The 56,060-nt window shown below is 71.6% G+C and carries 56 protein-coding genes and 2 pseudogenes (2 of these 58 running past the window's edge); 32 read left to right on the top strand and 26 right to left on the bottom strand.

Annotated elements, in window-relative coordinates:
- Window positions 1-1,579: the 5' portion of an AfsR/SARP family transcriptional regulator gene (locus IEY88_RS05305; protein ID WP_229693091.1), read on the bottom strand. 1,379 nt of this gene lie to the left of the window's left edge; only the first 1,579 of its 2,958 coding nucleotides appear in the window; its start codon is at window positions 1,577-1,579; its stop codon lies off the left edge, out of view.
- A 212-nt stretch (window positions 1,580-1,791) separates the two neighbouring features.
- Here IEY88_RS05305 and IEY88_RS05300 point away from each other — a divergent pair, with 212 nt between their 5' ends.
- The 4 genes from IEY88_RS05300 (at window position 1,792) to IEY88_RS05285 (ending at window position 4,244) form a co-directional block, all read left to right on the top strand.
- A complete protein-coding gene (locus tag IEY88_RS05300; protein ID WP_189153367.1) occupies window positions 1,792-2,172 on the top strand; it encodes a nuclear transport factor 2 family protein in 381 nt (126 codons plus the stop codon).
- Window positions 2,173-2,199: 27 nt separating this feature from the next.
- On the top strand, window positions 2,200-2,694 hold the full coding sequence (locus IEY88_RS05295; RefSeq protein ID WP_189153366.1) for an HAD domain-containing protein: 495 nt from the start codon (window positions 2,200-2,202) through the stop codon (window positions 2,692-2,694).
- 141 nt (window positions 2,695-2,835) lie between these two features.
- Entirely contained in the window at window positions 2,836-3,297 is a 462-nt protein-coding gene (locus IEY88_RS05290; protein WP_189153365.1) for a hypothetical protein, read from the top strand.
- Window positions 3,294-4,244 carry a hypothetical protein gene (locus IEY88_RS05285; RefSeq protein ID WP_189153364.1) on the top strand — a complete coding sequence of 317 codons (951 nt, stop codon included), beginning with the start codon at window positions 3,294-3,296 and terminating at the stop codon, window positions 4,242-4,244. Before IEY88_RS05290 ends, IEY88_RS05285 begins: the two co-directional genes overlap by 4 nt.
- Here IEY88_RS05285 and IEY88_RS05280 read toward each other — a convergent pair.
- A complete protein-coding gene (locus IEY88_RS05280) occupies window positions 4,241-5,380 on the bottom strand; it encodes a GDSL-type esterase/lipase family protein (protein ID WP_189153363.1) in 1,140 nt (379 codons plus the stop codon). The two genes, IEY88_RS05285 and IEY88_RS05280, sit on opposite strands and share 4 nt — an antisense overlap.
- The gene (locus tag IEY88_RS05275; RefSeq protein ID WP_189153362.1) at window positions 5,377-5,694 is read right to left on the bottom strand and encodes a winged helix-turn-helix transcriptional regulator; all 318 of its coding nucleotides are present in this window, start codon (window positions 5,692-5,694) and stop codon (window positions 5,377-5,379) included. The genes IEY88_RS05280 and IEY88_RS05275 overlap by 4 nt, the downstream gene beginning before the upstream one ends.
- Window positions 5,695-5,756: 62 nt before the next feature.
- Here IEY88_RS05275 and IEY88_RS05270 point away from each other — a divergent pair, with 62 nt between their 5' ends.
- The 4 genes from IEY88_RS05270 to IEY88_RS05255 all read left to right on the top strand — a co-directional run bounded on the left by IEY88_RS05270 (window position 5,757) and on the right by IEY88_RS05255 (window position 8,942).
- Window positions 5,757-6,230 carry a group II truncated hemoglobin gene (locus IEY88_RS05270; protein ID WP_229693090.1) on the top strand — a complete coding sequence of 158 codons (474 nt, stop codon included), beginning with the start codon at window positions 5,757-5,759 and terminating at the stop codon, window positions 6,228-6,230.
- 68 nt (window positions 6,231-6,298) lie between these two features.
- The gene (locus tag IEY88_RS05265) at window positions 6,299-6,949 is read left to right on the top strand and encodes a helix-turn-helix transcriptional regulator (protein WP_189153360.1); all 651 of its coding nucleotides are present in this window, start codon (window positions 6,299-6,301) and stop codon (window positions 6,947-6,949) included.
- Entirely contained in the window at window positions 6,946-7,857 is a 912-nt protein-coding gene (locus IEY88_RS05260; RefSeq protein WP_189153359.1) for an ornithine cyclodeaminase family protein, read from the top strand. The genes IEY88_RS05265 and IEY88_RS05260 overlap by 4 nt, the downstream gene beginning before the upstream one ends.
- Entirely contained in the window at window positions 7,854-8,942 is a 1,089-nt protein-coding gene (locus IEY88_RS05255; RefSeq protein WP_189153358.1) for an alanine racemase, read from the top strand. The genes IEY88_RS05260 and IEY88_RS05255 overlap by 4 nt, the downstream gene beginning before the upstream one ends.
- Window positions 8,943-9,236: 294 nt before the next feature.
- On the opposite strand, the gene IEY88_RS05250 is transcribed toward IEY88_RS05255, so the two are convergent.
- The 3 genes from IEY88_RS05250 to IEY88_RS05240 all read right to left on the bottom strand — a co-directional run bounded on the left by IEY88_RS05250 (window position 9,237) and on the right by IEY88_RS05240 (window position 11,916).
- The gene (locus IEY88_RS05250; RefSeq protein ID WP_189153357.1) at window positions 9,237-9,956 is read right to left on the bottom strand and encodes a DUF5640 domain-containing protein; all 720 of its coding nucleotides are present in this window, start codon (window positions 9,954-9,956) and stop codon (window positions 9,237-9,239) included.
- A 111-nt stretch (window positions 9,957-10,067) separates the two neighbouring features.
- Entirely contained in the window at window positions 10,068-11,012 is a 945-nt protein-coding gene (locus tag IEY88_RS05245; protein WP_189153356.1) for an SMP-30/gluconolactonase/LRE family protein, read from the bottom strand.
- Between the two features lie 61 nt (window positions 11,013-11,073).
- Complete coding sequence (locus tag IEY88_RS05240; RefSeq protein WP_189153355.1) at window positions 11,074-11,916, bottom strand: helix-turn-helix domain-containing protein; 843 nt, start codon at window positions 11,914-11,916, stop codon at window positions 11,074-11,076.
- Window positions 11,917-12,044: 128 nt separating this feature from the next.
- Between IEY88_RS05240 and IEY88_RS05235 the strand changes: the two genes are divergently transcribed.
- Window positions 12,045-12,530 (top strand): SRPBCC family protein, encoded by a 486-nt coding sequence (locus tag IEY88_RS05235; RefSeq protein ID WP_189153354.1) that lies wholly within the window; start codon window positions 12,045-12,047, stop codon window positions 12,528-12,530.
- Between the two features lie 9 nt (window positions 12,531-12,539).
- Window positions 12,540-12,722, top strand: a complete 183-nt coding sequence (locus tag IEY88_RS05230; RefSeq protein ID WP_189153353.1) for a hypothetical protein — start codon at window positions 12,540-12,542, stop codon at window positions 12,720-12,722.
- An 18-nt stretch (window positions 12,723-12,740) separates the two neighbouring features.
- On the opposite strand, the gene IEY88_RS05225 is transcribed toward IEY88_RS05230, so the two are convergent.
- Complete coding sequence (locus tag IEY88_RS05225; protein WP_229693089.1) at window positions 12,741-13,472, bottom strand: DUF2306 domain-containing protein; 732 nt, start codon at window positions 13,470-13,472, stop codon at window positions 12,741-12,743.
- Between the two features lie 105 nt (window positions 13,473-13,577).
- On the opposite strand from IEY88_RS05225, the gene IEY88_RS05220 reads away from it, so the two are divergent.
- From IEY88_RS05220 to IEY88_RS05195, 6 genes are all read left to right on the top strand, one after another.
- Entirely contained in the window at window positions 13,578-14,345 is a 768-nt protein-coding gene (locus IEY88_RS05220; protein ID WP_189153352.1) for a TetR/AcrR family transcriptional regulator, read from the top strand.
- A gap of 83 nt (window positions 14,346-14,428) precedes the next feature.
- Window positions 14,429-15,850, top strand: coding sequence for a hypothetical protein (locus IEY88_RS05215; protein ID WP_189153351.1), 1,422 nt, complete (start codon window positions 14,429-14,431; stop codon window positions 15,848-15,850).
- Window positions 15,851-15,905: 55 nt separating this feature from the next.
- Window positions 15,906-17,126, top strand: a complete 1,221-nt coding sequence (locus IEY88_RS05210; protein WP_189153350.1) for an AAA family ATPase — start codon at window positions 15,906-15,908, stop codon at window positions 17,124-17,126.
- Complete coding sequence (locus IEY88_RS05205; protein WP_189153349.1) at window positions 17,126-18,340, top strand: vWA domain-containing protein; 1,215 nt, start codon at window positions 17,126-17,128, stop codon at window positions 18,338-18,340. The genes IEY88_RS05210 and IEY88_RS05205 overlap by 1 nt, the downstream gene beginning before the upstream one ends.
- 408 nt (window positions 18,341-18,748) lie before the next feature.
- Window positions 18,749-18,994, top strand: a complete 246-nt coding sequence (locus tag IEY88_RS05200) for a hypothetical protein (RefSeq protein WP_189153348.1) — start codon at window positions 18,749-18,751, stop codon at window positions 18,992-18,994.
- A complete protein-coding gene (locus tag IEY88_RS05195) occupies window positions 18,991-20,217 on the top strand; it encodes a hypothetical protein (RefSeq protein ID WP_189153347.1) in 1,227 nt (408 codons plus the stop codon). Before IEY88_RS05200 ends, IEY88_RS05195 begins: the two co-directional genes overlap by 4 nt.
- Here the strand turns inward: IEY88_RS05195 and IEY88_RS05190 are convergent.
- From IEY88_RS05190 to IEY88_RS44045, 4 genes and pseudogenes are all read right to left on the bottom strand, one after another.
- A complete protein-coding gene (locus IEY88_RS05190) occupies window positions 20,201-22,036 on the bottom strand; it encodes a RiPP maturation radical SAM C-methyltransferase (RefSeq protein WP_189153346.1) in 1,836 nt (611 codons plus the stop codon). The genes IEY88_RS05195 and IEY88_RS05190 overlap by 17 nt on opposite strands.
- The gene (locus IEY88_RS05185; protein ID WP_189153345.1) at window positions 22,017-22,394 is read right to left on the bottom strand and encodes a hypothetical protein; all 378 of its coding nucleotides are present in this window, start codon (window positions 22,392-22,394) and stop codon (window positions 22,017-22,019) included. Before IEY88_RS05185 ends, IEY88_RS05190 begins: the two co-directional genes overlap by 20 nt.
- Complete coding sequence (locus IEY88_RS44050) at window positions 22,387-24,543, bottom strand: ATP-binding protein (protein WP_268241209.1); 2,157 nt, start codon at window positions 24,541-24,543, stop codon at window positions 22,387-22,389. The genes IEY88_RS05185 and IEY88_RS44050 overlap by 8 nt, the downstream gene beginning before the upstream one ends.
- 106 nt (window positions 24,544-24,649) lie before the next feature.
- A pseudogene (locus tag IEY88_RS44045) lies at window positions 24,650-25,132 on the bottom strand (AfsR/SARP family transcriptional regulator); the annotation flags it as partial.
- A 135-nt stretch (window positions 25,133-25,267) separates the two neighbouring features.
- Between IEY88_RS44045 and IEY88_RS05175 the strand changes: the two are divergent.
- Window positions 25,268-25,825, top strand: coding sequence for an RNA polymerase sigma factor (locus tag IEY88_RS05175; protein WP_189153344.1), 558 nt, complete (start codon window positions 25,268-25,270; stop codon window positions 25,823-25,825).
- Here IEY88_RS05175 and IEY88_RS05170 read toward each other — a convergent pair.
- On the bottom strand, window positions 25,822-26,484 hold the full coding sequence (locus IEY88_RS05170; protein WP_189153343.1) for a hypothetical protein: 663 nt from the start codon (window positions 26,482-26,484) through the stop codon (window positions 25,822-25,824). The genes IEY88_RS05175 and IEY88_RS05170 overlap by 4 nt on opposite strands.
- A 130-nt stretch (window positions 26,485-26,614) precedes the next feature.
- Between IEY88_RS05170 and IEY88_RS05165 the strand changes: the two genes are divergently transcribed.
- The gene (locus IEY88_RS05165; protein ID WP_189153342.1) at window positions 26,615-27,175 is read left to right on the top strand and encodes a hypothetical protein; all 561 of its coding nucleotides are present in this window, start codon (window positions 26,615-26,617) and stop codon (window positions 27,173-27,175) included.
- Window positions 27,176-27,178: 3 nt separating this feature from the next.
- On the opposite strand, the gene IEY88_RS05160 is transcribed toward IEY88_RS05165, so the two are convergent.
- Entirely contained in the window at window positions 27,179-28,054 is an 876-nt protein-coding gene (locus tag IEY88_RS05160) for an NmrA/HSCARG family protein (protein WP_189153341.1), read from the bottom strand.
- A 99-nt stretch (window positions 28,055-28,153) separates the two neighbouring features.
- Here IEY88_RS05160 and IEY88_RS05155 point away from each other — a divergent pair, with 99 nt between their 5' ends.
- Window positions 28,154-28,711, top strand: coding sequence for a TetR/AcrR family transcriptional regulator (locus IEY88_RS05155; RefSeq protein ID WP_189153340.1), 558 nt, complete (start codon window positions 28,154-28,156; stop codon window positions 28,709-28,711).
- Between the two features lie 113 nt (window positions 28,712-28,824).
- The gene (locus IEY88_RS05150) at window positions 28,825-29,208 is read left to right on the top strand and encodes a VOC family protein (protein ID WP_189153339.1); all 384 of its coding nucleotides are present in this window, start codon (window positions 28,825-28,827) and stop codon (window positions 29,206-29,208) included.
- Between the two features lie 94 nt (window positions 29,209-29,302).
- On the opposite strand, the gene IEY88_RS05145 is transcribed toward IEY88_RS05150, so the two are convergent.
- The 6 genes from IEY88_RS05145 to IEY88_RS05120 form a co-directional block, all read right to left on the bottom strand.
- Window positions 29,303-30,478 carry a serine/threonine-protein kinase gene (locus tag IEY88_RS05145; protein WP_189153338.1) on the bottom strand — a complete coding sequence of 392 codons (1,176 nt, stop codon included), beginning with the start codon at window positions 30,476-30,478 and terminating at the stop codon, window positions 29,303-29,305.
- A 230-nt stretch (window positions 30,479-30,708) separates the two neighbouring features.
- On the bottom strand, window positions 30,709-31,203 hold the full coding sequence (locus tag IEY88_RS05140) for a cupin domain-containing protein (protein ID WP_189153337.1): 495 nt from the start codon (window positions 31,201-31,203) through the stop codon (window positions 30,709-30,711).
- A 6-nt stretch (window positions 31,204-31,209) separates the two neighbouring features.
- Complete coding sequence (gene cysK / locus IEY88_RS05135) at window positions 31,210-32,181, bottom strand: cysteine synthase A (protein ID WP_189153336.1); 972 nt, start codon at window positions 32,179-32,181, stop codon at window positions 31,210-31,212.
- Between the two features lie 22 nt (window positions 32,182-32,203).
- Window positions 32,204-32,845: a serine O-acetyltransferase EpsC gene (gene epsC, locus IEY88_RS05130; RefSeq protein WP_229693088.1), complete on the bottom strand. Its 642-nt coding sequence runs from the start codon at window positions 32,843-32,845 to the stop codon at window positions 32,204-32,206.
- Window positions 32,842-33,750: a DMT family transporter gene (locus IEY88_RS05125; protein ID WP_189153335.1), complete on the bottom strand. Its 909-nt coding sequence runs from the start codon at window positions 33,748-33,750 to the stop codon at window positions 32,842-32,844. The genes epsC and IEY88_RS05125 overlap by 4 nt, the downstream gene beginning before the upstream one ends.
- A gap of 124 nt (window positions 33,751-33,874) precedes the next feature.
- Window positions 33,875-34,309 carry a MarR family winged helix-turn-helix transcriptional regulator gene (locus IEY88_RS05120; RefSeq protein WP_189153334.1) on the bottom strand — a complete coding sequence of 145 codons (435 nt, stop codon included), beginning with the start codon at window positions 34,307-34,309 and terminating at the stop codon, window positions 33,875-33,877.
- Window positions 34,310-34,387: 78 nt separating this feature from the next.
- Here IEY88_RS05120 and IEY88_RS05115 point away from each other — a divergent pair, with 78 nt between their 5' ends.
- Genes IEY88_RS05115 through IEY88_RS05105 form a run of 3 tightly spaced genes read left to right on the top strand, consistent with a single transcriptional unit; the run spans window position 34,388 to window position 38,436 of the window.
- A complete protein-coding gene (locus tag IEY88_RS05115; RefSeq protein ID WP_189153333.1) occupies window positions 34,388-34,891 on the top strand; it encodes a hypothetical protein in 504 nt (167 codons plus the stop codon).
- A gap of 11 nt (window positions 34,892-34,902) precedes the next feature.
- Window positions 34,903-37,584, top strand: coding sequence for a helix-turn-helix transcriptional regulator (locus tag IEY88_RS05110; RefSeq protein ID WP_189153332.1), 2,682 nt, complete (start codon window positions 34,903-34,905; stop codon window positions 37,582-37,584).
- 57 nt (window positions 37,585-37,641) lie between these two features.
- Window positions 37,642-38,436: an SDR family NAD(P)-dependent oxidoreductase gene (locus IEY88_RS05105; RefSeq protein ID WP_308425955.1), complete on the top strand. Its 795-nt coding sequence runs from the start codon at window positions 37,642-37,644 to the stop codon at window positions 38,434-38,436.
- Here the strand turns inward: IEY88_RS05105 and IEY88_RS05100 are convergent.
- A complete protein-coding gene (locus IEY88_RS05100) occupies window positions 38,427-39,527 on the bottom strand; it encodes an AraC family transcriptional regulator (protein WP_189153331.1) in 1,101 nt (366 codons plus the stop codon). The genes IEY88_RS05105 and IEY88_RS05100 overlap by 10 nt on opposite strands.
- Window positions 39,528-39,598: 71 nt before the next feature.
- On the opposite strand from IEY88_RS05100, the gene IEY88_RS05095 reads away from it, so the two are divergent.
- The 4 genes from IEY88_RS05095 to IEY88_RS05080 are packed head-to-tail and all read left to right on the top strand — an operon-like array spanning window position 39,599 to window position 44,185.
- On the top strand, window positions 39,599-41,026 hold the full coding sequence (locus IEY88_RS05095; RefSeq protein WP_189153330.1) for a flavin-containing monooxygenase: 1,428 nt from the start codon (window positions 39,599-39,601) through the stop codon (window positions 41,024-41,026).
- 2 nt (window positions 41,027-41,028) lie between these two features.
- Window positions 41,029-42,666 (top strand): GMC oxidoreductase, encoded by a 1,638-nt coding sequence (locus IEY88_RS05090; RefSeq protein ID WP_308425954.1) that lies wholly within the window; start codon window positions 41,029-41,031, stop codon window positions 42,664-42,666.
- A complete protein-coding gene (locus IEY88_RS05085; protein ID WP_189153328.1) occupies window positions 42,656-43,273 on the top strand; it encodes an acetoacetate decarboxylase family protein in 618 nt (205 codons plus the stop codon). Before IEY88_RS05090 ends, IEY88_RS05085 begins: the two co-directional genes overlap by 11 nt.
- 18 nt (window positions 43,274-43,291) lie before the next feature.
- Entirely contained in the window at window positions 43,292-44,185 is an 894-nt protein-coding gene (locus tag IEY88_RS05080; RefSeq protein WP_189153327.1) for an alpha/beta hydrolase family protein, read from the top strand.
- A gap of 6 nt (window positions 44,186-44,191) precedes the next feature.
- On the opposite strand, the pseudogene IEY88_RS05075 reads toward IEY88_RS05080, so the two are convergent.
- From IEY88_RS05075 to IEY88_RS05065, 3 genes and pseudogenes are all read right to left on the bottom strand, one after another.
- A pseudogene (locus IEY88_RS05075) lies at window positions 44,192-44,596 on the bottom strand (YkvA family protein); the annotation flags it as partial.
- Window positions 44,593-45,255 carry a potassium channel family protein gene (locus IEY88_RS05070; protein ID WP_189153326.1) on the bottom strand — a complete coding sequence of 221 codons (663 nt, stop codon included), beginning with the start codon at window positions 45,253-45,255 and terminating at the stop codon, window positions 44,593-44,595. The pseudogene IEY88_RS05075 and the gene IEY88_RS05070, both read right to left, overlap by 4 nt.
- A complete protein-coding gene (locus IEY88_RS05065) occupies window positions 45,245-46,570 on the bottom strand; it encodes a TrkH family potassium uptake protein (protein WP_229693087.1) in 1,326 nt (441 codons plus the stop codon). Before IEY88_RS05065 ends, IEY88_RS05070 begins: the two co-directional genes overlap by 11 nt.
- 142 nt (window positions 46,571-46,712) lie before the next feature.
- Here IEY88_RS05065 and IEY88_RS05060 point away from each other — a divergent pair, with 142 nt between their 5' ends.
- Complete coding sequence (locus tag IEY88_RS05060) at window positions 46,713-47,654, top strand: hypothetical protein (RefSeq protein WP_189153325.1); 942 nt, start codon at window positions 46,713-46,715, stop codon at window positions 47,652-47,654.
- Between the two features lie 61 nt (window positions 47,655-47,715).
- On the top strand, window positions 47,716-48,144 hold the full coding sequence (locus IEY88_RS05055) for a Calx-beta domain-containing protein (protein WP_189153324.1): 429 nt from the start codon (window positions 47,716-47,718) through the stop codon (window positions 48,142-48,144).
- Here IEY88_RS05055 and IEY88_RS05050 read toward each other — a convergent pair.
- The 3 genes from IEY88_RS05050 to IEY88_RS05040 form a co-directional block, all read right to left on the bottom strand.
- Complete coding sequence (locus IEY88_RS05050) at window positions 48,122-50,905, bottom strand: AfsR/SARP family transcriptional regulator (protein WP_189153323.1); 2,784 nt, start codon at window positions 50,903-50,905, stop codon at window positions 48,122-48,124. The two genes, IEY88_RS05055 and IEY88_RS05050, sit on opposite strands and share 23 nt — an antisense overlap.
- A gap of 77 nt (window positions 50,906-50,982) precedes the next feature.
- On the bottom strand, window positions 50,983-51,519 hold the full coding sequence (locus IEY88_RS05045; RefSeq protein ID WP_189153322.1) for a hypothetical protein: 537 nt from the start codon (window positions 51,517-51,519) through the stop codon (window positions 50,983-50,985).
- Window positions 51,509-52,387: a thermonuclease family protein gene (locus IEY88_RS05040; RefSeq protein WP_189153321.1), complete on the bottom strand. Its 879-nt coding sequence runs from the start codon at window positions 52,385-52,387 to the stop codon at window positions 51,509-51,511. The genes IEY88_RS05045 and IEY88_RS05040 overlap by 11 nt, the downstream gene beginning before the upstream one ends.
- 246 nt (window positions 52,388-52,633) lie before the next feature.
- Here IEY88_RS05040 and IEY88_RS05035 point away from each other — a divergent pair, with 246 nt between their 5' ends.
- From IEY88_RS05035 to uppS, 3 genes are all read left to right on the top strand, one after another.
- Window positions 52,634-54,457 carry a sigma-70 family RNA polymerase sigma factor gene (locus IEY88_RS05035; RefSeq protein WP_189153320.1) on the top strand — a complete coding sequence of 608 codons (1,824 nt, stop codon included), beginning with the start codon at window positions 52,634-52,636 and terminating at the stop codon, window positions 54,455-54,457.
- Window positions 54,458-54,481: 24 nt separating this feature from the next.
- Complete coding sequence (locus IEY88_RS05030) at window positions 54,482-55,294, top strand: lipoate--protein ligase family protein (RefSeq protein ID WP_189153319.1); 813 nt, start codon at window positions 54,482-54,484, stop codon at window positions 55,292-55,294.
- A gap of 67 nt (window positions 55,295-55,361) precedes the next feature.
- Window positions 55,362-56,060 carry the 5' portion of a polyprenyl diphosphate synthase gene (gene uppS / locus IEY88_RS05025; RefSeq protein ID WP_189153575.1) on the top strand. The gene runs 48 nt beyond the window's last position, so the window shows 699 of its 747 coding nt (coding positions 1-699); the start codon lies at window positions 55,362-55,364; its stop codon lies beyond the right edge, outside the window.

Raw genomic sequence — 56,060 nt, 5'->3', positions numbered from 1 at the left:
TGTGGGTAAGGGAAAGGCTCGCGCGGATCGTCATCTCGCCGTGCGCCAGCTCGTCGAGCCGGTGCCGTTCGCTCGCCAGCCGGTGCACCATCGACGCGAGCGACCAGTGCGGCCGCGCCGCGAGCCGGGCCGCGATGATCCGCAACGCCAGCGGCAGCCCGCCGACGGTGCGCACGAGTGCGGCGGCGGCCTCGGGTTCGCGGGCCACCCGTTCCGCGCCGATGACCCGGCCCAGCAGGTCCAGCGACTGGGCGGGGTCGAACACCTCGACCTCGACCTGGCGCGCGCCGGGCACGCCGGTCAGCCGCGACCGGCTGGTCACCACCACTGCGCAGGTGTTGCTGCCCGGCAGCAACGGGATCACCTGGCTCTCGGCGGAGGCGTCGTCGAGCACGACGAGCGTCCGCCGTTCGGCCATCAGCGTCCGGTACATCTCGACGCGCTCGTCCAGGCCCATCGGGATCACCGCGCCCGGGATGCCCAGTGCCAGCAGGAACCTGCCCAGCACGTCGGCGGCGGCGGTCGGTTCCTCGCGGGTGCCGCGCAGGTCGCAGTAGAGCTGCCCGTCCGGGAACCGGTCGGCGACGCGGTGGCCGATGTGGGCCGCGACCGTCGTCTTGCCGCTGCCGGGTCTGCCGATGATCACGACCACGCCGACGGCTCTCCGGTCGCCTGCCAGGACGGCCTCGGCGGTGCGGATCAGGGCGTCGTTGCCGATGAAGTCGGCGGTGTCGGCGGGCAGCTGGCGCGGGCGTTCGAAGCTCGGCGCGGGCACGACGACGGCCGGGACGGGCTCGGCCTGGCCGCTGACGACGTCCCCGGAGAGGATCGCCGACTCCAGCAGCCGCAACCGTTCCCCCGGCTCCAGACCCAGTTCCTCTACCAGCAGGTGCCGTCCGGCCCGGTACGCCTCCAGCGCCTCGCCCTGCCTGCCCGCGCGGTGCAGGGCGAGCATCAGCACGGCGCGCAGCCGTTCGCGCATCGGGTGTTCGTGGACGAGCCGGGTGACCTCACCGACGATCTGGTGGTGGCGGCCGAGTTCGAGCTCCAGTTCGAGGTAGTCCTCGGTGGCGGTGAGCAGGTCCTCGTCGAGCCGCGACGCCCGGTTGCGCAGCGCGGGGTTCGGCAGTCCGCTCAGGCACGGACCCCGCCACAGCGCCACGGCCGACCGCAGCAGGTTCGCCGCCTCGGCCGTGCGGCCCTCCTTCACGAGCACCCTGGCCTCGGCCAGCTTGCCGGCGAAGACGTGCATGTCGAGCGTGTTGCCGCCCAGCAGCAACTGGTAGCCGGGCATCCGCGTGACGATCGGCAGGTCGACCCCCGCGTCGGCCAGCTTCTTGCGCAGTCGTGACACGCAGATCTGCACCTGGGTGCGCGCGGTGTCCGGGGGGAGCTGGTTCCACAGCGTGTCGACGATCTGGTCCGTGCTGACGACCTGGTTGGCCTCCATCAGCAGGAGCGCGAGGACGACCTGCTGGCGGCCGGGCGTCACCCACACCGGCCCGGACGGCCCCTCGACCTCGATCGGCCCGAGGATCCGCAACACGGAATCCCCGGACCTGCGCAGCACAGCGCTCACGTCCGCCGCCCCTCCCTCTGCTCCCCCAGCGACCGACTTCCTCAATGTATGCAACACGGGATGTACTTGTATATCCGGCGGATGCTCGATCATCCCGTCATCCGGGAGGGATTGCGCCGTGGACGGTGCCGGGAAAGCGCCGTGATAGGCCTGGGTTATCGGCAACTGAAACTCTGGGCATTGCATTCCGAAGTCGCCCGAAGGAGTTCGCCATGACGGGAGACGGCCACCCGCCCCCCAGCGCGGCGTCGCTGGCCGCGGGTGTGGACCACGTCCGGTTGTCCTACCTGTACCTGGACGAGGGCGACCTGGACGCCTACGCGTCACTGCTGCACGAGGACGTGCAGGTGCGGACACCCGGCGCGCCGGACTGCCACGGCCGCGCGGACGCGGTGCGCCTCACGGTCACCACCGGCGGCACGCACGAACTGTTCAAGGTGATCGGCGAGGGACATTGCGTGGTGGCGGTCGGGCATTACTCCCCGGCCGGTGCGGTATCCCGCGAATTTGATTTCGCCGACTTCTTCACGCTGTCCGACGACTCGCTGCTGCTGAGCCGGCGTCGCTTCTACTACCTGCAACCACCGGACTGACGCGCCGCACGCCGATAACGTGACGCCATGGCACAACGCCCCCTGCTCTTCCTGGACGTCGACGGAACACTCCTGCCCTACGGCGGCACCGACTTGCCGAGCAGCGCCGAACGCTGGGCCGACTGGCAGCAGACGTCCAACCCGCAACTGGCCAAGATCACCCGCGCGCACGGGCCGCGGCTGCTGGCCCTGCCGTGCGACCTGGTCTGGGCCACCGCGTGGATGCACGACGCCAACGACGTGATCTCACCGCTCCTCGGCCTGCCGGAACTGCCGGTGGCCGATCTGCCCGACGCACCGGACGAAGACGACCCGAGCGCGCTGCACTGGAAGACGCGGGCCCTGGTCGGCACCGCGGCCGGCCGCCCGTTCGCGTGGGTGGACGACGAGATCGGTGATCTCGACCGCGACTGGGTGGCCGCGGAGCACGGGGGTGAGGCCCTGCTCCTGCGCGTCGACTCCCAGGTGGGCATCACCGAGGCCGACCTCGGCACGCTCACGGAGTGGCTGCGCGAACTCTGAGTCCTCAATGGACCCGATGTCCACTTCTCCCGGGGGAAGAGGACATCGGCTCCGGCTGTACGGGTGATGTTGCCCGGCAAGCGGCCTATTCCGCGCGGTAGCCCTGGATCGGCACCGTGCCGCGCCCGACCATCTTCTGCCATGGCGGATGATCCCCACTCCCTGCTCACGGTCAGGCAGAACGCGCTGCGAACACAGCTCGACGCCCTCACCGCGTCCGGTCCGGACGACCCGCACTGGCCCGAACTCGCCGACGACCTGCACAAGGGCGTGATCGCCGTGCTCGAAGCGCGCCGCGACGACGAGGCGGCCGCGCTCCGGCTCCTCCACCGCGTCCTCGGCGGGGTCGCCGTGGTGGCGGCGGTGGCCGTGCTCGTCCTGTTCTTCAGCCCGTGGAACGTGTTGCCGGCGGGGCTGGCGCTCGCTGTCGGCGGTGTGCTTGTGGCGAGCCCGGCCGTGCGCGGTGTCTGGGAACCCAGGGCCCGCACGTGGGCAGGTGCCGCCGCCGTGCTGGGCGCGTTGCTCACGCCGCTGGCAGGCGGATGGCCGGCACTGGTCGTTGCCGCCGGAATCGGTTGGTGGGCCTGGAGGTGCGCGCGGTGAAGAACGACCCGATCCACGAACTGACGCAGACGACCCAGCACAACGAGCGGCGCATCGGTTCGCTGGAGAACACGCTGCGGGTCAAGACGGGGAACCTCAGCGACATCCTCAAGCGGCTGGGGAAGCTGGAGACCAAGGTCGGCGAGCACTCGGTCGGCCTGATGCACAAGAAGATCGGGGACATCGACACGAAGCTCGGCAAGACGGAGACGCGGCTCGACAGGGAGTCCGCCCGGATCGTCAAGCTGCGCCGGGACGTCGACACCCTGCACGGCATGGTGCGCCTGAGCAGCGGGCTGCCCCAGGCCGACTACGACACCTGGCCGGAGATCTCCTCCGAGATGATCGAGCTGATCCGCGAGCGGCTCGCGGCGAAACCCGTGTCCGAGGCGGAGATCGAGCGGCTGCGCAGGCAGCAGGAGAAGGCGCGGGACGAACGCCTCCGCTGGGACAGATCGCTGGAGGAGGCGGTCGTGGCCGTCCGCGCACTGACCGGCCTGCCCGCCGGTGCGGAACGGTTGTGGCGCAAGCAAGCACGGACGTGGCTCGCGTTCCGCGGTTCGGGCGAGCGCCCGCTGGCGAAGGAGGAGCACGCACGGCGCGAGCACGACGAGGCGACTCGCGTCCGGCAGGCCGCGACGGCAGCCGAGGCGAACGCCGCGGCGGCGGATGAGGAGGCCTGCGGGGTGATCCGCGAGCGTGTGGTCCACGCTCTCGCCCAGAGCTTCATGCCTCCCCGGTGGTTCGAAAGCGCGCTCGGACTGTTCCCTCCGAAGGAGCCTGGCCACATCAAGCCGTGGCTCGACGTGGCCACCCGGCTCATCCGCTACCGGCTGCTCGCCGGCGTCACCGACGAACTCTTCCCCTACGGCGACCGCCCGCCCGACTCGAAGCTCGCCGGCGAACGAGACGAGGTGGAGCGGCTCTGCGACGGCCAGCGGCGCTAGTGACCGAACGGGCCTTCTGGCGCGAACGCGTACCGGGCGAAGCGCTCGCCGATCAGCTCGTGCGTCGCCGTGACCGGGTGCAGGGCGTCCGGTAGCGGGTGCGTGACGGCGTCCTGCTCGCCGTACAGGCGGGTGCCGTCCAAGTAGTGCAGGTTCGGGTCGTCCGCGCGGCGTTCGGCCAGCGATGCCAGCGCCTCGCGGATGATCCGCAACGTCAGCTGCGGCGCGTTCCCGTGCGGGCCGGTGGCGGTGAAGACGACCTCGCCCGCGGCGAGCGCGTCCAGGTCCATCCCGCCCGGTCCCGGCGTGTCCTCGTGGATGCCGCAGAAGAGCGGTGACAGGAGCACCAGTGGCGTGTCCGGGTGGCCGTCGCGGATCGTGTCCAGGAAGCCGTGCACGGCCGGTACGAACGCCCGCAGCCGCATGACGTCGAAGTTCACCACGTTGATGCCGAACTTGACGCTGATCAGGTCGGCGGGGCGGTCGCGCATCACCCGCGCGACGAACGGGTCGACCAGGGCGCTGCCGCCGAACCCGAGGTTGTGCAGGTCGACCTCGCCGCGGCGGGCGGCGACGGCGGGCCAGGTGCGGGCGGGGGTGTCCGCGTTGGAACCGTTGCTGATGGAACTGCCGTGGTGCAGCCAGATCCGCCGGTTCCGGTCGGCCGGGCGCACCGGTGCGTCCGTGCGCAGGGCGACCAGGTCCACCACCTCGTTGTGGGGCAACCAGATCTCGACGACCTTGTCGCCTGCCGCCAGGGCGAACCGCGCGGTGAACGGCGGACCCTCGTGGAACTCGCGTGCCCCGGTCGTCATGTCGACCTCGGCGTGGTCGCCGCCGTCGAGCCGCTCACTGGCGACCAGTTCGCCGTCGACCACCAGGTCGACGCTGCCGCGCGGCCGGGCGACGCCGCGGTAGGAGAAGGAGCTCGGGTGCAGGACCAGCTCGATCGCGCGGGCCTCGGTCGCCATCACGAGGCGCACCCCGGAGGGCCTGCTCTCCGCCGTCATCAGCTGCGGGTCGGGGAAGCGCTCACGCACCCAGGCGGGCAGGCGATGCGGGCGCACGCCGCGTGCCGTGTCTTCCAGTTCGGCGGCGCCGAGCACGAGTGCTTCGGTCAGAGGTGTCGTGATCATGTGCCCACAATGCTCGCACCGGTGCGGGCGGCGCGCTCGACACCCCAGTCGTAGAGGGCCTGGAGCGCGGGACCGAGGCTGCGACCCTCGTCGGTGAGCGAGTACTGGACGTGCGGTGATATCTCGGTCCGCGACACCAGACCGGCGTCCTGCAGTTCGCGCAGCCGCTGCACGAACATCTTCTCGCTGATGCCCGGCACCTTGCGGCGCAGTTCGCCGTAGTGGTGCGGCCGTTCCTTGAGGTGGGCCAGCATCACCGTGCGCCACTTGCCGCCGATGACGTCGAGGGCCAGCTCGACCGGACAGTGGTACATCGGTGCTCCTCACCAAAAAGTGCGTACTTGCCGGGCTTTTCGCGTGCTGCTGGAGTGGCGTCGTGATCAACGACGACCAGTCAACACCTTCTCTCTACACGTGGGCGGGCGGTGCGGAGGCGCTGCTGCGGCTGACCGAGGCGTTCTACCGCAAGGTCGCGGACGACTCGCTGCTCGCGCCGGTGTTCGCCGGCATGGACCCCGGTCACGCGCGGTACGTGGCGCTGTGGCTCGGTGAGGTGTTCGGCGGGCCGGCCGCGTACACCGGGGAACGTGGCGGCTACGACTTCATGCTCTCCCAGCACGTCGGGCGGACCATCACCGAGCAGCAGCGCCGCCGCTGGCTGGACCTGATCATGGACGCCGCCGACGACGCGGGCCTGCCGGACGACCCGGAGTTCCGCGCCGCGTTCGTGTCCTACCTGGAGTGGGGCACGCGGCTCGCCGTGCGGAACTCCGCCGCGAACGCCACGCCGTTCCACGGCGCGCCGGTGCCGAAGTGGGGCTGGGGCGTGGCGCCTCCCACAGGGCGCTGACAACCGCCCGACCTCCGTGAGACAGTTTGTTCAGAGCGTGACACTTCGTTCAGAACAGGAGGTCGGGCGTGCCGAACAACACTGCGGATGCCGTGTTCGCCGCGCTGACACCCGTGATCGACGGCATCGTGGCGACCTTCGGGCGCAGCTGCGAGGTCGTGCTGCACGACTACCGCGACCCGGAACGGTCCGTCGTCGCGGTCGCCGGGTCCGTCACCGGGCGCGTGCCCGGCGACGCGATGAGCGAGATCGGGTTGCGGGTGCTCGGCGCGGGTGCCGACGCCCGCAACGAGGTCGGGTACCTCACCCGCGCGCAGGACGGACGGTTGCTCAAGTGCACGACGCTGCCGTTGCGCGACATTGACGGGACGTTGATCGGCGCGCTGTGCATCAACATCGACGTGTCCGCCATCAACCGCGCCACCGGCGTGCTGTCGGACCTGCTCGGACTGTCCGCCGTGCAGGACACCGGCGCGACGACGAACTTCTCCGGCGACCTGGACCAGGTGGTCGAGTCGCTGATCGAACGGGCCGAACGCGCGCACGCCGTGCCCGTCGCCGCGCTCGGTCGTGACGAACGGCTGGTGCTCGTGCGGTCGTTGAACGAGGCCGGGGTGTTCAGCCTGCGCGGCGCGCCCGCACGCATCGCGAAGCGGCTGGGCATCTCCCGCACCGGCCTGTACAACGACCTCGCCGAACTCAAGAAGGACAAGCCGTGACGACGTTCATCAGTGAGGCCCAGTCGGCGGCGCTCGTCGACGACGAACTGGCGCTGGAGGCGGCGAGGGAGGCGTTCCTCGCGACCGGCACGACATTCCCGGTCGTGATCGGGCATTCCTCGTCTCCGCACAACAGGTTCACCCTCAAGTCCGGCTCCGCGGGCGACCTCGCCGGCGTGAAGATCGGCAGTTTCTGGCCGGACAACACGGATCTGCCCCGCCACAGCTCCACGATCGTGCTGCTCGACCCGGCCACCGGACGGCTCAGCGCCGTCGTCGAGGCGGCCGCCGCCAACGCCTACCGCACGGCCGCCGCCGACGCGCTGGCCGTCAGCACGCTGGCCCGCGCCGATTCCCGCACGCTGACCGTGATCGGCACCGGGCACCAGGCGCTGCACGAGGTACGTGCGGTCAGCCGGGTGCGACCGATCGACCGCGTGCTCGTCGTCGGCCGTCGTGCCGACGCGGCACGGGAGTTCGCCGTCGCTGTGACGGCGCGGACAGGGCTGCCCGCCGAACCTTCCGACGTCCAGGCCGCAGTCGCCGCGGCGGACGTGCTGGTCACCGCCACCACCTCCCGGCAGCCCCTGTTCGACGCGAGCTGGATCGCACCGGGCACGCACGTCTCCGCCATGGGCGCCGACGGTCCAGGCAAGCAGGAACTGCCCGTCGCGCTGTACGACCGCGCGTCGCTGTTCTGCGACCTGCCGGAGCAGTCACGCGCGATCGGCGAGTTCCAGCACGCGCCGACCACGCCCGTCGCTCTCGGGGCGGTGCTCACCGGCGACGCCGTCGGCCGGACCTCGCCCGAGGAAATCACCGTCTTCGACAGCTCCGGCTTCGCCCTGCAGGACCTCACCCTCGCCGCCGCTCTGCTGCGCCGCCACTCGTCAGGAGCCTCCGAGTGACCACTGTGGACACGCCGTTCGCCGTGCTCGACACCGACCGGCTCGACCGCAACGCGGCGCGGCTGCGCGACCACCTCGCCACGCTCGGCGTGCCGCTTCGCCTGCACGTCAAGACGTCCAAGTCCGTCGAGGTCGCCCAGCGCGTGCACGGGAACGGGCCGATCACCGTGTCGACGCTCGCCGAGGCCGAGCACTTCGCCGACGCGGGTTACCGGGACGTCCTCTACGCCGTCGGCATCGACCCGCACAAGCTCCCGCGCGTCGCCGCTCTCCTGCGCCGTGGCGTGCACTTGACCGTCCTGCTCGACTCCCTCGCGCAGGCCGAGGCCGTGACTTCTTTCGCGCACAAGGAGAACCTCCGCGTCCCGGCGTTGGTCGAGATCGACTGCGACGGGCACCGCGGCGGTGTCGCGGCCACCGATCCGGCGCTGCCCGAGATCGGCTGGGCGCTGGGCGCCAACCTCGCCGGTGTCCTCACCCATGCGGGAGAGTCCTACTTCGCCTATACACCAGGGGCTCTGCGGGAAGCCGCGCAGAACGAACGCGACGTCGCCGTCGCGGCGGCCACCACGTTGCGTGGCGCCGGGCTCCCGTGCGAGGTCGTGAGCGTCGGCTCCACGCCCACCGCCCACGCCGCGACGGACCTGACCGGCGTCACCGAGGTCCGCGCGGGCAACTACGTGTTCTTCGACCTGGTTATGGCCGGCATCGGCGTCTGCACCACCGACGACCTCGCCCTCACCGTGGCCGTCACGGTGATCGGCCACCAGCCCGGCCGGAACCAGGTGATCACCGACGGCGGCTGGATGGCCACCTCACGCGACCGGGGCACGCAGGCGCAGGCCGTCGACCAGGGGTACGGCCTCGTCGCCGACGCCGACGGCCGGCTGATCCCCGGGCTCGTCATGACGGGCGCGAGCCAGGAACACGGTGTCCTCAGCACGCGCGACGGCGAGCCGGTGCCGGACCTGCCGCTCGGCACCCGCCTGCGGATCCTGCCGAACCACGCCTGCGCCACCGCCGCGCAGCACGACCGCTACCACCTCGTGAGCGGTGAGGTCTGGGCCCGCCACCGGGGCTGGTGACGGTCCGAGAACGTCGAGCCAGGGGTGGGCGGGGTGCACGCGGCTCAGCCATCCGCGGAACACGTCGAAGGCGTGGCCGCGGGTCGCCGGATCCCGTAACCACGTCTGGTCGCCAGCACGCCGGCCTCCGCGTCGAACCAGACGCGACCCGCCGACGGTCGAGCGCCCAGCCCGCCGCGACGTACCAGGGGGTGCTCACCCCGGCGAGCCGCCGGGGGATCTCGCCGGGGTGCCACGCGTGCGCCCAGCGGGCCTCCAGTTCCTCGTCGTCGAGCACCACGCCGTTCGTCATGGTCAGGACGATCGCACGTACTGAACCGTTCCGGCGCTCGTTTTCAGGGTGAGAATCGCGTCGGCGACGGAGAAATCAGCGGTCGTCGGCGCGCCACCGGCCGGTTGCAACGTGAGTTTGTCGCCCTGCACCTTGAACGAGCCAATTGCCGTGGTTCCGCCGTCTCGCTCACGTTTGTAGGTGCCGTTCTCGGAGAACGTCAGCGTCTCGAAGATGTCGTCCATGCCCATCCACGAACCGGCCAGGGCGAGCGCGCCACCCGCACCGGCGTCGGCCTTGAGGTAGGTCAGCCCGGCGAGGGTCAGCGTGCCACCGCTGATCGACCAGTCCTCGGTGCTGGACTTGCCGTCGACGCCCGTGAAGGTGATCCGGGCTCCCTTGACCGTCGCCTTGCCGCGCCAGTCGAAGGTGCCGCTGAGCTGGCGAAAGCCGCCGTCTGCGGTCAGCACCAGCTCCAGCAGGCCGGACTTGCTCGTGCTCGCGCTCCACTCGCCCACCAGTTCGGCGGGGAACGGCGTGGCCGGTGCCGGCGGTACCGACCTGGTGGGTTCGGCCGGGGCGGCCGAACCCGTCGGGTCGGCTGGGGTGGTCGAACTCGCGACGTCGGAAGTGCTGGTGACGGCCGGCTGCGGCGGGGGTGTCGAGCCGCACCCGGCGACGAGCATTCCGGCGATCACGGGAATTACCAAAAATAGGTGATGAATTCGCACCTTGGCGATCATTTCGCCTCCTTCCTGCTTCCCGTCGCGTTCACCACCTCCATTGTTAGCTATTTCTGCGGACTTTCTCGGAACAATTGTCGGACCAGCTCGATTCCACCGCCGGTGGAACACTCACCGCAGGCGGGCGCGCACCAGGTTGGGGTCCTTCGCGGTGAGGTAGGCGGCGCTCGGCACGTAGACGTCGCGGCCGCGCAGCGCGACCGTCGTCGGGCCCTGCAGGCCGTCGGCCTCGGTCAGCACCACGGTGTGGGTGCCGTCGGGCCTGACGAGCGCCACCTGGTTGACGGTGTCCAGCGCGGCGAGGATCTCGGTGCCGCGGCCGGTGAAGGCGAAGTCGTCGATGCCGGCCAGCCCCGTGGCGACCACCCGCGTGTCACCTGCGGTTCCGCCGGCCCGCACCGGGATGCGCACGATCGTCCCGCGGTCGAGGTTGGTCACCCAGACCGCGCCGTCGCGCACGCGGAGGCCGTTCGCGCCGAGGAAGCCGGCGGGAGCGAGCTCCTGGCCGGACGACCAGACCGTGGCGGTGCCGCCGGACGCGGGCACCCGCCAGATCGCGCCGGTGGAGTCCGCGACGTAGAGCGTGCGGTGGTCGAGCGCGATGCCGTTCGGGAGGCTGGTGGCGGGCAACGCCGCGATGCGCCGCGGGGTGCCGCCGGGGCGCAGGCTCCACACGCCGGTCAGGTCCGCGGTGCCGGTGGCGTACGCGAAGTACAGCGTGCCGTCGGGGGCGCGTTCGATGCCGACCGTCAGCGGGAAGCCCAGCGCGGGCGTGCCGGTCCCGCCGTCCGCGGGCGCGGGCAGCGTGGCCAGGATGCGGACGCGGCCGCCGGGCGTGATCTCAGCGATCTGCCGGGCCTTGGCGAACGTGACGTACGCCGTGCCGTTCGGGGCGAACACCATGCTTTCGGGCGTCTGCCCCTTGGCCAGGTCGAAGTGCTGGACGATTTGCGCCGCGCACAACGGGTACGTGGCGGCCGACGCCGGAGCTGGAATGAGGGTGGTCGCGGCCAGAACGGCGGCGACGAGGGTCTTCCGGGCGTGCTTCGCGGACATGTTTCCTCACTGTTTTCGAGCATGCGGCAGCGCCGCATGCCTTGCTGGATGCGTTCGAGGGTCAGGCCGTGGCCTGGGCGAGCAGGGCCAGTGCGGTGTGCGACGACGACCCCGGTCGCGCGGTGGCCACCACGACGCTCGGGCCCGGACCGTTCGTCAGGGTCTGCTGCGTGACGGTCAGCGGGCCGACCAGCGGGTGCCGCATCTCGTACACGGCCGTCGCACAGGCTTTGACGCGGTGGTCAGCCCACATCGAGGCGAACTCCGTGCTCTTCGCGCTCAGCTGCCCGACCAGTTCGTGCAACGTGGCGTCGTCCGGGTGCAGGCCCACGACCAGGCGCAGGTTCCCCACCACCGCCCTGGCCTTGCTCGGCCAGTCCGCGTAGAGCTCGCGGGTGTGCGGGTCGAGGAACACGAGCCGTGCCATGTTGGGCCGGTCCGCCTTCTCCTGCACGGCGTGGAAGTCGAGGTGACCGGCGAACAGCGCGTGCCCGAGTCCGTTCCACGCCAGCACGTCGCTGCGCCGGCCGAGGACGACGGCGGGAACGCCCGCCAGCGCGGTGAGCAACTGGCCGGTGGCCTCGTCGACGCGTTCGGGGGCGGGCCTGCGCACGCGCGCCTGCTTCACCGGCTTGGCCAGCACGTGCAGGTGCTGCCGTTCGGACTCGTCCAGCCGCAACGCGGTGGCGAGCGCGTCCAGCACCTCGGGTGAGGCGCTCGTCGAATGCCCCTGTTCGAGCCGCGTGTAGTAGAAGCTGCTCACCCCGGCCAGCCGGGCGAGCTCGTCGCGGCGCAGGCCGGGCACGCGGCGGCGTTCGTCGTACGTCCGCACGCCCACGTCCTCGGGACGAAGCTGCGAGCGCCGCGTCTTGAGGAAGTCTCCGAGGCGTGCGGTGTCGTTCATGGATTCGAGTATGTGCCCGATCCGGACGCCTTACCTCTCCCTGCCGGGGATACGCAGGACCGGGAGTGGTTCGGGCTCCCGCCGCCCGGTCGGATGGTGCTGTCACCACCGAACCGAGGGACTTCACCATGAACCTGTCCGAGTTGACCTTCACCCGTCACGCGTGGGTCGACGCCGCTCCCGCCGACGTCTACCGGCTCGTCAGCGACGTGTCCGCGATCGGCCGCTGGAGTCCGAACGCGAGCGACGTCGCCTACGACGAGGGCGCCGGCCCCGAGGTCGGCGCGTGGTTCAGCGGCCACAACCGCAAGGGCGACAAGGAGTGGACCAGCCGTTCGCAGGTCGTGAGAGCCGAGCCCGGAGCCGCCTTCGCCTTCGTGGTCGGTGGCGCCGAGAACGGCATCGTCGAGTGGAGCTGGACCCTGCGCGCCCAGGGCCGCGGCACGGTGGCGGAGCAGTCCTGGCGCCTGCTCCGCACGGACCCCGTCCTCGGTACCGACCTGATCGGGTTGCGCGACTACATGGCGGCGAGCGCCGAGTCCACGCTCACCGCGCTCGCCGAATGGGTCGCCGAGCAGGGTTCGCGGCCGATCACGACCGCTGGGCTCGCGTAGGGTCGGTCCATGCGCAAAGCGTTGATCGGGCTCGGTGTCCTGCTGGTCGTCATCGGCGCTGTGTGGACCGCACAGGGTCTCGGCTATCTGCAGGGCAGCTTCATGACCGGCGACAGGACGTGGACCACGATCGGGGTGCTCTGCATCGCCGGTGGGCTGGCGCTCGCGATCCACAGCGCTCGCAGGAAGTGAGGCGCTCCACAAGGTCCTCTAAGGACTGACGGGAAGCGGCTGCCGAGCCGCGACAGGACGGCGGGCACGGGGTTTGCGCCGCTCCAGGAGCCAGTCCGTGAGCAGCAACAGCAGCAACGGGCTGAGCCACACCCCGATGCTCGTCGCCGTGTTCCTCATCAGCTCCTCGCTGCCACCGAACGCGGTGTCGACCTGGGGCGTCAGCACGATCACCGCCGGGATGTTGATGACCCGGCTGAGCGCGATCGACATGGCGAGCGCGAAACTCCGCGACATCCAGCGGCGGTGCTCGTCGTACCGCCGCTGCAAGGCCATCCGCAGCCCGATGAGCGTGACGACCAGCCACAGCGTCGATCCCACGAGGTTCGCCACCAGCACCGACGGGCCCGCTGACGTGTACCAGCCGATGTAGAGGCCGAGCACCCCGGCGGGCAGCGCCCCGGCGTAGACGTAGATCCGCCCGGTGACGCGGTGCCCGGCGCGATGACGTGCGCGGAACGCCGGCCAGACCTGGAAGCAGGCCGTGGCCATGGCGACGGTGCCGAACAGGACGTGCGCGACCAGCAGCGGGTAGTAGAAGTCGTTGCCCTCCGGTGGTTTCAGGCGCGAGTGCGCCGGGTCGAAGGTCAGGTAGGGCGGCACGGAGAACGCCAGGAACGCCGCCACCACCAGCATCAGCGGCACGATCCAGGGGCGGCGCCACCAGACGGTCTGCTGGCGTGGCGGAGCCGGGGCTTGCGTCGAGGTCATCGTGCGTCCGTTCGTGGCGGGGACTCGAAACTACGTACACCATACATAGAAACGTATGATGTACATAGTTTTAGGATGACACCGGGCAACCGGACGGGATGGCGCATGACGACACGTGACAGCAAGGACTCCGACCTGCAACGCAGCCTCACGCTGCTGTGGGCGGGCCGCCGCCGCGGTCAGCGCGGGCCCCGGTCCCGGCTCAGCGTCGAGCTGATCGCGCAGGCCGCGGTGCGGGTCGCGGACGCCGACGGACTGGAGGCGGTGTCGATGCAGCGCGTCGCCGCCGAGCTCGGGTACTCGACGATGTCGCTCTACAACCACGTCCCGAGCAAGGACCTGCTGCTGGAGGTGGCGGCCGACGTCGGCGCGGGCGCTCCCCCCGACCTCGACGAGGCCGCGGACTTCCGGGCGGCGGTGCGGCAGTGGGTGGCCGCGCTGTGGGCCGGTTTCCACCAGCGTCCGTGGATCCTGCGGGTGCCGCTCGATCACGCGCCCGTGGGCCCCCACCAGCTCGCCTGGCTCGACCGCCTGCTGCGACCGCTGCTCGCGGCCGGCCTGCCGGGCGCGGAGGCGAGGGCGGCCGCGCTGCACCTGACCGCGGTCGTCCGCGGCACCGCGCAGATCAGCACGAGCATGAGCGGGGAACACAAGCGCGACAACGGGTTCCCGCGCACTGACACAGACCTCGCGCACGTCGTGACCGAGCTGCTCGACCCCGCCGAGTACCCCGCGCTGACGGCCATCCACGCGGCCGAGCTCGCGGACCCAGGGCAGCCCGACGGTGACGCCCTGCCGTTCGAGCTCGGGTTCGGCGTCGACCGGTTCCTGGACGGCGTCGAGGGCTGGGTGGCCGCGAAGTCACGCCGCTAGTCACTTGCGCCGCCTGCTACGGTTTCCTCGATGATCACCAACTCGAGCAGATCGGGGGTCCAGTTCACCGAAGGTGAGTGCTGATGCACCACTCGACCGTGAACGGACGTTCCCGCCTCACATTCTGGTCGCACGTGCGCGAGTTCGCCGTGCCGGCGTCGATGATCGAATCCGCGGCCGCCCGCCGTCAGGCAGGCGACTGGTCGGCAGCCTGTGCTGCCGCGCGGGTCGACGTCGACCTCCACCTCCGCGGCCTGGCCCGCACGCACGGCAGGCAGTTCGCGGACGTGGTCCGCGCCGACCTGCGTCACCTGGCCCCGGACCTGCTCCGGTGGCACTTCCCGAGGATCAGGCCCGACGGGTTGTTGCGGCCCGGCCTCACCGCGTCCCTCGCCCGGTATCGCCTCGACGGTGACGACGAGGTGCATCTCGTCGCGCGCACTCCGCCGGCCTGGGCTGATGCGGGGCAACGGATCAGCCTCGCGCTGTGGGAGCCTTCCGGGCCCCTGAGCAGGGCGGGCGGACATCCGCACCCGCGCCCGAATCGGCGTTTCCGGCTCGACCTGCACCGGCACCTGTGGGACGTGCGCCGAACCTCGGAGCTGCGCGAACGTGCCGGGGTCGAGCAGTGGGTCACGGCCGACCATCCGGCGGACGGCCGGGCGGCACACCGATGGGCGGCCGAGGCCGCGCTGCTGCTCCGCGCGGAGGGACGTGCGGACGGCGCCGTCGTCGTCAGACTCGGTGCACGGCAACGGATCGTGCTCGGCTCGGACGAGGCCCGGCATCGCAGCACGGGATCGGGTCGCCTCGACGCGTCCTCGCATCGCAGCACGGGGCCGGGCCTTCGCGACGCGTCCTCGCATCGCAGCAACGGGCCGGGCCTTCGCGACGCGTCCGGGCGTCAAGGCACGATCCTGCCGGACGCGGCGACCTGGGTGCTGCCCGACCTGGAGCTGTGGCACGCCGGCGCGATCGACGCCGACCGGCTGCATCCCCTCGTCCGGTCGGCGCTGCTGCCGGACCACCCACCGGCGGACTCGGCGCGAAGTCCTGACGGCGCAGGCATTCCACGGCTCGTCGACTGTCGTGGCAGCACGCACCGGATCGGCGTGGTGAACGGGGTGCTCACCCCGCTCGACCACGACCCCGACGACCTCCGCCGCGAGGCACTGCTGGTCGCGCTCGGCGGGACGGGACTGCCCTGCCTGCAGGCGATCGACGCCGCGCACCGGCATCCGGAGGACCTCGACGACGTCCGCGCCCGCCTCGACCACGGTGACGTGGCCGGGGCCCTGGCGATCGTCGAGGACCTGCTCGGACCGGACGCGCTGCTGCTCAGCGGAGAGCTGCGCGACGAGCTGCAGACAGCGGCCGAGCGCAAGGTGGTGCACGGGCTGTACCGGGCGGAACTCCACGACGTCCGCGCGCTCCCGTCCACCAAGGACACCCTGCTGACGAGCGCCCGCGCCCGACGGCGGCACGCGGCTTTTCGCCGCCCCTGACTCACTGCCCTCCCGGCCGTTGCCCGGCCGACGACTCGACCCAAGGTGACCGAACATGACTGTCCACAAAGGATCCACGAATGCCCGGCAGCTTGACGTGGCCGCTGATCTGCTCGCCCTGCTCGGCGACACCTCCACCGAACCTCGGGCCGATCCCCAGCTCGAAGCCCTGACGCTGGCCGTGTCCGCCGACCTGCCGGTGCTGCTCTGGGGCGAGCCGGGCATCGGCAAGACCGCGGCCCTCACCCAGCTCGCCGACACCCTCGAACTCCCGCTGACCACGGTGATCGCCAGCGTGCACGAGCCCTCCGACTTCTCCGGACTGCCGGTGGTCGGCGACGACCCCGCGACCCAGGGCGTCCCGATGGCGCCTCCCGACTGGGCGGTGCGCCTGGTCGAGGCCGGGCGCGGACTGCTGTTCCTGGACGAGCTGTCCACGGCCCCGCCCGCCGTCCAGGCCGCGTTGCTGCGGGTCGTCCTCGAACGCAGGGTGGGCGCGCTGCGCCTGCCGCCGGGCGTCCGGATCGTCGCCGCCGCCAACCCGCGGTCCTCGGCCGCCGACGGCTGGGAGCTGAGTCCGCCGCTGGCCAACAGGTTCGTCCATCTCAAGTGGACGTTCGAACACGAGGTCGTGGTGCGCGGGCTGGGCGGGACCTGGCCCGTGGCCGCACTTCCCCGGCTGGCACCGCACCTGCTGGCCGACTCGGTGGCGTTCGCGCGCCGGGCGGTGTGCGAACTGCTGGCCGCGCGGCCGAACCTCGTGCACCAGTTGCCCAAGAACGAGACGCTGCGCGGTGGCGCCTGGCCCTCGCCGCGGAGCTGGGAGATGGCGTTGCGCCTGACCGCGTTCGCGACGGCGGCCGGCACCTCCCGTGACGTGCTGTCGATGCTGGTGCGCGGCACGGTGGGAGACGGCCCCGGGCTCGAACTGCTGGCGAGCCTCGACCGGATGGACCTGCCGGACCCGGAGGACCTGCTCGCGGACCCGGCGGCCGCGGTGCTGCCCGAACGCGGCGACCTGCGGCAGGTCGTCCTCGACGGCGTGGTCGCGGCGGTGCGCAACCGGCCGGACGAGGCACGCTGGAACGCGGCGTGGAAGCTGCTGACGCTGGCCCTCGAGACCGGTGCCCCGGACCTCGTGGTCGTCCCGGCGTCGACGCTCGCCTCCCTGCGCCAGGAGGACTGGCAGGTGCCCGAGGCGATCGAGCGGCTGGCCGGTGCGGTGTCGCTGTCACAGCGGGCGGACCGCACCGCGGCGATGGCAGGTGGCCGCTGATGACGGCGGGAACCCTGGACGAGGAGAAGCTGTTCGCCGCCCGGCTGTACGCGGTGCGCTGCCGGCCGTACCTGGCGACGGCGTTGTTCGCGCTGAAAGTGGTGGAGTCACGGCACGTTCCGACGATGGCCGTGGACCGGCACTGGCGTTGTTACGTCTCTCCCGCGTTCGTGGACAGGAGACCGGTGCAGGAGCTTGCCGGGGTCTGGGTGCACGAGGTCTCCCACCTCATCCGCGACCACCACGGCCGTGGCGACCGGCACGCGGCGCGCCACGAGCTGTCCGGGCCGGGCGAGCGGCTGCGGATGAACATCGCGGCGGACTGCGAGATCAACGACGACGTCTTCGGCGACGGCCTGGTGTGCCCGAAGGACGCGGTGCGCCCAGCCGACCTCCGGCTGACGGCGGGTCAGCTGATGGAGGACTACCTGCGGCAGTTCCGGCTCGGGCCGCACACCAACGCGTTCGCCTGGCTCGACTGCGGCAGCGGCGCCGATGGCCTGGAACGGCCGTGGGACCTCGGCGCGGACGGCGCGCAGGTGCTCACCGGGCAGGAGCAGGACGCCGTCCGGTTCCGCGTGGCGCAGGCCATCAAGGGCCACCCCGGTTCCGTGCCGCAGGGCTGGCTGCGCTGGGCGGAGGAGGCGTTCCACCCGCCGCAGCCCTGGCGTGAGCTGCTGGGCGCGGCGGTCCGGTCGGCCGTCTCCGGTCCCGGCGTGGGCGAGGACTACACCTACGGCCGGCCTTCGCGCAGGTCGGCCGGTGTGCCCGAGGTGATCATGCCGAGCCTGCGCCGCCGGCCGCCGAAGGTCGTCGTCATCGTCGACACCTCCGGGTCGGTGAGCGACGCCGAGCTCGGCAGCGCGATCCTGGAGATCACCGCGATCGTCCGCGCCGTGGGCGGACGGCGTGATCTCGTCTCCGTGCTGTCGTGCGACGCCGCCGCCCACATCACCGGCCCGCTGTGCCAGGCGGAGGGGATCCCGTTGGTGGGCGGTGGTGGCACGGACCTGCGCGAGGGCTTCGCCAAGGCGCGGCGCTCGCGTCCCGACGTGATCGTCGTCCTGACCGACGGCCAGACGCCCTGGCCCGAGTCGTCGCCCTGCCGGACGGTCGTGGGCCTGTTCCCGCGACCGTCCCAGATCGACGAAGACGATCCCTACTACGTGCCGGACACACCGCCGTCATGGGCGAGGGTGGTCACCATCGGCTGACCGCTCCCGAGCAGTGAAAGCCGTGCACGACGATTTATTCGTTTCACGATGTATATTCCACGCGAAAACCTCGATGAATTTTATTGATACCTCTTGCGAGGTGTCGAACGTATAGTCGCCGCCATGGCATTGGTGCCGAGGCGTCTCCTCGTCGCATTCATCGCGGTTTTCACGGCGTTTTCCCTGGCGGGGTGCAGCGGATCGTTCGCACCCCCGCCTCCGCCGTCGTCGACCTCCCCCGCACCACCGCCCACCTCTGATCCGGCGTGTGCCGGTCCCCCGCCCGCCGGTGATTCGAGTCCGGATCGGATCGTCGGCGAATGGGTCTGCACGGGTTCGTCCACCGAGATGCGGTACCGCTTCTCAGCGGATGGCCGGTACGCCTCCCGGGAAGCCGCGGAATACACCGTGCCGTCGGGTCGCTTCGTCTTCCACCGCATCCAGCAGGGCACGTACACCGCGGCCGGTGACAAGCTCGAACTGAAGCCGGAGAAGTCCACCCGGATCCGGAAGATGCCAGAGGATCCGGCCGGCGACTACCCCGAGGTCCCCGAACCGCTGGAGACAAGGGCCTTCACCTTCCGCGCCGACCTGGACTCGCTGCACCTGCACGAGTCCGGCCGCTACGCCCTCGTGCTGCTGCGGGCCACGTGAGGGCGCGGAGGGTCGTCCAGGTCGTCGCGGTCCTGGTCGGCGCGGCGTGCACGTTCTTCGCCGGCTGGAACTACAGCGACGCGTCCAGCGCGTGGCAGGAGGCGGTCCGGGTCGAGGTCGAGAAGGCCGGGGTCCACCAGGACGAGGTCCGGCAGGTGTACGCGAACGAGGGGCCGTTCGCCTTCCGGGTGGCGGTGCTCCAGATCCGTGCCGCCGCACTGGCACCGTTGGGCGAGAACGCCCGCACGGAACGGACGATCGCCGAGAACTCCGCTTTCGCGTTGCGGCAGGCGTCCGACCCCACGAGCCTCCTCGGCCAACGGCGCTACGACCTGCCCGGTGGCGGCTCAGACCTCGCCCGTCGCCTCGCCGATCTCGGTGCGAAACGGGAGAAACCCCTGCCGGACCCCGATGTTCCCGACCGGGAGGGCGACGAACTGGCCCTGGCCGCGCTCTGGATCTCCGTGATCACCGTGCTCGTCACCGGTGTGGCCGTTGCCGGGGCGTCGGTGCGCGGCAGGGAGTCCTCGCTCCAGCTCGTTCCCCAACCCGGTGCGGTACCCGAGCAGGAACGGCGGCTCACGTTCCTGCTGCTCGCCGTCTGGGCCGCTGGTGTCCTCCTCCCGTTGACACAGCTGGCTTTCAGTTCGCTGGAGCAGCGGCACCAGGCCGATTCGGCACGGCACGCCGTGCAGGCCCGCAGTGCCGAGAGCATCAGCTCGACGCGCACCGAGTTCCGCGTCACCTCCCTCCAGATCGCCCGGGAGGGCAGCGTCGCCGCGACCGCGAGGGAGATCGACGCGGTCTACGGGGACGCGCGGACCGCGGCCCGTGACCTCGCCCGCGCCGAGGCGGACGCGGCCACCCGGAGTGAGGCGGTGGCCGAGAGGATGGCGCGGACGGACGGGGTCGAATCCGGGCTCGCCACCGCGCTCACCTCCAGACCGCACAACTGGGCCGCGCTGAAGGCGTTGTCGGACCGGGAGGCGGACCTGGCGGACGTGTACGGCATGGTGTCGAACACGATGCTCGGCCTGATCGGTTTCCTGGTGCTGGCCGAGGTGCGGGTGCACCTGGTCGCCGAACGACGCAGGCGCCCCCAGCCCGAGCGACGGTCCCTTGCTCGCCGGGACCGTCGCACGGTCGGCCTGTTCTGTCTCGCAGTGGCCGTCGCGGTCGCGCTGTGGCTCGCCCGGCGACGGCGGACTACCGGCCGGGAGTAGCGGGCAGCGCCAGCGCGAGCGCCAGTTCGCCGTCCAGGAACATCAGTCCGCGCTCCTGGAACTGCGTGAACGCGTCCCGCACCGCCTCGACCGGCAGGGCGAGACCCAGTTCCGCGCGGACGGCCGCCGCGGTGCGCGGACGGTCGGTGCAGGCCAGGTAGATCGCCGCGAGCGTGTCGTGGAAGGTGTACGTGCCGTCGCGTCCCTGGTGCCGTGCGTCGTCGATCCGCAGATAGCCCGCCGCCGACCGGTAGACGAGCGTCGGACGGGTGTCCGACCAGGCTCGCGACCAAGCCGTCACCGACTCCTTCAGCGCCGCGTACGCGCTCGCGGGCAACGCGTCGGCCGGTTCGTACTCGAAGAAGTACGCGATCCGATCGAGGTCGACGGTGTCCGGGTAGACGAACCGGTAGCTCGCCTCCGGTCTGGGCGGCGGCAGGCCGAAGCTGTCCGGCCGGGTGTGCATCGGGCTGAAGCGTTCGAGCCAGAGCCGGTCGGCGCTCGCGGGCGGCTGCAGGTGCACGAGGTGCGGGACGACCTTCGCCTGCTCCGCGTAGTCCTCCGCGGTCTCGCCGGGGAAGCCCCACAGGACGTTCCACGCCACACTGATCCCGTAGTACCCGGCCCAGCGCAACAGGTTGACGTTCTGCGCCGCCCGGACGCCCTTGTTCATCAGCCGCAGCACGGCGGAGCTGAGCGACTCCAGACCGGGTTGCAGCCGCGTCACGCCCCCGAGCGCGAGGACCTTCAGCTGCGCCCTGGTGAGGTTCGCCTTGACCTCGTAGAAGAACTCGTAGTCCTCGCCGCGTCCGGCGATCACCGGGAACAGCTCCCGCAGGTACCTCGGGTCGAGGATGTTGTCGACGGCGTCGAACCGCAGCGTGCGGTACCGCCTCGCCTGAGCCGCCAGCTCGGCGAGCACGCGTTGTGGTGACTTGGCGCGGAACTTCATCGTGGTCCCGTTGAGGCCGCAGAACGTGCAGTGGTGCTTGGCTCCCCACCAGCAGCCTCGCGCGGACTCGAACGGGAGCGAGACGTCGTGGACGGGCAGCCCCAGTGCCGCCGCCCGGTCGAAGTACTCGCCGTACTCCGGGTCGGGCAGGTCGTCGAGCCGGTCGTGCGGCGGTGCGGGCGGTGTTGCCACAACCTCGTCGCCCACCCTCCGGGCGACGCCGGGGACCACGCCCGGATCCGTGCCGGCGGCGAGCGCGTCCAGCAGGCGGGGGAAGGCCGTGTCGCCCTCGCCGATGACGGCGAAGTCGACGCAGGGCAGTGACCGCACCAGTTCCAGGCCCATCTCGCCGTCGAAGTTCGCGCCCCCGAACACCGTGACGATGTCCGGGAAGCGCTTCTTCAAGCGCCGTGCGAGCGCCACCGAGGCGGCGGTCTGCTGGAAGGTCGAGCTGAAGCCGACGACGCGCACCCCGCTCCAGTCCACTTCGGACAGAAGCCCGTCCAGGAACGCCGGCACGTCGTGGTCCCGCGTGCGCAGCAGCTCTCCGCCGAGGTGGGCGAGGTCGTCGGCGAACTCCGGCAGCAGCTTGCCCTCCGGGTCCGGGGCGGCGTCGCCGAAGGCCTGCACGGCGAACAACCACTCGCCGACCAGCCTCCCGCACTGGTCGGCGAGCTGCCGGTAGTGGCGCGTCCCGATCCTGGCCGCGAAGTCGAGGTTCGCGTGCAGCGTGCGCACCGGGAACCCCTCCCGGCGCACGATCGCGGCGAGCAGTCCCAGCTGGATGGACGGGCGGTCGGCGTGCATGAAGGGCATGGACACGACGACCACCGGCCACGCGGCGCGATCAGTCGTTGTCGTCGTCATCGTCCTGCGCGGGCTCGGGCGGGGTGCCGGGGTGGGTGCCCCGCAGGACCATCGGGGGCGCCGGCATCGCCGGCGCGGGCGCGCCGCGCGTGACCATGCCGCGCGAGACCATGTCGAACAGGGGTGGCGCGGGTGGGGGCGGGAAGGTCGCGTACTCCAGCAGGAGCTCGACCGTCTTCGGCGGGAACGGCGTGAACGCCTCGTCGAACTGCGCTCGGAACTCCAGCTCGTCCGGTCTGTCCTGGACCTCGGTGATGTGGCTCGCCACCTTGAGGATCGCGGCCAGCAGCGCCCGCTGGTCGGTGGTCAGGTCCAGCGCCTTCAGCACAGCGAAGAGACCGGTGGGGTCGTCAGTCATCGTCAGCCTTTCGTCGGAGCTTCGCCCGCACCTTGCGGGCGTCGAGATGTCCCAGCTGGTCGAGGATCTCCAGGGCCTGTCCCCAGACGGCGCGAGCCGCGTCCGGGTCGCCGGCGTGGTCGTGCGCGTCACCCAGCGACCTCAGCGCGTACGCCTCGTTGAAGCGGTAACCGGTTTCGCGGAACAGGCCGACGGCCGCCCGGTAGCAGTCGATCGAGCGCGCGTGGTGGCCGAGGTGGTCGTGCGAGTACCCGAGGCTGTGCCACGTCTGGCCCGCGCCGAGCTGGTCGCCCAGCGCGGTCTGCAGCCGCAGCGCCCGTTCGCAGTGGTCGATGGCCGCCTCGTGGTCGCCGGACAGCGCGTGGAACCAGCCGACCGCGTTGAGGCACTTGGCCTGCCCCGCCTCGTGCCCGGCCCTGCCGAACAGGTCGAGCGCCTGCTCGGCCTGCGCGAGCGCCTCCGCGACGCGCTCCTGGCGTTCGAGCATCCAGCAGAGGTAGTACCGCACGTGCGCCTGACCGACCTGGTCGTCGGCGTCGCGGTACAGGTCGAGCGCCACCGCGAACCGGAAGCGGGCGTCCTCGAACCTCTCCAGCCAGACCTCGGTGCACCCGACGTAGCACTGCGCGAAGGCCTGCTTGAGCGGGTCGCCCAACCGGCGCGCGGCGGCGAGCGCCACCGTGAGGGACTCGATCTCGTCGTGCCACTGTCCTTGGTGGGCCAGGAAACGCCTTGTCGTCCACACCAGTTCCCACACCTGGGCGTCGAACTCGACCGGCTGGTGCACCGCGGCGAGCAGCACCCGTCGCTCGGCGTGGAACCAGGCGAGCGCCGAGCCGTGGCCGTCCGCCCGTTCCGGCACGACTCCGGGCGCGAGCGGGGTCAGGGCGGGTGGTTCCTCGCGGCGCGGGTCGAGCAGTCCGTCGGCGTGGTTCGCGCTGTGCACGTAGTGACCGAGCATCCGGCGGACGGCCGCGTGCCGCTCGGGTTCGGGGTCGAGGGTGCGCGCCTGTTCCGACGCGTAGGCGCGCAGCAGGTCGTGGCAGGTGAAACGGCCGGGGCTGTGCTCGGCGACGAGGTGCGCGTCGGCCAGTTCGGCCAGCAGCGGGCGCACGTCCCTGACCGGCACCCCGGCGAGGCTCGCCGCGGCGCGGGTGCCGAGGTCGGGGCCGGGGTGCAGGCCGATCAGCCGGAACAGCCGTGCGGCGGCGGCACCGAGTTGCAGGTAGGACCACGAGAACACGGCCCGCGGGTCCGTCGCCGGGTCGACGTGGGAGAACTCGTCCAGCCCGCCACGCGTCCCGTGCAGTTCGCGGGCGAGTGCGGCGAGGCGGAACCGGGGGTGCATCGCGGCGCGGGCGGCCACCACCGCGAGCGCCAGCGGCAGCCTCGCGCACAGGGCCACGATCTCGTCGACCGCTTCGGGTTCGGCCGCGGTCCGTTGTGCGCCGAGGCGTCCGGCCAGCAGGTCGCGTGCCTCCTGGTCGTCCAGGAGGTCGAGCGGCACCGGGCGGGCGCCCTCGGTGACGAGGCCCGCGAGCTGGCTGCGACTGGTCACCACGGCGAGGCAGCCCGGTGCGCCGGGCAGCAGCGGACGGACCTGCTCGGCGTCGCGCGCGTTGTCCAGCACCACCAGCACCCGGCGGTTCGCGAGGAGGCTGCGGTAGAGCCCGACCTGCGCGTCGAGGCTCGCGGGGAGCTGTCCTGACGGGACCTCGAACGCGTCCAGGAAGCCGCGCACCGCCTCGGACGGGGTGACCGGGGACCCGGTCGGGTCGAACCCCCGGAGGTTCACGTACAGCTGCCCGCCGGGGAACTCGGCACGCGCCCGGTGTGCCCAGTGGACGGTCAGCGTGGTCTTGCCGACGCCCGCCGTCCCGGACACCACGACGATCCCGGCTGCCTCGCCGAGGCTCCGCAGTTCCTCGGCCCGCCCGGCGAAACCGGGGACGTCCGGCGGCAGCTGCGCGGGCGTCGCCACCGCGCGTTCCGAGGCCGGTGCCGGCAGGTCGCCGCGCAGGATCGCGCTGTGCAGCGCCCTCAGCTCGGGTCCCGGGTCGGTGCCGAGCTCCTCGGCGAACCGCCTTCGCACGACGCTGTAGCGCTCGACGGCCTCCGCGTCCCGGCCCGCCGCGTGCAACGCGCGCATGAGCAGGCCTTCGAGAGGTTCGGCGAGCGGGGTACTCCGCGACCAGGTCGGGCAGCGTCGTGATCACCCCGTCGAAGCGGCCGAGCCGGAGTTCCACCTCGCCCCACAGCACGATCGCGTCCAGCCGTCTGCGGTGCCAGCTGTCGCGGACCTGCTCCACCCACTCCCCCGTGACGCCCGCGAGCGGAACCCCGCGCCACAGCCCCAGCGCCTCCGTCAGCACGGCCGCGCGGTCGGCGTCCCGGCCCCGTGCGTCCCGGCCCTGGTCGACCAGCCGGGAGAACCGGTGCAGGTCCACCAGATCGGGATCGACGTCGAGGACGTAGCCGGCATTCCTGCGGTCGACCCGCGCGATTTCACCGGCGGCCCTGAGCAATTGCCGAATTCGACTCAAATGGGAATACAGCACGTTGCGCGCCTGCACGGGTGGATCGTCGTTCCACACCCGGTCGATCAGCAGCTCGACGGCGACCGGCCGGCCCGCGTCCACCGCGAGTGCGGCCAGCACGGCCTGCTGCCGGGGCGTGCCGACGTCGAGCAGCCCGCCCTCCACCCGCAGCTGCACCTCCCCGAACAGCCGGAGTTCCATGCCGCGAACCCCCGATTTTCGACGGGTCACGAAAGACGGACCCGTCGATGCTGACCCCTCCGCAAGGTCGCCGCAAGGTTGCCGAGCAAGGCGTCCCGAAACCGTGAGGACATCACACGATCGGGGAGGGCGAGAATGCGGTACGAATCGGTCGCGGCTCTGCTGGAAAGCGCCGCGCAGGGAGTGGAATCGGCCTGGGCGGAACTGTTCCGGCGCTTTTCGCCGCTGCTGTCCGCAGTGTGCCGGCGGCACGGTGTCATGGGCGCCGACGCCGAGGACGTCAGCGCGAACGTCTGGCTGCAGCTCGTGCTGCACGCCGGCAAGATCCGCAACCCGGAGGCACTGCCGGGCTGGCTGTCGACGACGGCCCGGCACGAATGCGTGTCGGTGCTGCGCGGCAGACACCGGGAGTTCCCGGACGACCGCGAGCCGGCCGTGCCGGGTGCCGACGAGTCGCTGCTCGACGAGGAACGGCGCACCACCGTGCGTTCCGAGGTGGCCAGACTGCCGGTGCGGCAACGGGAACTGGTCTCGTTGCTGCTCGCCGACCCGCCTCCGTCCTACGCGGAGATCAGCGAGCGGCTGGGCATGCCCGTCGGCGCCATCGGCCCGACCAGGCAGCGCTGCCTGGTCAGACTCCGGCGCTCGACGGCCATCGCGGCGCTGCGGGAGGTGCACGACCGGTCCGCCTAGTCGGACGGCACGGCGCGGGCCAGCGCGTCGCACATCCAGGTCGAGGACCCGAACGCCACGACCGCCGTCTTCACGCCTTTGCGTTCCGGCAACGACGGCTGGACGCAGAAGTGGGGTTCGGGGCCCTCCGCCGGCTGGATCGGGGTGAGCGCCGGATCGGAGCGCGCCTGCCCGATCAGGTAGCACAACGCCACGTCCGCGGCGGCGTCCATTTTCAGCGCCACGACGACTCCGACGGACCACGGGTGGTCGCGGTGCCGGTAGATCCCGATGGTCAGCTTGTCCGCCTCGTACAGGCATCGCGCGGTGTCGGCGCCGGCCAGGTACTTGCTCGCCAGCCCCCGCACCCCCGAGGCGAACTCCTTGGCGACGGTGCCCGCCTTCCGCTCTCCCTGCGGGACGAGCATGTCGATCTGGTTCAGCAGCTCGACGAACGGCGGGCACGGGTTCGTCGTGACGGTCCTGATGGTGGCCTCGTTCCTCACCGAACCGCTGAAGGAGGGCAGCCAATGCCCGATCTCGGGGCCGGGCGCACGGCACCCGGCCTCCTTCGTGGTAGCCGGGCCCACCACCCCGCCGACCGGCTTCTCACTCGTGGCGGCGTCCCCGGCCGGTTCGTCGCACCCTGACAGCACCACCGCCAGCAGAGCCGTCAGCACGGCCCACCGCGGTGCTTTCCCCTGACTTCGCATGGCTCTCAGACGGGCCGCGAACCGCCGTTGATACGCGTATCACCGCGGCACCTCGCGCCGTCTGCTCCCCGACACCGACAACCACGAGGAGTACGACATGAGCGTGACCCTGACCGAGTCGGAGCTCATCGCCCTGTACTGGTGGCCGTTCCCGCCGCCGGAGGACGAGCTGGGCTGGATCTACGACTTCGACGCCCTGCGGCACGCGCTGGCCGACACCGCGGCCGTGAAGCGGGAGGTCCCGGCGGACGACCGGTTGCGGTGGGTGGCGCTCGCGACCGGCACGGCGATCACCGAGGCCGCGACCCTGCAGCGGTCCGCGGACCGGCTCGGCAGCGACGCCGTGCTCGCGGTGAACCGCACGGCGCTCGGCCAGTTCGTCGACGGTCTCGTCGCGTCGCCGCCGACCTGCGAGGTCCTGCCCGCTCCGCACGGCGTCACCGTGGTCATCGGCGGCATGGTGGTCGTGATCCCGTCCGTGACGCCGGTGCCGGTGCCGCCGCACTGGGACCACGACGAACGACTGTCCCGGGTGGACCTGATGGGCGTCGGCACCCGGTTCCGGGCGGCGGCGGTGGCGACGACCTCGCCGGCGTTGCGCGACGTGCTGCTGGACGCGGCCGAGCGGTTGTTCGTCACCGCCGGGGAGAGGCTCTGAGCCCTACCGGAGTGCTTCCCGGGCCCACTCCGCGAAGCTCGTGAGCGGCAGCCCCAGTTCCCTGGCGTACTCCGGCCGGCCGGCCATGCCGGTCTCGTTCATCCGGTCGTGCCCCGCCGCCATCTCGGGCATCCCGGCGGCGCGGGCCTCGTCCAGGGTCAGGTCGGGTGCGGCGAGGTCGGCGCCGAGCGCATCGGAGAGCACCTCGGCGATCTCGGCCATCGACAGGCGGTCGCTCGCGAGCTCCAGCTCCACGCGGTCGAACCGTCCGGGGTCCGCGACGGCGGCGGCCACCGCCGTGCCGATGTCCCTGACGGCGACGAGCGACAGGCGGGTCGTGGGCTTCAGGAGGCTGACCAGGCCTCCCTCGACGCCGCGCGGGAACAGGAAGGCGGACGAGGGCAGGAAGTTCTCCATGAAGAAGCCCGGCTTGAGCAGCGTCCACCGCTCGAAGCCGGCCGCGCGGAGGTGGTCCTGGATGGCCGCCTTCGCGTTCATGGACGCCGCCCGCACCGGGTAGAGCTCGTCCTCGGTGTGCTGCCCCGCGCCGTCGACGGTCGTCTGGACGAACTGCGGCACGCCCGACTCCCGTGCGGCGTCGATCAGGTTCCTGGCCTGCGCGACCTCGCCCTCGAAGTCGAAGCCGCCGGCGATGAGCTCGGGCATCTGCACGGAGAACACGGCGCGGGCGCCCTTGGTCGCGGCGAGCAGCGAGGCGCGGTCGTGCAGGTCGCCCACGACGAGTTCCACGCCGAGGGACGTCGCGCGGTCGGGATCGCGGACCAACGCGCGCACGGGAACGCCTGCTGCCTTCAGCGCTCGTACGGCGGCACCTCCCTGCTTGCCGGTGGCTCCGGTGACCAGAACTGGCGCTGACATGGCTCTCCTCGGTGACTCGACACTAAATGGCGGGGCCCGCCACTTAGGTGTTCGCTACGATATGGCGGGCCCCGCCGTTTATCAACCCCGAGGTGTGCCATGACCGATCGCCAGCGCGCCGACGCCCGGCGCAACCACGAGCGGATCCTCGCCGTGGCCGAGCAGGAGGTCGCCGTGCACGGCGCCGGGGCGTCGCTCGAGCAGATCGCACGGGTCGCCGGGGTCGGGTCGGCGACGGTGCGACGGCACTTCCCCACCCGTCAGGCGTTGCTGGAAGCCGTGCTGTGGCACCGGATCGAGGTGCTGTGCGAGCGGGCCCGGGAGCTGGCCGGGGCGGACGACGGCCGGGAGGCGTTGCTCGCGTGGCTCGGCGAAGTGGTCACGTACTGCGTCGCGGCGAAGGGGCTCGCGACCGCGCTGGCGTTCGAAGGTGACCCCGTGCAGGGCAACTCGTGCGCGACGGCGATCGAGGAGGCGGCCGAGCCGTTGCTGCGCCGGGCCGTGGCGGACGGGGCGGTCGCGGCGGACGTCACGGTCGTCGAGCTGGTGACGTTGATCGTCGGCATCGTGACGGTGACGGAGCACCACCGGGACCCGGCGGGGTCGGCCGGGCGGTTGTTCGCGCTGGCCGTGGCCGGGATCAGTCCAGTTCGCTGAGCCGGTGTCGCCCGCGACTTCCCGCACTGCCACAGTCCGAAGTGGACAGACCTGCGGCGTGCCGCTCCCCTCGGCGAACTGCGCGGCACCGCAACCGTTGGCAGAATGCGGTGATGCGGATCAAATTCGACGTCATCGTCTTCGACGCGGCCGACCTGGGCGAGGAAAGCCGGTTCTGGGCGGGAGTGTTCGGCGGCAAGGTGAACGAGGACGACGACTGGCACATGGTGGTCGTCGACGGCACACCGCGGGTCGGCGTGCAGCTCGCGCCCGACCACACACCGCCGCAGTGGCCGGACGGCCCGACGAAGCAGCAGATCCACCTCGACCTGTGGGTCGAGGACTTCGCCGAGGCGCACGAGCAGGTCATGGCTCTCGGCGCCACGGTGCTGAGGCCGGCCCTGGGCAGGACCGAGGGCGACGACTTCCAGGTCTACGCCGACCCCGCCGGGCATCCCTTCTGCCTGTGCTGGATGGTCGCCGAGCAGCGCAAGTGACCTGTCGGCCGCATTCCTCTGCAGCGCAGCTTCACACGCGAGGCATCCCCGGCGCAGGTGGGCCGGGCGGCGACACCGCCGCCCGGCCCGCACGTCAGAAGCCGCAGCCCTCCGGAGACCAGTCGCGGGCCTCGGCGTTGCCGCCGGCCCGCACCACCCGCACCTCGACGCAGAGCGTGCCCGACGCGGGCAGCTCGACCGACGGCTCGGTGACGGTGCCGGTCTTCAGCTCGTCGTTGGTGCGCCAGACGAACGTGTCGCCGGACTGCGGTGACGGGTAGGACCACGCGAAGCGGAGCGTCTGCGGGTTCACGCGGGTCGCGGTGACCACGGCCGTGCCGGTGGCTCCGCTCTCGGCGGCGCTTCCCGGTTGGGCGCCGGCCGGCACCTCCAGAGAACCCTTGTCCTGCATGAGAAGCGCGCTGGTCATACCCACGACGGCGACGGCACCGGCCACTCCGGCGTACACCGGCCACCGGGCCTTCTCGCGCGCGGGCACGTCCGCCGGGACGACGACCGCCGCCAGCGCGGCCGTCGGAGCGGACTCCTCGCGGATCCCCTGCAACCGCTCGGCGAACTCGCCGGCCGACGCCGGTCGCACCGCCGAGTCGGCGGACATCGCCTGGCGCAGCAGGTCTTCCAGCGGTTGCGGTGCCCGGCCCGACGGCCGCGTGGCGCCGAGCAGGATCCGTTGCGTGATCGCCGCACGGGAGTTGTCGCCGCGCGGCACCACGAACGGCGAGTAGCCCGTGAGCAGGTGCCACAACGTCGCGCCGAGCGAGAACACGTCCGCGCGGACCGAGTGGGCGCCGCTGCTGATCACCTCGGGTGCCGACCAGAGCAGGTGGTCACCACCCGTCGTGCCGAAGTCGGTCAGGTACACCTGCCCGCGCTCGCCGCGGAGGACGTTGGCGGGCTTCACATCGCGGTGCACGACACCGGCCTGGTGCGCGGCGTGCAGCGCGTCGGCGAGGTCGATCCCGATCTCCAGCACCCGCGCGAACGGCAACGGCGCCGCCGCGGCCAGGTCACCGTCCGGGAAGTACCTCATCACCAGGTACGGCAAGCCCGCGCGGGTCCGTCCGGCACGGTCGGCGCTCGCGATCCCGGGATGCCCCAGACCGGCCACCGTCCTGATCTCGGCCACCCGCGGGGGGTCGACGAGCAGCTTCACCGCGACCTCGCCGTCCGCGGCGCGGTACAGGTGGACGTTCTTGCCGAGCGGTCGGACGTACCGGAAGCCGGGGATCTCCGGTAACTCCTCTGTCATTCGCCACCTCGTCGCCGGCGGCGCCGGTCGGGAGGCCCCGCCCACCCGACAGCGCCGGACACTCTGCCAGGGGTCGAATATTCCACCCCTGGCCTGACTGTCAACCGTCAAACCACCAGTTGAGACGCGATGGGGCCGCTGACCAGCGCCCGCCCGCGAGTCGAGGATCCGCGGCACCGACAGGAAAGACCCGCGACGGCGTCCGTCGCGGGTCCCGTGGTCGTCGAAGCTCAGTGCCGGCCCCAGTTCGGCACGTCGTAGCCGTTCATCGTGACCTCGAACTGGTCGTACTTCGCCATCAGGGTCAGCAGTTCGTCCTCGCTCGGCTGGTTGCCGTCCGCGTACATCTCGGCGAGGCCCCGGAAGTACTCCTCGCGGTTGAGCGCGGGCGTGAAGATGATGAGCATCGTCGCCTGGTCCTTGTACGGGTTGTGGAACCCGTGCGAGACGCCCATCGGAACGTTGACGTAGGTGCCGGGCGGTGCGGCGAACGACTTGCCGTCGAGGTGGAGCTCCACCATGCCGTGCAGGACGTAGAACGCTTCCAGCTGCTCGTTGTGGACGTGCGGTGAGGCGCCGGGGGCACCGGGGGCCATGCGGTGCTCGTAGAGGCCGAGCCTGCCGTCGGTCTCGCTTCCCCTGGCCTTGAACGTGGTGTGCGTCGTGGTGCCGATCTGCACCGACTCGCCCTCGCCGGGAAGCAGGATGTTGGACACTTGCGTCATCTCTGGTCACTCCTCATTGCTGGCGATGTCGTCCTGGTTGAACCACGAGAGGTAGCGCTCGCCCGTGTCCGGGAACACGGTGATCAAGTTCTTGCCCGCGTGTTCAGGCCGTGCGGCCAGCACGCGGCAGGCGTGGGCGGCCGCGCCGGAGGAGACGCCGACCAGCAGCCCCGCCGTCCTGGCGAGTTCGCGCGCCGTGGCGTAAGCGTCCTCGTTGGACACCGTGAGCACCTCGTCGATGAGGTCGACGTCGGTCGTCGCCGCGACGAAACCGCCGTTGAGGCCGGGGATGCGGTGCAGGCCGCCCCATCCCTGGCTGAGCACCGGTGACCCCTCCGGCTCCACCGCGACCACGCGGATCGCGGGGTTGCGTTCCTTCAGGTACTTCGCGGTGCCGCTGAGCGTGCCGCCGGTGCCCACACCGCAGACGAAGACGTCGATCTCGCCGTCGGTGTCGTTCCAGATCTCCGGACCGGTGGTGGCGTGGTGCGCGGCCACGTTGTCGGAGTTCTCGTGCTGGCAGGCGAACCACGACCCCGGCCGCTCGCGGTAGATCTCCTCGGCTTTGGCGATCGCCGCGACGTAGCCCTCCTGGTACGGCGTCAGCACGATCTCGGCACCGAACGCGCGCAGCAACTGGAGGCGTTCGCTGGTCGCGCTGTCCGGCAGCACGATCACGCACTTGTACCCGCGCGCGGCCGCGATCGCCGCCATGGAGATGCCGGTGTTGCCCGACGTCGCCTCGACGATCGTGCCCGAGCCCCTGGTGAGCTGCCCGCGCTCCTCCGCTCCGTTGATCATGTAGAGCGCGGCGCGGTCCTTCACGCTGGACAGCGGGTTCGCCATCTCCAGCTTGGCGTAGAGGTTCGCCGTGGTGACGCCGAGGTCGAGCTTCACGGTGGGCGTGCCGCCGATCAGGTCGACGAGCGACTCGGCGGGCGGCCGTTTGGTGAGGGGCTGACTGAGTCGGGTGTTCACGAGCACTCCGATCGGTTAGGTGTCACCAGCTGGGAAAGACGGCCGCTCCCTTGTGCTTCTGCCCCGCGACCACGACGGACTGGCGAGGCCTGGCCGCCTTCGCGACGCTGCGGCTCGACCTCAGGTTCGGGATGGAGAACGGCGCCAGCACGCGGGAGTCCGCCGGCACGTCCCGGATGACCAGCGCCTGGGCGCCCACCACCGAGTCGTGGCCGATGGTGACCGGGCCGAGAATCGTCGCGTTGGCCCCGACGACGACCCGGTCGCCGAGCTTCGGGTGCCGCCGCGAGCCCTCCGGCCGCTGGTTGTCGTGCCACCAGCCGACCGCGCCGAGCGTCACCTGGTGGAAGATCGTGACGTCGTCGCCGATGACGACCGTCTCGCCGATCACCACGCCCGCGCCGTGGTCGATGAAGAAGCCACGGCCGATCGTCGCGCCGGGGTGGATCTCGATGCCCCCGGTCAGCAGTCTCGCGACGACCATGACCAGCCGGGCGCCGCGCCGGTTTCCCCGCAGGTGCAGCTTGTGCGACACGCGATGACCCCAGAGCGCGATGACCGTCGGGTGCAGCAACGCCTCGCTGCGCGACAGGATCGACGGGTCGCGGTCCATGACCATGTCGAGGTCGGCGGTGATTACACGGAGCAGCGCCCGCGGGGTCACCGGACCGCTCCCGCGGTGTCCTTCTCCTTGCGCAGCTGCCCCATGCGGTTCTCCGCGTAGGCCACGCCGACGAGCACCACCAGGCCACCGGCCAGGAGGTTCCACGTCACGTGCTCCCCGAGGAACAGCACGCTGACGAGCACCGCGAACACCGGCACCACGTAGTTGACCGCGGAGGCCGTGGTGGCGCCGACGTCACCGATGAGGCGGAAGTAGAGCACGTACGCCAAGCCGGTGCTGAGCAGGCCGAGCAGCACGATGCTGAGCGTCACCGGCCCGGTGAAGTCGGGCGTGCGCCAGGCCAGGAACGGCGTCACGACCGCCTGCAGCACGGCCGCCGACAAGAGCTGCGACGCGGCCAGTGCCAACGGCGCCAACCCCAGTGGTGACAGGTACTTCCGCACGTACACGAAACCGATCGCGTAGCTGACGGCCGCGCCGAAGCAGGCCATCCGCCCGCTGAGCGAGCCGAGCGACTCGTGCCACGGCCCGATCAGCAGCACTACGCCGACGAAGCCGAGCGCCAGGCCGATCGCCTTGCGGGACGTCGCCCGCTCGGTCGGCAACGCGGCCGTGGCGAGCGCCAGCGTCAGCAACGGCGTGGCGCCGATGAGCACGCCCGCGATGCCTGCCCCGGTGGTCTTCTCGCCGTAGGACAGCAGGAGGAACGGGATGACGTTGCCGAACAGGCCGGCGGCCGCGATGTGGCCCCAGACCTGCGCGGAGCGCGGCAGGGTGACCTTGCGGACGGCCGCGATCGAGAGCAGCACCGCCGCGCCGAGGACGAGTCTGCTGAGCACGAGTTGGCCCGGTGTCAGACCTTCGAGGGACACCTTGATGAAGGTGAAGCTGCTTCCCCACAGCAGCGCCAGCAGCAGGAAGCGCGCGACGGATGCCTTGTCCATTGCATCTCGATTCGGGTTATCTGTCAGTAGTCGTTTGGATACTCCAGCAGTGCGCGCTCGGGGCGTACTAGAGCGAGCCGCACGCGGACGACCATCCGCTCGCCGACGACTGGCAGAAGACCGCCTACGGGCGCGATCGGGCGTTGAGGATCCGCGTCTGCTCGCGCAGCACGTCGATCGTGCGCGCCACCCAATCGGCGATCACCGCCTGCTCGGCCGACGAGTAGCGGTCGGTCAGCTGGGCCATCGCCTTGCCCAGTCCGGCGAAGGTGTCGCCGAACGCGCCGGGGGCCGCCGTGATCACCAGCCGGCGGCGGTCCTCCGGGTGCGGTTCGCGGCGGGCGAGCCCTGCTCGCGCGAGGCGGTCGACCACTCCCGTCACCGCGCCGGGCGTCAGGCCGATCTCCCTGGCGAGTTCCCCCGCCGACACCGATCCGGCGCCCATGATCACGGCCAGCGCGCGCTGGTCGACGGCCGTCACCCCGAGGCTCGCGCCCACCGCCTCGTGGAACGCGACCACGGCGGTGCTCAGCTCACGTCCGGCATCTCGACCTTCCACAGCCGCCACTTTACCTCAATCGACATTTCAGTATGCTGAATTAAATTATTCAGTCGACTGAAGTATCGAGGGGGAACCGTGAGCGAGCTGAGGTTGGCACTCGAGGTGCCGAGATGGACGTGGCGCTGCTACCTCCGCCACTTCTGGCTGGTGGCCGGACTGTCGTCGATCGCGTCGGTCCAGCGGCTGGTCACCGTGAACTGGACGGGCGAGATCGACCCCGCTCTCGCCACCGTCTCCGAGGTCGTCGTGCTGGCGGCCCGGATCCTGCTCGTCGTTGTGCTGTGGCGGATCGCGACGGCCGGGCTGCGGTTGAGCTGGGGAGCCGGTCGCGAGTTCGCGCGCCGGCACTGGCCCAGCCTGGTGTGGCAGGTCGTGTTCCTCGGCGTGGCGTTCGCCGTGTTCGAGGTGCTGGCCGAGCACGTGGTCTCGGCGCTGCTGCCCCCGGAGGCCAGGCAGACCTACCTGGCGGTGCTGCTGTTCCTCAAGAACCCCACCGTCATCGCGCTCACGTTCCTGTGGTGGATCGGCGTCGTCCGGCAGGTCTTCCGGGCGAACGAAAGGGTCCGGCCCGGCCACTAGGCTCTCGGGCCATGTTGGTCGGCCGGGATGGCGAACGGACCCACGTCGAGCGGCTGCTGCGGGACGCGTCGTCCGGGAGCAGCGCGGCCCTGGTGGTCCGGGGTGACGCGGGCATCGGCAAGTCCGCGCTGCTCGACCACGCCGTCGCGGGAGCCGGGGACATGCGCGTGCTGCGCGGCGTCGGGATCGAGTCCGAGGCCGAGCTGGCGTTCGGCGCGCTGCACCTGCTGCTCTACCCCCACCTCGACCGGCTCGACGTGCTGCCCGCACCGCAGGCCGCCGCGTTGCGCGGTGCGTTCGGGCTGAGCGACGACACGGCCACGCCGTTCCTGATCGGGGCGGCGACGCTGACGTTGCTCGCCGAGCTCGCGGCCGAGAAGCCGTTGTTGTGCGTGGTGGACGACGCGCAGTGGCTGGATCGTGGCTCCTCGGACGCGCTGCTGTTCGCCGCCAGGCGGTTCCAGGCCGACCCGGTGGTGATGCTGTTCGCCGTCCGTGACACGGCCGTCCCGTTCGCGACGCCGGGCATCGAGGAGCTGCGGCTGACCCGCCTGTCCGCGGACGCGGCGGCCGGGCTGCTCGACGACCGCTCCCCCGGGCTGACGGCGCCGATGCGGGCACGGGTCCTGGAGGAGGCGGACGGCAACCCGCTCGCGGTGCTCGAGCTCGGCGCGGCCCGGCTGGCCGCCCAGCGCGAGGGCAGGGCCGAGCCCGCGCACCAGGTGGGGCCGTTGCCGGTCACCAGGCGGGTGCAGGACGCGTTCCGCGCGCAGATCACCGGGCTTCCCCCGGCGTCCCAGGCGATCCTGCTGGTCGCCGCGGCCGACCGGCTCGCCGGGATGGACACGGTGCTGCGGGTGGCGCGTGCGGTCGGCGCGGACACCGCCGACCTGGAGCCCGCCGAACGCGCCGGGCTGATCAGCGTCACGGACGAGCTGACGTTCCGGCACCCGCTGGTGCGCGCCGCCGCCTACCAGTGCGCCACCCACCACCAGCGGATCGCGGTGCACCGGGCGTTCGCCGAGGCCCTGACGACGCCCGACCGGCGGGCCTGGCACCTCGCGGCCGCCACCACCGAACCGGACGAGGAGGTCGCCGCCGAGCTCGAACGCACCGCGCTGCGGGCCGAACGCCGGGGCGGGGCGATGGCCGTTTCCGCCGCGTACGACCGCGCCGGCCGGTTGAGCGTGGATCCCGAGCGGAAGGCGCGGCGCATCGCCAAGGCCGCGCTCGCCGCCTACGACGCGGGCAAACCCGACCGAGCGGCCCGGCTGGCCGTCGAGGTCACGTCCCTGACGACCGATCCGGCCGTCATCGCGGACATGACGCTGCTGCGCGGCCAGATCGAGTACGAACGCACCTCGCCCGAGGCCGACGCGGCACTCGCGGCGCAGGCCGCGCGGCTGGTCGCGGACAGCGATCCCGAACGCGCCGTCGTGATGCTGACCGAGATGCTCTGCGCCGGCCGGGACGCGGGCGCACTGACGTCGGTCACCGAGGGCGGGCGAATGCTGGCGGGTCTCGACCTGCGGCCAGGCTCCCGGTCGCGGCTCGCGGCCGACGCGCTGAGCAGCTGGGGCGCCCTGCTGAGCGGGCAGCCGGAAGCCGGGCCGTTGCGCGCGGTGCTGGAGATCGGTCACCTGCCCGGTGAGGACGTCATGCACCGGGTCGTCGCCGGGTTCAGCGGGCTGATGCTGGCCGACGACCACGCGACCATCGCGGTGATGGACACGATGGTGGCCGAGACGCGTGCCACCGGGGCCTTGATGTGGATCCCCTACGCGCAGGAGATCCTCGCGTTCGCCCACGCCCTGCGCGGCGACTTCCTGACCGCGCAGACCTGTCTGGCCGAGGCGGTCGCCCTCGGGACCGAGTTCGGCCTCGACATGGAGGTCGCCGTGCTGCGGTCGGTCTCGGTGTGGCTGGCCGCGGTGACCGGCGACCAGACCCGGTGCCGCGCACTGGCCGCCGAGGTGCTGCCGGTGTTGGAGAACCGGCACGCCGTCGGCACCGCGATGACGCACTGGGGCCTCGGCCTGCTCGACCTGGCCGCCGGGAGGTACGCGACGGCTTTCGACGCGCTGCACCTCGTGTGCACCGGTCCTGCCCGGTACGACTTCCTGATCCGCGCCGTCCCGGACCTGGTGGAGGCGGCGGTCCGCGACGGCGACCCCGGCCGCGTCACCGAGCACATCGAGGCGTTCGACCACTGGGCGGCGCACGTGGACAGTCCTGTCGCGACGGCGTTGTCGCACCGCTGCCACGCGATGGTCGAGGACTCGGAAAAGCGGTACCGGGCGGCACTCGACGTGCCTGCCGGACCGTTCGACGAGGCCAGAACCCGGTTGCTGTACGGCGAATGGCTGCGCCGCAGACGCCGTCGCGGCGAGGCACGCACGGAACTGACGGCCGCGCTCGCCGGTTTCGCCCGGCTGGGCGCGACGACCTGGGAAGCACGCGCCGCGAGCGAGCTCGGTGAACGTCCGGTCGAACCGGCCGTCGTCAACGTGCTGAAGGACCTGACACCGCAGGAGGTGCAGGTCGTCCGGCTGGCGGCGGCAGGCCTGAGCAACAAGGAGATCGGCGCGCAGTTGTTCCTGAGCCCGCGCACGATCGGCCACCACCTGTATCGCGCGTACCCGAAGCTGGGCGTCACCAAGCGGATCGAACTGGCGCAGCTCGGCCTCGGATGACTTACCCCGCCGGTCTCCCGGTGAGCGGCACGCCAGTCACGTGACCGATGTGGACCGGTGCCGTCCCGCCCCAGCCTCTTCTCCGACGACAAGGAGAAGAAGATGTTGCTGGAGAACAAGACCGCGGTGATCTACGGGGGCGGCGGCTCAATCGGCGGCGCGATGGCGGACGCCTTCGCGGCCCAGGGAGCGCGGGTCTTCCTGGCGGGCCGGACGCCGGCCACGCTCGAAGCCGTCGCGGACCGGATCCGCGCCGCGGGCGGGCAGGTCGAGACGGCCGTCGTGGACGCGACGGACGCCGCCGCGGTCAACGACCACATCGACGCCGTCGCGGAGAAGACCGGCAGCGTGGACATCTCGGTCAACGTCATCACCAGTGACGGGCTCTTCCAGCCGCTCGCCGACATCTCGACGCCGAACCTCGTCGCGGCCGTCGGCAGGAGCCTGACCACGCACCTGATCACCACGAAGGCCGCGGCCAGGCACATGGTGAAGCAGGAGTCCGGCGTGCTGCTGTTCTTCGGCGGCTCGGACCACGCGAACGTGCTGCCCGGCATGGGCAACGTGCAGATCGGCTTCGACGCCGTCGAGTCGCTGCGCAAGCAGTGGGCCGTCGAACTGGCACCGCACGGCGTCCGCACGGTGACGCTGCTGACCGGCGGCATCGTCGACACCTTCCCGGACATCCCCGAGATGGAGGCTCCCCGGCAGAGCATCATCAACGCCTCACCGCTCAAGCGCGCCGCCACGATGGCCGACGTGGGCAACGTCGCCGCGTTCGTCGCGTCGGAGCACGGCCGCAGCATCACCTCGACGCAGGTCAACATCTCGTTCGGCGCCTGCTACGGCTGATCACCGCCAGGTCGTGTCCCGGAAGTTCGTCCGGTGACAGACGCGGGCGAGAGACCCGGAGACACGACCTCGGCACGGCCGTACCTGCTCGGCGTCACGCCGAACCAGCGGCGGAAGGCGTGGATGAAGCTCGCGGCCTCGGCGAACCCGAGCCGTTCGGCGACGGCCTCGACGGACAGGTCGCCGCGCGACAGCAGCGCGACGGCCCGTTTCGCGCGCACCTCGTCGAGCAGCGCCTGGTAGCTCGTGCCGGACGACGCCAGGCGCCGCCGCAGGGTCCGCGGGCTGGTGCCGAGCGCCCTGGCCACCGCGGGCATGCCGTGCTCGAACCGGTCCGAGGACTCGAGCAGCCGCCGCACCTCCCGCGCCGCCCCCGGGCTCTCCCGGCGGCGTTCTGCGAGAGCGCGGCACTGCTCCTCGCACACGGCCGTCGTCTCGGGGCTGGCCAGTCGCAACGCCTCGGCCAGCACCGCGACGTCCACAACGGACTGATCGGCACCCGCCCCGAACCGCGGACGGACCCCGAACACCTCCTCGTGCTCGCGCACGTCCTCCGGGGGCGAGTGGGCGAAGTCCACGCCCAGCACCGGCACCGCGCCGGTCAGCAGTTCGCCGACGACGGTGTGGATGGCGGCGAGATCCCGTTCGGCGAGGAACGGGACCACGTCGGCCGGCAGCGAGGTGGTGTCGAGCGCGAGCACGAGCCGGTCGCCGTCGATCACGGCGGAGGGCGCGGTGAACGCGAAGCTGAGGTCGAGGTAGCGCAGCGCGGTGGTGATCGCGTCCTGCAGGGTGGCCGCGCTGAGGAACGCGTAGCCCAGCACGCCGAAAGTCGTGGCGTGGTAACGACGTCCGGCGGCGACGCCCGCGTGCGGCAGCCGGTGGGCGAGGTTGCGCACGACCGTGAGCTCCTGGCGGGCGTCGACCTCGGCGACCGGGTCGGCGAGGATCCCGGCGTCGATCTCGCTGCCCGCGAGCAACGCGTCCAGCGGGATCCCGTGCTCGGCGCCGAAGCGCAGCAGGAGCGCGACGCTCGCGATGCCCCGCGGGAAGTCCCAGTGCCGGACGGCAGGCTCGGCCAACGACGTCATGGCCGCGATTGTCAACTGCCCGGCCGGTGTTGTCCTGGTGCGAACGGGTGGTTGTTCCTAGCGTCGATCACGTGGACGCGAACCCCGAAGTGGTCGTCATCGGAGCCGGATTCGGCGGCCTGGGCGTCGCGTTGTCACTGCGCAGAGCGGGTTTCGAGCGGTTCACCGTGCTGGAGCGGGCGAGCGGGCCCGGCGGGGTGTGGCGGGACAACACCTATCCGGGCGCGGCGTGCGACGTGCCGTCGTCGCTCTACTCGTACTCCTTCGCGCCCAGCACCTCGTGGCCACGCCGGTACTCGGCCCAGCCCGACATCCTGCGCTACCTGCGCGCCAAGGCCGAGACCGTGCGCGACCGCATCCGGTTCGGCGCGGAGGTGGTGGCCGCGACGTTCGACGAGTCGCGGAACCGGTGGAGCGTCGCCCTCGCGGACGGGGACGTCGTCGAGGCCGACGTGCTGGTCCGCGCGGTCGGCCAGCTCACCACACCGGCGGTCCCCGCCCTGCCCGGACTCGGCCGGTTCGCCGGGGAGGTCTTCCACAGCGCGGCCTGGCGGCACGACGTGGACCTGCGCGGCAAGCGGGTGGCCGTGGTCGGCACGGGGGCGAGCGCCGCCCAGTTCGTGCCGGAGATCGCGCCCCTCACCGAACACCTGACGGTGTTCCAGCGGTCCGCACCCCACGTGCTGCCGAAACCCGACGCGCCGTTGACCGGCCGGTCCCACCCGGCGAGGTTGCGCGCCGCACGAGGTGGCGTGTGGCTCGCCGGCGAGACGCTGACCAGGCTGCTCCACGGCCGCCTCTCCCCCGCGCTCGTCTCCGCCGTCGCGGCGGCGCACCTGCGGCGGCAGGTCCGCGACCCCGCGCTGAGGGAGGCGTTGAGGCCGACGACGCGGCCGGGGTGCAAGCGGGTGTTGTTCAGCAACGACTGGTACCCGGCTCTCAGCCGGCCGGACGTCGAGGTGGTCACCGGGCCGATCACCGAGGTCACGGCACGCGGCCTGCGCGTCGGCGGCCGCGAGGTCCCGGCGGACGTGCTGATCTGGGGCACCGGGTTCACGGTGTCCGGCTTCGGGTCCGGCCTGCGGGTCACCGGCAGGGACGGCCGGGACCTCACGGAGACGTGGGCTGGTCGCCCGCGTGCCCACCTCGGCCTCACCGTGCCCGGTTTCCCGAACCTCTTCCTGGTCTACGGCCCCAACACCAACCTCGGCGGCAACTCGGTGATCACCATGATCGAGGCGCAGTGCCGGTACGTCGTGGAGGCCGTGCGCCACCTCGCGGGGTCCGGTACGGCGTTGGAGGTGCGGCCCGAGGTCGCCGAGGCCTTCGACGCCGAGATGACCAGCAGGCTGGCGCGGGGCCTGTGGAGCACGTGCTCGTCCTGGTACCGGACCGCCGACGGGTCGATCACGACCAACTGGCCCGGCACCACGTGGGAGTACCTGCGCCGCACACGACTCCGGCCCGCCGACTTCGAACCTGCCCGCGTGGAGGTGTGACCGTGGACTACGACGTGCTGGTGATCGGGTCGGGGTTCGGCGGCGCGGTGACCGCGTTGCGGCTCACGGAGAAGGGCTACCGGGTCGGCGTGCTGGAGGCCGGGCGGCGCTTCGCGGACCACGACCTGCCCGAGACCTCCTGGCAGGTGCGCGACTACCTGTTCGCGCCGGCGTTCGGCTGCACGGGCATCCAGCGGATCACCGCGCTGCGCGACGTCGCCGTGCTCAGCGGGGCGGGGGTCGGCGGCGGTTCCCTCGTGTACGCCAACACCCTGTACCGGCCGCCGCCGTCGTTCTTCCGCGACTCCCGGTGGGGGCACATCACCGACTGGGAGGACGAGCTGGCGCCGCACTACGACCAGGCGTCCCGGATGCTCGGCGTGACCGCCAACCAGTGCCGCACCCCGGCGGACAGGCTGCTGCGGGACGTGGCGGCCGACCTCGGTGTCGCGCCGACGTTCCGCACGTCCCAGGTCGGCGTCCACTTCGGACCCGGTGGCACGGACCCGTTCTTCGGCGGCGCCGGTCCCGTGCGGGACACCTGCGTCGGCTGCGGCTCGTGCATGACCGGGTGCCGGCACAACGCCAAGAACACCCTGCCGAAGAACTACCTGCACCTAGCCGAGAAAGCGGGCACGCAGGTGTGGCCGTTGACCACGGTCGTCGACGTGCAGCCGCATCTGAGCGGCTACAAGGTCACGGCACGACGCACCGGAGGGCGGGCGACGCGCACCTTCACCTGCGGTCAGGTCGTGTTCGCCGCGGCGTCGCTGGGCACGCAACGACTGCTGCACCGCATCCGCGACCGCGGCGGGCTGCCGCGCCTCTCGCCGAGGCTCGGGTTCCTGTGCCGCACCAACTCCGAGGCGATCGTGGCCGTGCGGGTGCCGGGTGGCGGGGTCGACCAGTCCCGCGGTCTCGCCATCACGTCGTCGATCCACCCCGACGCCGACACGCACGTCGAAGTGGTCCGGTACGGCCGGGGCAGCAACCTGATGGGCCTGCTGATGACGACGCTCGTCGACGGCGGCCCGGCGAGGCTGCGGCGTGGCCTGGCCCAGCTCGTGCGCGAACGCGGTTCGCTGCTGCGGACGCACACCCCGCGCGCGTGGTCGGAGGAGACGATCGCCCTGCTGGTCATGCAAAGCCTCGACAACTCGCTCACGACCGTGTTCCGGCGCGGCCGGATGACCACCACTCAGGGCGAGGGCGCCCCGAACCCGTCCTGGATCCCGGCAGGGCACGAGGTGGCGCGGCGGCTCGCGGCCAAGGCGGGCGGCGTGGCGCGGGGATCGTGGCCGGACCTGGTGAACGTTCCGCTGACCGGGCACCTCATCGGCGGCTGCGTGATCGGCGACTCGCCCGCCACTGGCGTCGTCGACCCGTACCAGCGGGTGCACGGCCATCCCGGCCTCCACGTCGTCGACGGGTCCGCGATCCCCGCGAACCTCGGCGTGAACCCGGCGCTCACCATCACCGCGCTGGCCGAGCGAGCGATGTCGTTGTGGCCCAACAAGGGTGAGCCGGACCCACGTCCTGCTCCGGAAGCCCCGTACCGGCGCGTACGTGCGGTGGCACCGGGTAACCCCGCGGTTCCGGGCGCCGCGCCCGGCGCTTTGGAGGTGCGCTATGCCAAGTGAGTGGCCCGCCGAGCCGTGGGACCTGCACGGACGGGGCTGGCTCACCGTGTGGACGGCACCACGTCCGGCAGTGCCCCTGCCACCGCCGGACGTGGTGCCGTTGACGCTCTTCGGCCGGGTGGTCGTGGTGTCGGCGTTCGTCGACTACCAGCCGCCGGGTGTGCTGACCTACCACGAGGTGATGGCCGCGGTCCTGGTCCGCCGCGGGGCCCGCCTCGGTCTGTCCATTCTGGACATCCTGGTGGACGACAGCGCCTCCCAACGCGGTGCGCGGGAACTGTGGGGCATCCCGAAACTGCTGGCCGGCTTCACCTTCTCCAGCGGACCACAGCTCGAAGCCACCGCCCACGACGACGGTGAGGTCATCGCTTCCGCCAGCGAGACCCGCAAGCCGTCGCGAGCGCTCCCGGTCCGGCTGACCACATCGGTCTGGCAGACCCTGCACGGCAAGACGAAACGCACGGAACTACGCACGTCCGCCCGGATCAGCCTCACCCGCCTGCGCTGGCGCATCACGCCGGACGGCGAACTCGGCTGGCTCGAAGCGGCGAGGCCACGCCTGCACGTGGCCGTCTCCACCCTGCACATGCGGTTCGGATCTTCCTGATCACATGAGGAGAAGCTCATGCGCGTTCTCGCGATCACGCTCGCCCTGGTGGCCTCCACGGTCGTCACCCCCGCGTTAGCAGCGCCACCGGACTACGGCCTGCCCGGCACGTACCCGGTGGCGTACAGCGATGTCACGGCCGTCGCGGGCGGCAGGTCCGTCCCCGCGCGGGTGCACTACCCGGCCACGGCGGCCGGGGTGAACCAGCCGGTCGCCACGGGCAGGTTCCCCGCGATCGCCTTCGGCCACGGCTTCTTCCAGGCCACCTCGAAGTACACGAGCACGAGCAACCACCTCGCCTCCTGGGGCTTCGTCGTGGTGGTGCCCACGACCCAGGGCGGCCTGAGCCCCAGCCACAGCGCCTTCGCCGACGACCTCAACACCGGACTGACCTGGCTCGTCGCGCAGGACGGCACCGCGGGTTCCCGTTTCCGCGACCACGTCACCACCACCGCGCTGGGCGCCTCCGGCCATTCGATGGGTGGCGGCGCTGCCGTTCTCGCCGCCGCGCGCAACCCGCAGATCAAGACCATCTCGACCTACGCGGCGGCGGAGACGAACCCGTCCGCGAAGGCAGCGGCCGCGACGCTGCGGGTGCCGGCGCAGTTCCTCGCCGGGTCGCAGGACACGATCACCCCGGTCGGCGAGCACCAGCGGCCGATGTTCACGGCGAAGCAGCCCGCCAAGCAGCTCCGCACGGTCACCGGCGGGTTCCACTGCGGCTTCATGGACTCCTCCGGCATCTTCTGCGACAGCGGGTCCGTCACCAGGGCCGCGCAGCTCGTCGCCTCGAAGAGGGTGCTCACGTCGTGGTTCCGCTTCTACCTCGCGGGCGACGCGGCGGCACGGGACTTCGTGTGGGGCCAGCCCGCGCGCACCGACTCGGCGGTGACCTTCGAAGGGACCGAGTGACCGTAACAGACCGGTGAGGCGGACGACGGCCGCGAAGCCGTCGTCCGTGCCGGGCCAGTGGGCGCGCACCGCGTCGATGCCCGCCCGCCGGACGACGCCGCGCAGCACGGCCGTGACGATGATGGCGTCGTCGGCGTACCCGAGCACGGGGATGAAGTCGGGGATCAGGTCGATCGGCACGGCGAGGTAGACCATCAGCAGCCACAACCGGATCCGGACCCCGCGCGGCAACGACCTGTCGGCGGCGAGCCGGCGCACGAGGCGCAGCACGTCGGGAAGCAGGCGCAGCGCCTCGCGCAGCAGGCCTCCGCGCGGGCGGACGACCACCAGTGCGACCAGCAACACCACCCACGTCAGCAGCAGGGCCGCCGCGACGCCGATCAGCAGGTCCCACCAGGGCGAGCCGGTCACACCTGGTCCGCGAGCCGTTCCACGTCGGCGACCTTCCCCGCGAGGATCAGCACGTCACCGGCCTCGACCACGGTCTCCGCGGTGGCATAGGTGAAGTCGGCCCCGGGACGCTTCACCCCCACCACGGTCACGCCGTACTTGGCCCGCAGCTTGCTCGTGCCGAGCGGCTTGCCGACCGCCTCCTTCGGCGGCCGGGCCTTGATCATCGCGTAGTCGTTCTCGATCTCGATGTAGTCGAGCACGCGGCCGGCCACGACGTGCGCGACGCGTTCGCCCATCTCGTGTTCGGGCAGCACGACGTGGTGGGCACCGATGCGTTCGAGGATGCGGCCGTGTTCCCGGCTGATGGCCTTGGCGAAGATGTCGTCGATGCCGAAGTCGACCAGCACGGCGGTGGTCAGGATGCTGGCTTCGAGGTTGTTGCCGATGCCGACGACCGCGCGCTGGAACTCGTCGACTCCCAGCTGGCGCATGACCTCCGCGTCGGTGGTGTCGGCGACGACGGCGTGGGTGACGTCGTCGGCGTAGCGCTGGACCAGCTTCGGGTCCGAGTCGATCGCCATGACCTCGGTGCCCAGGGCGACCAGTTCGAGCGCGACCGAACGGCCGAAGCGGCCCAGTCCGAGCACGACGACGCGGGACGGGTGCTTATCCGACAATGGGTCGCTCCTCGGGTAGTTCGTAGCGCCGGCGGCGTTCCCGCAGCGCGAGGGCCGAGACCAGGGTGATCGGCCCGACCCTGCCGATGAACATGAGCACGATGATGACCAGCTGCCCGGTGGCGGACAGCTGCGGGGTGATGCCGGCGGACATGCCGACGCCGCCGAACGCGGCCGTCGTCTCGACCAGCACCGCGTCGAGGCGGAACGAGGTGGTGGCGAGCAGGACGAGCGACGCGACCATCACCACGCCCACGCCCAGCAGCGCGACCGTGACCGCCTGGCGCTGCACCTCCGCGCTCAGCCGGCGGCCCATGACGTGCACGCTGGGCTCGGCGCGGACCTCTGCTGCCAGCACGAACGCGAGCAGCGCGAACGTCGTGACCTTGATGCCGCCGGTGGTGCCCGCGCTGCCGCCGCCGACGAACATCAGCACGTCGTACACGAGCAGGGTGGCGGGCTGCAGCTGGGCCACGTCGACGGTGTTGAACCCGGACGAGCCGGGCATGACGCCGTGGAACAGTCCGATCAGGAGCTTGTCGCCGACGCCGTACGGCCCGAGAGTGCCCGCTCGAGCCCATTCCACGACGAGCACGACCAGGGCCCCGAACACCATCAGCCCCAGGTAGACGGGCAAGGTGATCTTGGTGTGCAGCGACCACCGCTTGCGGCGCCGGCGCAGGAGCTCGAACAGCACCGGGAAACCCAGCCCGCCCGTCACCGAGAGCGCCACGATCGGCAGGCACACCCACGGATCGGTCGCGTACCGCATGAGGCTGTCGGGGTAGAGCGCCAGGCCGACGCTGTTGAACGACGAGATCGAGTGGAAGACCCCGGAGTACAGGGCCCGCCCGAACGACTCGCCGTAGCCGAGCCAGAACCTCAGCGCCAGCACGACCGCGCCGATCGCCTCCACGACCAGGCTGATCGTGACCACCCCCGCCACGACCCTGCGGACCTGGCCGAGGTTCAGCGTGTTGGTCTCGGTCTTCACGGTGAGCTGCATCTGCAGGTTCAGCCGGTGCGAGACCAGCAACGCCAGCACCGACGCGAGCGTCATGATGCCGAAGCCGCCGATCTGCCACAGCACCAGCAGCAGGACCTCGCCGAACACCGACCAGTACGAGCCGGTGTCGACCACGGCGAGCCCCGTGCCGGTGATGCCGGAAACCGACGTGAACAGCGCCCGCATGAAGCCGGTGGCCTGCCCGGACTCGGCCGACACAGGCAGCATCAGCAGCACCGTGCCGGCCGCGGTGGCCGCCAGGAAGGCGAGGACGACGAGGCGGGCTGGGTGCCGCCACCCGGTGATCACCGCGACAGCCTAGATCGTCCTCACCGGACGGGCCGGGCAGGAGAGGCCAAAACGGTCAGCACGCCGACAACCGCACGACAACGTCGCCACAACACCGCGCCGGTACTTCTTCCTCGGCAGACCTCAACCGATGGAGGACATGGTGAAAGCCAAACTGGCAACGGTGCTGGCAGGCTTGCTGGCGGTCGCGACGCTGATCGCGCCCACCGTGAGCGCTACCCCGTTCCAACGCGACGTGTTCGTCCGCGACAACGCCGGCGACGTGGGGAACGAGCCGAGCACCGGCAGCATCTACCACAGCCCGGACATCAAGGTGTGCTCGACGCCGGTGCTGTGCGCGGTGTCCCAGAACCCCGTGGTGGGCGTCAACAACTACGTCTTCGTCACCCTGAGACGCAAGGCCGGCGCCATCGGCAACGTCGACGGCAGCCTGCACCTCTACCGCAGCAACCTCGGCGGCGGCACGGCCTGGCCGGGCGGCTGGACCTACATCGGCACCGCCGGCTCGACCGTGCCGGTCGGCGGCACGACGGTGATGATCACCTGGCCCGGCTGGAACGTGCCCGGCCCGGCGCACTTCTGCCTGCTCGCCCGGTGGGTGTCGAACGCCGACCCGATGACGTTCGCCGAGGGCAGCAACACGCAGCAGAACGCGCAGCGGAACAACAACATCGCCTGGCGCAACGTCGACTCCGTGCGGGTGCGGCCGTTCGAGCCCGCCCGCGTGCCGTACACGATCGGCAACCCCGAGCGCGCCGACGCCCGGCAGAACCTGGTCCTCGAGCAGACGCGGCCGTTCGCCGGCGCCGTCACGATCGACCTCGGCCGGGAGCTCACGGCGCGGTGGAAGGCCGCGGGCGGCAGGGCCACCGGGGTGAAGCAGGTGGGCGAGACGCAGTTCCAGCTCGCCGACACGAAGGCCCGGTTCGACAACCTGGTGCTCAAGGGTGACGAGCGCGTCGAGACCGCGCTGACGTTCGCGACCGACCGGGAGGCCGGACCGGCCGAGCTGCACGTGCGGCAGACCGACGCGCAGGGCACGGATCTCGGCGGAGCGCAATACCTGATCAACGAGAAGGACTGAGTATCAACCGCGGTGGGTCCGTCTCCGCTACTCGGAGACGGACCCACCGAAAGGGTTGTCAATGAAGACCATCATGGTGTTGTTGCTGCTTCTGCTCGGGATCGTGCCCGCGCACGGAGCAGCGGACTGCGACCCGCCGGACTGCCCGGTCGTCGTGGACGCGATCGACGGGCCGGTGCACGAGTCGGCGGACTCGTACTCGGCCGTGCTGAAGCTGCGCTACGGGCCGGCACAGCAGAACATCGCGGCACAGCAGGACGTCGAGGTCGCTTACAGGTTCGTCGACGGCACCGCGAAGCAGGGCCAGGACTACCAGGCCACGCCGCGCGGCACGGTCATCATCAAGGCGGGCGAGAGCCAGGCGCTCGTGCCCTACAAGGTGCTGCGTGTGACACCCGAGAAGAGGACGTTCACGCTGGAGATCACGTCGGTGAGGCCGGGCCAGATCGGCAAGCGCGTCGCCGTGTTCACGATCGCCGGCAGGAGGTGAAGAGCGTGACGGCCTGAGCCAGGTGCCGGGCAGCCTCGGTCCACCGCCCGGTCCGGCCCTCCAGGCCGGCGAACGTGCGGTGGACCCTGGCCCGCTCGAACTCGTCCGGCGCCTGGGTCCTCGCCTCCAGCGCGGCCGTCAGGTGGTCCCGGGCGGCGGCCAGGTCTCCCAGCGCGAGTTCGGCTTCGGCCAGGTCGCGCAGGGTCGACGCCTCGCGGTGGCCGTCGCCGAGGGTGCGGCACACGACGAGTGCGGCGTCGAGGCATTCCCTCGCCACCGCGGGATCTCCGAGCGCGAGCTGGGTGACGCCGAGTCCGGTCAGCGCGTCGGCCTCGAAGCGGTCGTCGGTGATCTCGCGGCTGATCCGCAGCGCGTCGCCGAAGCAGCGCAACGCCGGTTCGAGGTCGGCGAGCCGGTGGTGGGCGTTGCCCAGCGACATCAGCGTCGCCGCCTCCAGCCGGAGGTTCTCCTTGGCGCGGAATGTCTCCAGCGCCGCGAACAACGGCTCGGTGGCCAGCTCGGGCCGGCCCATCCGGACGTAGGTGTAGCCGAGGTTGCGTCGCGCGAGCGCCACGCCCACCTCGTCCCCCGCGGCCCCGTGCACGTCCATCGCCGCGCGGTACGAGTCCAGCGCGAGGTCGAACTCGCGCAGCTCCGAGTGCGCGTTCGCGATGTTGTTGTGCAGCCTGGCTTCCCCGCGCAGGTCGCCCGCCTCGCGCACGAGGGCGAGCGCTTGTCGTTGCACCACCATGGCTTCGGCGATGCGTGAGGTCATCTGCAGCGCGATTCCCTGCCCTCGCAACATCTCCGCTTCGGCCCGCTGGTCGCCGAGCGCGCGAGCCGCCGTCACGGCGTGCTCGCACTGCTCGACGCGTGCCGCCCAGTTGCCGCGTGCCTCGAAGTAGCCCGTCAGCAGGTACGCCAGCTGCCAGGTCTCGCGGTGCAGGCCGGACCGCGCTGCCAGCCGGATCATGTGCAGCACGTTGTCGCGTTCGGCGTCGAGGAAGGCCAGCACCTCGACGCGGTCCGCGGTGAACGGCAGGTCGTCGCAGCGCGGCCGGGTCACGAGGTCGTGACGCGGGTTGAGCACCTCGCCCGCCGCGTGCGCGATCGTGAGATATCGGTCGAGCAAGCGTTCCACGCCGTCGCCGATGTCGCCGCTCTGCCGGGCGAACAACCGGATGAGGTCGTGCAGCGCGTACCGGCCGTTGCCCATCTCGCTGACGAGGTGCGAGGCGACGAGCTCGTCGAGGCCCGGCCCCATCGCGTCGGCGAGGTCAGCGGGAAAACTCGCGCCGGGGTGCTCGCCGAGGACCCGGAACAGCCGGGCGGCCTGCGGGCTCAGCGTGCGGTGCGCGCTGGCGAACACGGTGCGGACCGTGCGGTCGTCGCCGTCGACCGACAGCACGTCGAGCGGGTCGTTGCGGGTCAGTTCCCGCACCAGGTCGGCGATCCGCCGGCCGGGCCTGATGGCGAGCCGGGCGGCCGCGATGCGCAACGCGAGCGGCAGCCGTCCACAGTGGACGACCAGTTCCGCGGTCGCACCGGACTCGGCGCGGACCCTGGCCTCGCCCAGGATGTCGGCGAACAGGTCGTGCGCCTCGGGTTCGCTCAGGAGGCCGAGGCTGACGGTGTGCACGGCGTGGCGAGTGCCGAGCGCGGAGAGCGTGTCCCGGCTGGTGATCAGCAGCAGGTTCCCCTGGTCGCCCGGCACGAGCGGCAGCACGTCCCGTGCGCGGCGTACGTCGTCGAGCAGGATCAGGACCCGCTTGCCGTGCAACAGGGACCGGTACGTGGCGGCCGGGTCGGCGGGCACCCGGTCGGCCGGGACGCCGAGGCTGTGCAGCATCTCGGTCAGGGCCTGGGCCGGGGTGAGCCGTTGCAGGTCGAGGAACACCTGCCCGTCCGGGAACTGGTCGGCGACGCGGCGGGCCCACTCGACGGCGAACGTGGTCTTGCCGACCCCGGCGACACCGGAGACGACGACGATCGGGGGCATGCCCGCGAGGGAGGCGAACTCGGCGGCGCGGCCGGTGAAGTGGCCCGCGCGGGCCGGCAACTGGGCGGGTCTGGCGCTGTGCAGCGAAGGATCACGACGCAGGATCGCGGTGTGCAGGGAGGTGATGTCCGGGCCGGGGTCGGCGCCGAGCTCGTCGGCGAGCCGGTGTCTGAGTCTTCGGAACACCTCGAGCGCGTCGGACTGCCGTCCGCCCACGTGCAACGCCCGCATCAGCAGCCCGACGAGCCGTTCCCGCGTCGGATGGCCGACCACCAGCCGTTCCAGCTCACCGATCGCGTCCTGCCGGTCGAGCCGCTCACCCCAGTACGCCTCCAGCGCGGCGATCCGCTGTTCCCGCAACCGGTCGACCTCCGCCCGGCCCCAGCCGAACAGCTCCACGTCCTCCAGCGGCTCGCCCCGCCACAGCCCGAGGTCCCTGGTCCGTTCGAACGTCACCGCGTCGACGGACGCGTCGAGCTGGTAGCCGCCGGGCTTGGTCATGAGCGCACCGGGCAGTCCGCAGTCGGCGAGCGCCTGCCGCACCCGCGCGACGTGGCTGTGCAACGACCGCACGGCCGTGCGCGGCGGGTCCTCGCCCCACAGCACGTCCACGAGGCGGCCGACGGGAACCGGTGTGCCGGCGCGCAGGGCCAGCACCGCGACGATGCTGCGCTGCCGGGCTCCGGTCAGCACCGCGCGGCCGTGCGGGCCGCACACCTCGACCGGCCCGAGGATCTTGACCTCACCCGCTGTTCGCCGCACGTGACGTCACGTTAATGCGCGTCAAGTCCTGGTGGCAGCGCTGAACGTGGGACAGGACCGGCAATTCGCCGACCGTCTCAGCTGAGCAGTTCCGCGAGGTGGACCGCGTGCTCGCGGGCCCAGCTCCGCCGCTCGCCGCCGTGGAACACGACCTCGACGTCGTCCTCCGCCGCCACCTCGCTCACCCGGCCGATCGGCCCGATCGACCCGTGCAGCCGGACGAGGTCACCCGGCTCCAGTTCGTCCGCCCGGCTGGTACCGATGTTGCGAGCCGTGGAGGCGGGCCGTACCCGCGTCGTGAAGAGCCACCACGACACCCCGAAGACCACCGGGACCGTCAACGTCAGGACGCCCGCGGCGACCGGGAACTCGGACACCAGGACCGCCGCGCCGACCAGCGCCCACAGCAGACCCGCCAGCGCCGCGAGGAGCGCCGAGCTCACGGGGTGGTCGCCGACCTGCAACCAGCCGGTGGTGCGGACCCAGCCGTCCGGGGTGAGACCTCGCGGGACCCCGCCGTCCACCGTCGCAACACCGCCGTCCACCGCGGTGGGTACCGGATCGGCCGCCGCCTCCACCTCGGCGAACAGGTCGACGTGCTCCTCAGTCGGCACGCTGCCACCTCAGCTGTTCCCTGGCACCACGGGTGCAGACGACCTCGGTGCCCTTCGGTGACGTCCGCGTGGCCCCTTCGACGAAGCACCGCTTGCCCACGAACCGGGCGAGCCACTCGGCGTCGTCGTCGGGCTCGGTGGTCTCCGTGGGCGGCGGTTCGGGCTTCGGCTTCTCCGTCGGCGGGGGCGGAGGAGGCGGCGGAGTGGTCGTGGTGGTGGTCGGGGCCGGTGTCGTGGTCGAGGTCGGCACGCTGGACGTCGTCACCAGCAGGTCGGCGTCGTACCCCTCGCACCCGGTCGACCACAGGCCGCGGCGCTCCAGGCGCGCGGCGATCTCGTCCTGTGCGAGCTCCCCGCGCGCGGCCAGGTCGGCGGACGCCGAGCCGTCGGCGACGATCGTCCTCGCGTAGTCGGACCCGTCCGGCAGCCGCACGTCGACCAGCAGCCGGTCGGACTCGGCGCCGCCCTCGGACTTGACGGTGAGCCGCACCTTCTTGCCCCGCAGCAGTGTCTCCGCGGCGGCCAGGGACTGCGACTGCCAGCAGGCCGCCGGGCTCACCCCGTGGACGCGGGCGCCGAAGACGCGGCCGGTGTCGGGTTCCACGCCCTCGAACGAGTCCACCTCGACCACCGTGCGGACCGTCACCTCGAACGAGTCGCCCCGGTGCACGGCGGCGGCCGCGGCAGCGGGACCGCGTTCGAGCGGGCGTTCCTGGCCGCTGAACCCCGCCGCGCCCGTCACCGCCAGCACCCCGAGGACACCGGCGCACGCGATCGCGAGCCGCGCCCGTTGGTCGCTGCGCCACCAGAAGCGGCGAACGGTCCCCGGACCGCTCGTGCGCGTCGTGGGCTCGGAGGCGTGGGGCAAGGGCACTCCTGGCGTGGGCCGGCGTTGTCCGGGGCAGTGTTGTCGCAGGTCCGGCCCCCGTCAAGGGACGAAAGGGGGTCAACCTGGTTCTGTGCGGCCCTTCACAGCGAGCCCGATGTGATCGCCTCCGCACACATCGCCACAAGTCGTAGGGTGCATCCCGGTCGAAATTTTCCGTTATCGCCGGACGTCCGGGACATCTCCTGGTCAGACGACCCTGAACCGGCGAGTGAGGTGGGCATGGCGATGACCGAGGAACCCGGCGTCGCGACGGTGGTGGCCGCGCGTGACGGCGACCAGCGCGCGTTGGACGACCTGGTGAGCGGGTACCTGCCCCTCGTCTACAACATCGCCGGGCACGCGCTCGGCGGCCACCCGGACACCGACGACGTGGTCCAGGAGACCATGCTGCGGGCCGTGCACGGCCTGCCCGGGCTGCGCGACCCCGCCGGTTTCCGGTCGTGGCTCGTCGTCATCGCGATGAACCAGATCCGGCTGCGGCACCGCGACCACCAGCGCGTCCCGGTCACCGGCCCGGTGCCGGAGGACGTGGCCGATCCCGGCGCGGACTTCGTCGACCTGACGATCATGCGCCTGCAGCTGTCCGGGCAGCGCCGTGAGGTCGTCGCGGCCACCCGGTGGCTCAGCGAGGACGAGCGCGAACTGCTGTCGTTGTGGTGGCTGGAGGCGGCAGGACGGCTTACCCGCGCGGAGGTCGCCAACGCGCTGGAGCTCACCCCGCAGCACACTGCCGTGCGGGTGCAACGGGTAAAGGCTCAGCTCGACGCCGCACGCATCGTCGTGCGCACATTGGAGCGCACGACGCGTTGTCCCGAACTGGCGTACGTGGTCGCGGAGTGGGACGGCGTGCCCAGTCCGTTGTGGCGCAAGCGGATCGCGCGGCACAGCCGCGACTGCGTCCAGTGCGAGCGCTGCGGGCGCGACCTCGCGTCCGTCGAGGGGCTGCTGGCCCGGCTGCCGCTGGTGCCGCTGCCGGCCGCGCTCGGGTTCGACCCGGCGACTCTCACCGGCTCGCAGGTGGCCATCACGCAGGTCACCTCCGCTCCCGTGTCCGGCGGCAAGCTCAGCCTGCTGGTGAAGGGCGCGTTCGTGAAGCCTCTCGCGGCCGCCGCAGCCGCGGTGGTGGCCGCGGGCATCGTGGTCGCCGTGCTGCCCTCGGGTGAGGAGCCGGTCGCCCGCGCCCTTCCCGTGGCCAGCGCTCAGAGCACCACGACGACGTTGCCTCCCACCACCTCGTCGTCGAGTTCGTCAGTGCCGCCCTCCACGACCACGGCGCCGCCCAAGCCCGTGCCGCCGCCCGCGGTGCCCGTGACGGCGTCGGTGAAGAAGGGCGTCAGCACCTGGAACTTCACCGGTGTCGGCAAGGCGCTCACCGATGTCCGCGCCGGGTGGTACTACAACTGGGCGGCGCACCCCGACGGCGTCCCCACGCCGCCGAACGTCGAGTTCGTGCCGATGATCTGGGGCACGAAGTTCACCGACGACGCCACCCTCGCGAAGGCCAAGGCGAACGGCAAGGTGCTGCTCGGGTTCAACGAGCCGGACTTCCCCGACCAGGCGAACATGACGCCGGAACAGGCGCTCGACCTGTGGCCGAAGCTCGCGGCGACCGGGCTGCGGCTCGGCAGCCCCGCCGTCGCGCACAGCGGGGACAAGGCCGGTGGCTGGCTCGACCGGTTCATGACCGGTGCGGCCCAGCGGGGTCTGCGCGTCGACTTCGTCGCGGTGCACTGGTACGGCTCGGACTTCAGCGACGCGGCGGTCGGCCACCTGAAGAACTACCTCGCAGCGGTGCACGCCCGGTACGGCAAGCCGATCTGGCTGACCGAGTACTCGCTGATCGACTTCTCGGGCGGTTCGGCGCGGTTCCCGACCCAGGTGCAGCTCGCGGCGTTCGCCCGCGGCTCCAGCGCGATGATGGAGGGCCTGCCCTACGTCGAGCGCTACGCGTGGTTCGCGCTGCCCGACGAGGGCAAGCCCGGCACCGGCCTGTACAAGGCCGGTGGCACCCCGAACGAGGCCGGTGAGGCGTACCGCGCCGCGGGCTGAGCGGCCGTGGCCGAGAATCACGGCGTGTCAACTGCGACGAACCCCCGCCTGCTGGTCACCGGGACCACCGGGCACGCGGTCACCGACCTGGTGGTCCCGGCACTGCTGCTGCGCACACCCGGCGCGGCCTGGTCCCAGCTCGTCCACGTCTACGTGCCGGCCGGTCCCACCGTCGCGTTCAGCGGCCGGGACCTCCGCTCGCCCGGCATCGCCGAGGCCACCGCCCTCGCCCGCGCGGCGGGGTTCGAGCCGGTGGTGAGGTCGCCGGGCGGGCGGATGGTGGCCTACGACAGCGGTGCCGTCGTGATCGACCACCTCGACAGCACCACGGACATCCGGCACGCGGGCAGCGCGACGTTCGCCGCGAACGCCGAGAGCCACGCCGCACTGCTGCGCGGACTCGGTGCCATCGACGCCCGCGTCGGCGAGGTGGAGGGCGAGTACTGCCCCGGCGAGTTCAGCGTCAACGTCGGCGGCGACACGAAGGTCATCGGTTCGGCGCAACGCGTGACCTCCACCGGATCGCTGTTCAGCACGGTCGTCCAGGTCGCCGTCTCGGACCGGGTGCGCGCCGTGATCACGGACGTGTCGAAGGCGCTCGGTTACGTCCTGCGGGAGAGCTCGATCGCGGGCCTGGCCGACTACGAGCCGACGCTCGGTGCCGACCAGGTCGCCGCCGCGTTCGTGGCGGACTACCGCGACCGGCTCGACATGACCGACGGCGAGTTGCCCTCCGAGATCGTGTCGCACGCGTCTCGTGCCGGTGGCGGGTCACCGTTCCACGTGGACGACTGGACGCGGGCGAATCCGATGCCGCGAGGTGTGAAGGAACTGTGAAGGTTCGGGCGGACGGCCCCGCGTTCGCCCGTTCGGCCGCGAAAGCGGTGTTAGCGTGGATTTCGTGATGATCATGCGTGCCGCACTGCAGGATCTCTACGCGCGCCGCCTCCGCAAGCAGTTGAAGAACGCCGTGCTGCCTAAGCACATCGCGGTGATCATGGACGGCAACCGGCGCTGGGCCAGGCAGGTGGGCCTGGCGAACGCGAGTGAAGGACACCAACGCGGCGGCGAGCACCTGAAGAACGTCATGGACTGGTGTCAGGACCTCGGCATCCGCCACCTGACGGTGTACCTCGCGTCCGCGGACAACCTGCACAAGCGCGCCGAGGCCGAGATGCGGTTCCTGATGGAGGAGGTCGTCGAGCGGATCGTGGTCCCGAGGGCCGTCGACTCCGCACGCTGGCAGACGCACGTCGCCGGCCGGGTGGACCTGCTCCCCGGCACCACCCGCCACGCGCTGGAACTGGCCGAGGAGCAGACCCGCGACCGCGACTTCCACCTCACCGTCGCCGTGGGCTACGACGGCCGCTTCGAACTGGTGGACGCGGTGCGGTCGCTGCTCGGGTCCGGACCGAGCCTCGAGGAGCTGACGGCGAGCATCACCCCGGACGACATCGCCTGGCACCTCTACACCGCCGGCCAGCCCGACCCCGACCTGGTGATCCGCACCAGCGGCGAGGTGCGCATGTCCGGTTTCCTGTTGTGGCAGGCGGCTTTCGCGGAACTGCGCTTCTGCGACGTCCACTGGCCCGGCTTCCGCTAC

Source organism: Lentzea pudingi (genome assembly GCF_014646255.1).
GTDB lineage: Bacteria > Actinomycetota > Actinomycetes > Mycobacteriales > Pseudonocardiaceae > Lentzea > Lentzea pudingi.
This window is presented reverse-complemented; position numbering and strand designations above follow the sequence as displayed.

Bases quoted from the DNA above. Each gene is read 5' to 3' on its own strand.
- IEY88_RS05300 (WP_189153367.1), top strand. From the start codon at position 1,792: ATGACGGGAGACGGCCACCCGCCCCCCAGCGCGGCGTCGCTGGCCGCG.
- IEY88_RS05295 (WP_189153366.1), top strand. From the start codon at position 2,200: ATGGCACAACGCCCCCTGCTCTTCCTGGACGTCGACGGAACACTCCTG.
- IEY88_RS05290 (WP_189153365.1), top strand. From the start codon at position 2,836: ATGGCGGATGATCCCCACTCCCTGCTCACGGTCAGGCAGAACGCGCTG.
- IEY88_RS05280 (WP_189153363.1), bottom strand. From the start codon at position 5,380: ATGATCACGACACCTCTGACCGAAGCACTCGTGCTCGGCGCCGCCGAA.
- IEY88_RS05275 (WP_189153362.1), bottom strand. From the start codon at position 5,694: ATGTACCACTGTCCGGTCGAGCTGGCCCTCGACGTCATCGGCGGCAAG.
- IEY88_RS05250 (WP_189153357.1), bottom strand. From the start codon at position 9,956: ATGATCGCCAAGGTGCGAATTCATCACCTATTTTTGGTAATTCCCGTG.
- IEY88_RS05245 (WP_189153356.1), bottom strand. From the start codon at position 11,012: ATGTCCGCGAAGCACGCCCGGAAGACCCTCGTCGCCGCCGTTCTGGCC.
- IEY88_RS05240 (WP_189153355.1), bottom strand. From the start codon at position 11,916: ATGAACGACACCGCACGCCTCGGAGACTTCCTCAAGACGCGGCGCTCG.
- IEY88_RS05235 (WP_189153354.1), top strand. From the start codon at position 12,045: ATGAACCTGTCCGAGTTGACCTTCACCCGTCACGCGTGGGTCGACGCC.
- IEY88_RS05230 (WP_189153353.1), top strand. From the start codon at position 12,540: ATGCGCAAAGCGTTGATCGGGCTCGGTGTCCTGCTGGTCGTCATCGGC.
- IEY88_RS05225 (WP_229693089.1), bottom strand. From the start codon at position 13,472: ATGACCTCGACGCAAGCCCCGGCTCCGCCACGCCAGCAGACCGTCTGG.
- IEY88_RS05220 (WP_189153352.1), top strand. From the start codon at position 13,578: ATGACGACACGTGACAGCAAGGACTCCGACCTGCAACGCAGCCTCACG.
- IEY88_RS05215 (WP_189153351.1), top strand. From the start codon at position 14,429: ATGCACCACTCGACCGTGAACGGACGTTCCCGCCTCACATTCTGGTCG.
- IEY88_RS05210 (WP_189153350.1), top strand. From the start codon at position 15,906: ATGACTGTCCACAAAGGATCCACGAATGCCCGGCAGCTTGACGTGGCC.
- IEY88_RS05205 (WP_189153349.1), top strand. From the start codon at position 17,126: ATGACGGCGGGAACCCTGGACGAGGAGAAGCTGTTCGCCGCCCGGCTG.
- IEY88_RS05190 (WP_189153346.1), bottom strand. From the start codon at position 22,036: ATGACGACGACAACGACTGATCGCGCCGCGTGGCCGGTGGTCGTCGTG.
- IEY88_RS05185 (WP_189153345.1), bottom strand. From the start codon at position 22,394: ATGACTGACGACCCCACCGGTCTCTTCGCTGTGCTGAAGGCGCTGGAC.
- IEY88_RS44050 (WP_268241209.1), bottom strand. From the start codon at position 24,543: ATGCGCGCGTTGCACGCGGCGGGCCGGGACGCGGAGGCCGTCGAGCGC.
- IEY88_RS05175 (WP_189153344.1), top strand. From the start codon at position 25,268: ATGCGGTACGAATCGGTCGCGGCTCTGCTGGAAAGCGCCGCGCAGGGA.
- IEY88_RS05165 (WP_189153342.1), top strand. From the start codon at position 26,615: ATGAGCGTGACCCTGACCGAGTCGGAGCTCATCGCCCTGTACTGGTGG.
- IEY88_RS05160 (WP_189153341.1), bottom strand. From the start codon at position 28,054: ATGTCAGCGCCAGTTCTGGTCACCGGAGCCACCGGCAAGCAGGGAGGT.
- IEY88_RS05155 (WP_189153340.1), top strand. From the start codon at position 28,154: ATGACCGATCGCCAGCGCGCCGACGCCCGGCGCAACCACGAGCGGATC.
- IEY88_RS05150 (WP_189153339.1), top strand. From the start codon at position 28,825: ATGCGGATCAAATTCGACGTCATCGTCTTCGACGCGGCCGACCTGGGC.
- IEY88_RS05145 (WP_189153338.1), bottom strand. From the start codon at position 30,478: ATGACAGAGGAGTTACCGGAGATCCCCGGCTTCCGGTACGTCCGACCG.
- IEY88_RS05140 (WP_189153337.1), bottom strand. From the start codon at position 31,203: ATGACGCAAGTGTCCAACATCCTGCTTCCCGGCGAGGGCGAGTCGGTG.
- IEY88_RS05125 (WP_189153335.1), bottom strand. From the start codon at position 33,750: ATGGACAAGGCATCCGTCGCGCGCTTCCTGCTGCTGGCGCTGCTGTGG.
- IEY88_RS05110 (WP_189153332.1), top strand. From the start codon at position 34,903: ATGTTGGTCGGCCGGGATGGCGAACGGACCCACGTCGAGCGGCTGCTG.
- IEY88_RS05100 (WP_189153331.1), bottom strand. From the start codon at position 39,527: ATGACGTCGTTGGCCGAGCCTGCCGTCCGGCACTGGGACTTCCCGCGG.
- IEY88_RS05085 (WP_189153328.1), top strand. From the start codon at position 42,656: ATGCCAAGTGAGTGGCCCGCCGAGCCGTGGGACCTGCACGGACGGGGC.
- IEY88_RS05080 (WP_189153327.1), top strand. From the start codon at position 43,292: ATGCGCGTTCTCGCGATCACGCTCGCCCTGGTGGCCTCCACGGTCGTC.
- IEY88_RS05055 (WP_189153324.1), top strand. From the start codon at position 47,716: ATGAAGACCATCATGGTGTTGTTGCTGCTTCTGCTCGGGATCGTGCCC.
- IEY88_RS05035 (WP_189153320.1), top strand. From the start codon at position 52,634: ATGACCGAGGAACCCGGCGTCGCGACGGTGGTGGCCGCGCGTGACGGC.